The organism is Massilia sp. 2TAF26 (assembly GCF_052115005.1).
Classification (GTDB): domain Bacteria; phylum Pseudomonadota; class Gammaproteobacteria; order Burkholderiales; family Burkholderiaceae_D; genus Telluria.
The window spans coordinates 1-45495 of the sequence record NZ_JBFRFV010000035.1 but is presented as its reverse complement, the minus strand read 5'-3'; the positions used below and the strand labels follow the sequence as shown (position 1 = coordinate 45495).

At 65.0% G+C, this 45495-nt stretch carries 45 protein-coding genes and 7 tRNA genes; 31 read left to right on the top strand and 21 right to left on the bottom strand.

Going from position 1 to position 45495, the window contains the following annotated elements; all coding sequences use genetic code 11:
* The 8 genes from AB4Z32_RS24460 to AB4Z32_RS24425 all read right to left on the bottom strand — a co-directional run.
* A partial coding sequence (locus tag AB4Z32_RS24460) for a bifunctional UDP-4-keto-pentose/UDP-xylose synthase (RefSeq protein WP_442124467.1) occupies positions 1-746 on the bottom strand: 746 nt, incomplete at its 3' end.
* Between the two features lie 140 nt (positions 747-886).
* Positions 887-2155 carry a sensor histidine kinase gene (locus tag AB4Z32_RS24455; RefSeq protein WP_442124466.1) on the bottom strand — a complete coding sequence of 423 codons (1269 nt, stop codon included), beginning with the start codon at positions 2153-2155 and terminating at the stop codon, positions 887-889.
* Positions 2145-2837: a response regulator transcription factor gene (locus AB4Z32_RS24450; protein WP_442124465.1), complete on the bottom strand. Its 693-nt coding sequence runs from the start codon at positions 2835-2837 to the stop codon at positions 2145-2147. The genes AB4Z32_RS24455 and AB4Z32_RS24450 overlap by 11 nt, the downstream gene beginning before the upstream one ends.
* Before the next feature lie 43 nt (positions 2838-2880).
* The gene (locus AB4Z32_RS24445) at positions 2881-3441 is read right to left on the bottom strand and encodes a YdeI/OmpD-associated family protein (protein WP_442124464.1); all 561 of its coding nucleotides are present in this window, start codon (positions 3439-3441) and stop codon (positions 2881-2883) included.
* Complete coding sequence (locus AB4Z32_RS24440; RefSeq protein WP_442124463.1) at positions 3434-4723, bottom strand: RNA polymerase sigma factor; 1290 nt, start codon at positions 4721-4723, stop codon at positions 3434-3436. The genes AB4Z32_RS24445 and AB4Z32_RS24440 overlap by 8 nt, the downstream gene beginning before the upstream one ends.
* Positions 4720-5568 carry a YciI family protein gene (locus AB4Z32_RS24435; RefSeq protein ID WP_442124462.1) on the bottom strand — a complete coding sequence of 283 codons (849 nt, stop codon included), beginning with the start codon at positions 5566-5568 and terminating at the stop codon, positions 4720-4722. Before AB4Z32_RS24435 ends, AB4Z32_RS24440 begins: the two co-directional genes overlap by 4 nt.
* 7 nt (positions 5569-5575) lie before the next feature.
* Positions 5576-6001: a YciI family protein gene (locus tag AB4Z32_RS24430; RefSeq protein WP_442124461.1), complete on the bottom strand. Its 426-nt coding sequence runs from the start codon at positions 5999-6001 to the stop codon at positions 5576-5578.
* Positions 5998-6501 (bottom strand): VOC family protein, encoded by a 504-nt coding sequence (locus AB4Z32_RS24425; RefSeq protein ID WP_442124460.1) that lies wholly within the window; start codon positions 6499-6501, stop codon positions 5998-6000. The genes AB4Z32_RS24430 and AB4Z32_RS24425 overlap by 4 nt, the downstream gene beginning before the upstream one ends.
* Before the next feature lie 336 nt (positions 6502-6837).
* Between AB4Z32_RS24425 and htpG the strand changes: the two genes are divergently transcribed.
* On the top strand, positions 6838-8757 hold the full coding sequence (htpG, locus tag AB4Z32_RS24420; protein WP_442124459.1) for a molecular chaperone HtpG: 1920 nt from the start codon (positions 6838-6840) through the stop codon (positions 8755-8757).
* A gap of 49 nt (positions 8758-8806) precedes the next feature.
* Here htpG and AB4Z32_RS24415 read toward each other — a convergent pair whose 3' ends face one another.
* The 5 genes from AB4Z32_RS24415 to kynB are packed head-to-tail and all read right to left on the bottom strand — an operon-like array spanning position 8807 to position 13181.
* Entirely contained in the window at positions 8807-9856 is a 1050-nt protein-coding gene (locus AB4Z32_RS24415; protein WP_442124458.1) for an acyltransferase family protein, read from the bottom strand.
* Between the two features lie 14 nt (positions 9857-9870).
* Complete coding sequence (locus AB4Z32_RS24410) at positions 9871-10431, bottom strand: RBBP9/YdeN family alpha/beta hydrolase (protein WP_442124457.1); 561 nt, start codon at positions 10429-10431, stop codon at positions 9871-9873.
* The gene (kynA, locus tag AB4Z32_RS24405) at positions 10428-11264 is read right to left on the bottom strand and encodes a tryptophan 2,3-dioxygenase (RefSeq protein WP_442124456.1); all 837 of its coding nucleotides are present in this window, start codon (positions 11262-11264) and stop codon (positions 10428-10430) included. Before kynA ends, AB4Z32_RS24410 begins: the two co-directional genes overlap by 4 nt.
* A gap of 10 nt (positions 11265-11274) precedes the next feature.
* On the bottom strand, positions 11275-12537 hold the full coding sequence (kynU, locus tag AB4Z32_RS24400; RefSeq protein ID WP_442124455.1) for a kynureninase: 1263 nt from the start codon (positions 12535-12537) through the stop codon (positions 11275-11277).
* Positions 12534-13181: an arylformamidase gene (gene kynB, locus AB4Z32_RS24395; RefSeq protein WP_442124454.1), complete on the bottom strand. Its 648-nt coding sequence runs from the start codon at positions 13179-13181 to the stop codon at positions 12534-12536. Before kynB ends, kynU begins: the two co-directional genes overlap by 4 nt.
* 523 nt (positions 13182-13704) lie before the next feature.
* Between kynB and flhD the strand changes: the two genes are divergently transcribed.
* The 15 genes from flhD to AB4Z32_RS24320 all read left to right on the top strand — a co-directional run bounded on the left by flhD (position 13705) and on the right by AB4Z32_RS24320 (position 26323).
* Positions 13705-14022 (top strand): flagellar transcriptional regulator FlhD, encoded by a 318-nt coding sequence (flhD, locus tag AB4Z32_RS24390; RefSeq protein WP_047826184.1) that lies wholly within the window; start codon positions 13705-13707, stop codon positions 14020-14022.
* 132 nt (positions 14023-14154) lie between these two features.
* On the top strand, positions 14155-14703 hold the full coding sequence (flhC, locus tag AB4Z32_RS24385) for a flagellar transcriptional regulator FlhC (RefSeq protein ID WP_442124453.1): 549 nt from the start codon (positions 14155-14157) through the stop codon (positions 14701-14703).
* Between the two features lie 13 nt (positions 14704-14716).
* Positions 14717-15502: a class I SAM-dependent methyltransferase gene (locus tag AB4Z32_RS24380; protein WP_442124452.1), complete on the top strand. Its 786-nt coding sequence runs from the start codon at positions 14717-14719 to the stop codon at positions 15500-15502.
* A gap of 110 nt (positions 15503-15612) precedes the next feature.
* On the top strand, positions 15613-16473 hold the full coding sequence (motA, locus tag AB4Z32_RS24375) for a flagellar motor stator protein MotA (protein ID WP_442124451.1): 861 nt from the start codon (positions 15613-15615) through the stop codon (positions 16471-16473).
* On the top strand, positions 16473-17501 hold the full coding sequence (gene motB, locus AB4Z32_RS24370) for a flagellar motor protein MotB (protein WP_442124450.1): 1029 nt from the start codon (positions 16473-16475) through the stop codon (positions 17499-17501). Before motA ends, motB begins: the two co-directional genes overlap by 1 nt.
* A gap of 25 nt (positions 17502-17526) precedes the next feature.
* Positions 17527-18075: a chemotaxis protein gene (locus AB4Z32_RS24365; RefSeq protein WP_442124449.1), complete on the top strand. Its 549-nt coding sequence runs from the start codon at positions 17527-17529 to the stop codon at positions 18073-18075.
* A 103-nt stretch (positions 18076-18178) separates the two neighbouring features.
* Positions 18179-18544 carry a response regulator gene (locus AB4Z32_RS24360; RefSeq protein ID WP_442124448.1) on the top strand — a complete coding sequence of 122 codons (366 nt, stop codon included), beginning with the start codon at positions 18179-18181 and terminating at the stop codon, positions 18542-18544.
* 31 nt (positions 18545-18575) lie between these two features.
* A complete protein-coding gene (gene cheA / locus AB4Z32_RS24355; RefSeq protein WP_442124447.1) occupies positions 18576-20741 on the top strand; it encodes a chemotaxis protein CheA in 2166 nt (721 codons plus the stop codon).
* A 25-nt stretch (positions 20742-20766) separates the two neighbouring features.
* Entirely contained in the window at positions 20767-21264 is a 498-nt protein-coding gene (locus AB4Z32_RS24350; RefSeq protein WP_442124446.1) for a chemotaxis protein CheW, read from the top strand.
* A 66-nt stretch (positions 21265-21330) separates the two neighbouring features.
* Positions 21331-22182, top strand: coding sequence for a CheR family methyltransferase (locus AB4Z32_RS24345; RefSeq protein WP_442124445.1), 852 nt, complete (start codon positions 21331-21333; stop codon positions 22180-22182).
* A gap of 25 nt (positions 22183-22207) precedes the next feature.
* Positions 22208-22807, top strand: a complete 600-nt coding sequence (gene cheD / locus AB4Z32_RS24340; protein WP_442124444.1) for a chemoreceptor glutamine deamidase CheD — start codon at positions 22208-22210, stop codon at positions 22805-22807.
* A gap of 14 nt (positions 22808-22821) precedes the next feature.
* Positions 22822-23898 carry a protein-glutamate methylesterase/protein-glutamine glutaminase gene (locus tag AB4Z32_RS24335; RefSeq protein WP_442124443.1) on the top strand — a complete coding sequence of 359 codons (1077 nt, stop codon included), beginning with the start codon at positions 22822-22824 and terminating at the stop codon, positions 23896-23898.
* 125 nt (positions 23899-24023) lie between these two features.
* Positions 24024-24416, top strand: a complete 393-nt coding sequence (gene cheY / locus AB4Z32_RS24330) for a chemotaxis response regulator CheY (RefSeq protein WP_442124442.1) — start codon at positions 24024-24026, stop codon at positions 24414-24416.
* A 1-nt stretch (position 24417) separates the two neighbouring features.
* The gene (cheZ, locus tag AB4Z32_RS24325) at positions 24418-25050 is read left to right on the top strand and encodes a protein phosphatase CheZ (RefSeq protein ID WP_442124441.1); all 633 of its coding nucleotides are present in this window, start codon (positions 24418-24420) and stop codon (positions 25048-25050) included.
* A 64-nt stretch (positions 25051-25114) separates the two neighbouring features.
* Complete coding sequence (locus AB4Z32_RS24320; RefSeq protein WP_442124440.1) at positions 25115-26323, top strand: EAL and HDOD domain-containing protein; 1209 nt, start codon at positions 25115-25117, stop codon at positions 26321-26323.
* 73 nt (positions 26324-26396) lie between these two features.
* Here AB4Z32_RS24320 and AB4Z32_RS24315 read toward each other — a convergent pair whose 3' ends face one another.
* The 6 genes from AB4Z32_RS24315 to metG form a co-directional block, all read right to left on the bottom strand.
* Entirely contained in the window at positions 26397-27152 is a 756-nt protein-coding gene (locus AB4Z32_RS24315; protein ID WP_442124439.1) for a flagellar brake protein, read from the bottom strand.
* An 88-nt stretch (positions 27153-27240) separates the two neighbouring features.
* Entirely contained in the window at positions 27241-28080 is an 840-nt protein-coding gene (gene panC, locus AB4Z32_RS24310; RefSeq protein WP_442124438.1) for a pantoate--beta-alanine ligase, read from the bottom strand.
* A 16-nt stretch (positions 28081-28096) separates the two neighbouring features.
* Complete coding sequence (locus AB4Z32_RS24305) at positions 28097-29029, bottom strand: segregation and condensation protein A (protein WP_442124437.1); 933 nt, start codon at positions 29027-29029, stop codon at positions 28097-28099.
* 28 nt (positions 29030-29057) lie between these two features.
* Positions 29058-29267: a DUF3460 family protein gene (locus AB4Z32_RS24300; RefSeq protein ID WP_442124436.1), complete on the bottom strand. Its 210-nt coding sequence runs from the start codon at positions 29265-29267 to the stop codon at positions 29058-29060.
* Positions 29268-29324: 57 nt separating this feature from the next.
* On the bottom strand, positions 29325-30641 hold the full coding sequence (locus AB4Z32_RS24295; protein WP_442124435.1) for an enoyl ACP reductase FabMG family protein: 1317 nt from the start codon (positions 30639-30641) through the stop codon (positions 29325-29327).
* A 117-nt stretch (positions 30642-30758) separates the two neighbouring features.
* Positions 30759-32906: a methionine--tRNA ligase gene (gene metG, locus AB4Z32_RS24290; protein WP_442124434.1), complete on the bottom strand. Its 2148-nt coding sequence runs from the start codon at positions 32904-32906 to the stop codon at positions 30759-30761.
* Positions 32907-33054: 148 nt separating this feature from the next.
* Here metG and apbC point away from each other — a divergent pair, with 148 nt between their 5' ends.
* Positions 33055-34143, top strand: a complete 1089-nt coding sequence (apbC, locus tag AB4Z32_RS24285; RefSeq protein ID WP_442124433.1) for an iron-sulfur cluster carrier protein ApbC — start codon at positions 33055-33057, stop codon at positions 34141-34143.
* Positions 34144-34247: 104 nt separating this feature from the next.
* On the top strand, positions 34248-35273 hold the full coding sequence (locus AB4Z32_RS24280) for an RNA methyltransferase (protein ID WP_442124432.1): 1026 nt from the start codon (positions 34248-34250) through the stop codon (positions 35271-35273).
* A gap of 23 nt (positions 35274-35296) precedes the next feature.
* On the opposite strand, the gene AB4Z32_RS24275 is transcribed toward AB4Z32_RS24280, so the two are convergent.
* A complete protein-coding gene (locus AB4Z32_RS24275) occupies positions 35297-36475 on the bottom strand; it encodes a diguanylate cyclase (protein ID WP_442124431.1) in 1179 nt (392 codons plus the stop codon).
* A gap of 188 nt (positions 36476-36663) precedes the next feature.
* Between AB4Z32_RS24275 and gltX the strand changes: the two genes are divergently transcribed.
* The 10 genes from gltX to AB4Z32_RS24225 all read left to right on the top strand — a co-directional run bounded on the left by gltX (position 36664) and on the right by AB4Z32_RS24225 (position 40859).
* Positions 36664-38055, top strand: coding sequence for a glutamate--tRNA ligase (gene gltX, locus AB4Z32_RS24270; protein ID WP_442124430.1), 1392 nt, complete (start codon positions 36664-36666; stop codon positions 38053-38055).
* A 65-nt stretch (positions 38056-38120) separates the two neighbouring features.
* Positions 38121-38196: transfer RNA gene (locus AB4Z32_RS24265), tRNA-Ala, on the top strand.
* Between the two features lie 39 nt (positions 38197-38235).
* A tRNA-Glu gene (locus AB4Z32_RS24260) sits at positions 38236-38311 on the top strand.
* A gap of 87 nt (positions 38312-38398) precedes the next feature.
* Positions 38399-38474 (top strand) — tRNA-Ala (locus AB4Z32_RS24255).
* Positions 38475-38501: 27 nt separating this feature from the next.
* Positions 38502-38577, top strand: a tRNA-Glu gene (locus AB4Z32_RS24250).
* Positions 38578-38646: 69 nt separating this feature from the next.
* A tRNA-Glu gene (locus AB4Z32_RS24245) sits at positions 38647-38722 on the top strand.
* Positions 38723-38769: 47 nt separating this feature from the next.
* A tRNA-Ala gene (locus AB4Z32_RS24240) sits at positions 38770-38845 on the top strand.
* 63 nt (positions 38846-38908) lie between these two features.
* Positions 38909-38984: transfer RNA gene (locus AB4Z32_RS24235), tRNA-Glu, on the top strand.
* A gap of 85 nt (positions 38985-39069) precedes the next feature.
* Positions 39070-40218 (top strand): elongation factor P maturation arginine rhamnosyltransferase EarP, encoded by a 1149-nt coding sequence (gene earP, locus AB4Z32_RS24230; protein ID WP_442124429.1) that lies wholly within the window; start codon positions 39070-39072, stop codon positions 40216-40218.
* 65 nt (positions 40219-40283) lie between these two features.
* A complete protein-coding gene (locus AB4Z32_RS24225; RefSeq protein ID WP_442124428.1) occupies positions 40284-40859 on the top strand; it encodes an elongation factor P in 576 nt (191 codons plus the stop codon).
* 66 nt (positions 40860-40925) lie between these two features.
* Here the strand turns inward: AB4Z32_RS24225 and AB4Z32_RS24220 are convergent, their stop codons facing one another.
* On the bottom strand, positions 40926-41543 hold the full coding sequence (locus tag AB4Z32_RS24220) for a TetR/AcrR family transcriptional regulator (RefSeq protein WP_442124427.1): 618 nt from the start codon (positions 41541-41543) through the stop codon (positions 40926-40928).
* Between the two features lie 348 nt (positions 41544-41891).
* Here AB4Z32_RS24220 and AB4Z32_RS24215 point away from each other — a divergent pair, with 348 nt between their 5' ends.
* Genes AB4Z32_RS24215 through AB4Z32_RS24205 form a run of 3 tightly spaced genes read left to right on the top strand, consistent with a single transcriptional unit; the run spans position 41892 to position 45347 of the window.
* Positions 41892-43511: an amidase gene (locus AB4Z32_RS24215; protein WP_442124426.1), complete on the top strand. Its 1620-nt coding sequence runs from the start codon at positions 41892-41894 to the stop codon at positions 43509-43511.
* Positions 43512-43515: 4 nt separating this feature from the next.
* Positions 43516-44973 carry a hypothetical protein gene (locus AB4Z32_RS24210; RefSeq protein ID WP_442124425.1) on the top strand — a complete coding sequence of 486 codons (1458 nt, stop codon included), beginning with the start codon at positions 43516-43518 and terminating at the stop codon, positions 44971-44973.
* On the top strand, positions 44970-45347 hold the full coding sequence (locus tag AB4Z32_RS24205; RefSeq protein WP_442124424.1) for a nuclear transport factor 2 family protein: 378 nt from the start codon (positions 44970-44972) through the stop codon (positions 45345-45347). The genes AB4Z32_RS24210 and AB4Z32_RS24205 overlap by 4 nt, the downstream gene beginning before the upstream one ends.
* Positions 45348-45495 lie beyond the last annotated feature (148 nt).

Here is a 45495-nt window from a genome sequence, read left to right as displayed (position 1 = left end):
CCGCTGGCCTTGCCGTCCTTGTTCTCGATGATCTTCATGAGGGCCTCGATGCCGTCATCGATATAGGTGAAGGCGCGCTTCTGGTGGCCGCCGTCGACCAGCGAGATGGTCTCGCCGCGCACGATGTGGCCGAAGAACTGGGTCAGCACGCGCGAGGAGCCTTCCTTCGGGGTGTGGATCGAATCCAGGCCGGCGCCGACCCAGTTGAAGGGGCGGAACAGGGTAAAGTTCAAGCCTTCCATGCCGTAGCCCCAGATCACGCGGTCCATCAGCTGTTTCGAGCAGGCGTAGATCCAGCGCGGCTTGTTGATCGGGCCGTAGACCAGCTCCGAATTCTCCGGATCGAATTCCTCGTCGTGGCACATGCCGTAGACTTCCGAGGTCGACGGGAACACCAGGTGCTTGCCGTACTTGGCGGCCGAGCGCACGATCGGCAGGTTGGCTTCGAAGTCGAGTTCGAACACGCGCAGCGGCTGCCGCACATAGGTCGAGGGCGTGGCGATGGCGACCAGCGGCAGGATCACGTCGCACTTCTTGACGTGGTACTCGACCCATTCCTTGTTGATCGTGATGTCGCCTTCGAAGAAGTGCATGCGCGACGCATATTCTTCATTCGCGAGAAGATCCCCGATGCGCTCGGAGTTCATGTCCATGCCGTAGACTTCCCAGTCGGTGGTCTCGAGGATGCGCTTGGACAGGTGGTGGCCGATGAAGCCGTTGACGCCGAGGATGAGGACTTTTTTCATGTGCTAGCTTTCAAATTGTCGCGGTGATGCGGTGGCGCGGCGTGTGCAATTGTAGTACGGCGCGCCGGGGCGCTCATCATAAACAATCGCCCGTGAAGAATTCGTGAATAAATAGTGAATTTTTCGTGAAATCCATGCTGTCAGGATCCTTTCAGGCCGAGCAGCACATGGGTGCCTGCGCCTTCGGCGCTATGAACCTCGATTTGCCAGCCGCAGCGCTCGCAGATCTTCTTCACGATCGCCAGGCCGATGCCGAAGCCGTCGCCGCGTCCGCCCGGTGCGCGATAGAAACGTTCAAAAACGTGGGGAAGGGCATCCGCGGCGATGCCGGATCCGGTGTCGTCGACCGACAGCGTGCCGTCGCGGTAGGCGATGCGGATCTCGCCATCTTCCGTGTGACGCAAGGCATTGTCGACCAGGTTGGACAGCACGATGCCGAGGGCCGGCGCGTTGGCATGGATGCATGCGTCCGCGGCGACGTCGACGACGATGCGCGCCGCCTGCTTTTCCAGCCGCTCGGCGTAGCGCTCGACGATGGCGCCGACGAGCTCCGCGAGCCGGACCGGCGGACCCACGGTCCCGGTCTCGTCGCGCGCGAGGGCGAGCAGGCACTCGACCAGGGCATGCATGTCCTCGGCCGCCTGCTCGATCTGCAGCAGGCGCTGGCGCGACTTGGCGTCGAGCGCGCCGGCCACCGGCTCCAGCAGCTCGCAGCTGGTGCGGATCCGGGTGAGCGGGGTGCGCAGCTCGTGGCTGACGTTGGCGGTGAACTCCTTCTCCCGCTCGACCATCGCAGCCATGCGGCAGTGGTAGTCGTTGACGGCTTCGGCCAGCCCGGCCACTTCGCGCTCGTCATAGCTGGCGGGATCGATCGCGGAGGCGGCGCCGGAGCGCAAGTCCTTCACCTGGCGCGCCAGGCCGCCGACCTGCCGCACCAGCAGCCCGGACAGCCAGTAGGCCAGCCAGACCGTCGGCAGGGCGAACAGCGCGGTGGCGAACATCAGCATGTTCATGCCGTTCTTGAAGTGCCTTTCGTAGACGCTGTAGTCGTAGGCGCGCACCACTCTTTCGCTGCCGAAGTGCGTCACCGCCAGATGGACCTCATGTCCATCCATCATGACTTCGTGCACGCCTTCCGGCAGCGTGGCCAGCGACGGCGGCAGCGTAAACCAGGCGCCGCCTTCCGCCGAGACCCGCGCGCCCACCTTCGGATCGAGCGGGGGCAGGGTTCCCGGTTCGTCGCGCCAGGACTGCAGCAGGTTGCGCATGTCGTCCTCGATGATCGCGTTGATCAGGCGTTCTTCCTGCCCTTCGGCCATGACGCGTATGCCGATCGCCTGCATGACCAGCAGCACCACGCAGGCGGCGAACAGCGCCAGCGCGACCTTCAGCCGCAGGCTAAGGCGCATCGTAGGGATTGCCGGCGCCGATGCGGTAGCCGATGCCGTGTATGGTCTCGATCGGGTTGGGCTCGCCCTCGGCGGTCAGGGCGCGGCGCAGGGTGTGCATGTGCGCGCGCAGGGTGTCGCTGTCGCGCAGCATCTCGCCCCACACGGCGGTTTCGAGTTCGGCGCGGCGCAGGACCTGGCCCGGAGTGGCCATCAGCAGCTGCAGCAGGTGCAGGCATTTGCGCGGCAGCCGGATCGGCCGGCCGGCGCGTTCCACCTCCAGCGTGCGCGGGTCGAGGGTGATGTCCCCGCAGCGCAGCGCGCCCGGAACGACTTGGCCATTGTGGCGCTTGATCAGCGCCGACAGCCGCGCGCCGACTTCCTTCAGCGAAAACGGCTTGACCAGGTAATCGTCGGCGCCGTGGCCGAAGCCTTCCAGCTTGTCGTCCAGCGTGTCTTTCGCCGTCAGCATCAGGACCGGGGTGTCGCGGCGCGCTTCCTCGCGCAGCTTGCGGCACAGGGTGAAGCCGTCCATGCCGGGCAGGGCGACGTCGAGCAGGATCGCGCTCCATTGGGCGCTGACCGCATGATGCAGGCCGGTCACGCCGTCGGCCGCATGTTCCGGGGTATAGCCCGAGGCTTCGAGGTAATCGTAAAGATTGGCTGCGATGGCCGGGTCGTCTTCGATGATGAGTACGCGCATGAGGTGTGCAGGAGGAGGACGAAGCCTCCATCATGCCATACCTTTAGAGCCGGCGGCCCGCCGCGCAGGCGTCGACCAGCCGCTCCAGGCGGGCGGCGCGGGTTTCGGGCCTTTTCGCACTCGTTATCTGGTGCAGCACGCGCCGGCGGTAGCCGGGCGGGCAGCCGTCGAAATAGGTCCAGGCGGCCGGCTGTTCGCGGAAGCGCGCCAGCTCGGCGGTGGAAAGTTCGGCCGGCGTTTCCCGCTCGTGCGAGTACACGCGCGAACGCTCCTCGGAACGGCGCGCGAAGGCGGCCTCGCCGGCCGGCGCCATCAGGCCCTGCTCCCTCAGCGTCGCCACCTTGTCGATGTTGACCGCGCTCCAGATCGAGCCGGGCTTTCGCGGCGTGAAGCGGATCGTGTAGCGTTCATCGTCGACGCGCTTGCGCACGCCGTCGATCCAGCCGTAGCACAGGGCCTGGTCGACCGATTCGGACCAGCTCATGCTGGGGCGGCCGCTGCCGACCTTGTGGAAGCCGACCAGCAGTTCCGCCGCTTCGTGCGCGTGCGCGGCCAGCCAGGCACGGAAGGCGCCGGCATCGTCGAAGTAGACGGGATCACTCACCGATGCGGACCTTCTCGTCGCGCGCCCGCGCCAGCAGCAGTCTGCGTTCGCGCTCGTTCTGCGTGAGGCCGGCGGCGCGTTCGAATTCGGCGCGCGCCTCGGCGTGGCGGCCCAGTTTGGCCAGCAGGTCGCCACGCACGCTGGGCAGCAGGTGGTAGTTGGCCAGCCGCGGTTCGTCCAGCAGCTGGTCGGCCAGCGCCAGGCCCTCGGCCGGGCCGTAGGCCATGCCCAGCGCCACCGCGCGGTTCAGTTCGACGATGGGCGAGGGCAGCAGGGCGGCCAGGGCGTCGTACAGCGCGGCGATGCCGGCCCAGTCGGTGGCGTCCGCCGTCAGCGCGCGCGCATGGCAGGCGGCGATCGCGGCCTGGAGGCCGTAGGGGCCGAGGCTGCCCAGGCGGCCGGCGCGCTCCAGCGCCGCCAGGCCGCGCCCGATCAGGAGCCGGTCCCAGCGGCTGCGGTCCTGGTCCAGCAGCAGCACCGGTTCGCCGTTCGGGCCGGTGCGGGCGCGCTCGCGCGAGGACTGGATCTCCATCAGCGCGACCAGGCCGTGCACTTCGCCTTCCTCGGGGGCCAGCTCGGCCAGCACCCGGCCCAGGCGCAGCGCCTCGCGGCACAGGCCCGGCCGCAGCCAGTCGGCGCCGGCGCTGGCGGAATAGCCTTCGTTATAGATCAGGTAGATCACCTGCAGCACCGAGGCCAGGCGCGGCTTGCGTTCTTCGCCGCGCGGCACCTCGAAGGGCACCCTGGCCTCCGCCAGGGTGCGCTTGGCGCGCACGATGCGCTGGGCCACCGTGGCTTCCGGCACCAGGAAGGCGCGCGCGATCTCGGCGGTCGACAGGCCGCCGATCAGCTTGAGGGTGAGCGCCGCGCGCGCCTCGCCGGACAGCACCGGATGGCAGGAGACGAAGATCAGGCGCAGCACGTCGTCGTCGATCTCGTTGTCCGCCATCTGCGCCAGTTCGGCCAGCTCGTCGGGCTGGCGCTGGCCGTCGCGCAGCTGTTCGTCCATCTCCCACGACAGCTCGCCCTCCTTTCCGGCGCGCATGCTGGCGTGGCGCAGGTGGTCGAGGGCGCGGTGCTTGGCCACCTGCATCAGCCAGGCGCCCGGCCGGTCCGGTACGCCGCCGGACGGCCAGCTTTCCAGCGCCTGCAGCATGGCGTCCTGGGCCAGCTCCTCGGCGATACCGACGTCACGCAGCATGCGTGTCAGCGCGCCGACGATGCGCGCCGACTCCATGCGCCAGACCGCTTCGACGACGCGGCCGATGTCGCTTCCGCTCATGCCTGCACGGATACCTTGCGCAGGGCGGCGTCGAGCTGTTCGGCGCGCAGGCTGGCGTCGGCGCGGCGCTGCTCGTCGTCCATGGCCGGCGCGAGGTCGTCGAGCGTCATCGCTTCGCGGATCTCGACTTCGACATGCGGGCCGGTCGGATAGGGCAGGGTGCGCGCCCAGGCGATCGCATCCGCCATCGAGCCGGCCCGGATCATCCAGAAGCCGGCGATCAGCTCCTTGGCTTCCGCGAAAGGGCCGTCGATGACGTCCGTCTTGCCGCCTTTGAAATGGAGGCGGGCGCCGCGTGCGCTGGACTTCAGGCCGTCGCCGGCCAGCAGCCTGCCCTGTGCCGCCTGCGCCGCGTTGAAGGCGTTCAGGTCGTCGAGCATCTGCTGCGGCGGGATGCGGTCGCGCTCCGTGCCTTCGTCCGAACGCAGGAGGATGACGTAGCGCCGGTCGCCATCGTCGTCGGCCGGCGTGACCTGGGCGCAGCCGCCCGGGCAGCCGGTCTCGCGCAGTTCCAGCACCGCTTCGCCGGTCGGCTGCACGTCGCTCTGCGGCCAGCGCTTCAGCTGCTCGATCGCGGCTTCCTTCGACGCCGCCTCGAACACCGTGAAGCCGGCCACCAGTTCCTTGGCCTCGGCGAAGGGGCCGTCGGTGACGGTGTCGACGCCCGGACCCAGCTTCAGGCGCACGGCGCGGCTGCTGGGGCGCAGGCCCAGGGCCAGCCCCAGCCGGCCCTGGTCCGCCAGCGCCTGGTTGAATTGCTCCATGTCGGCGAGGCCCTGGGCGGACGGCGGCGCGCCCGCTTCGGTGGCCTCGTCGGCCTTGCGGATGACCATGAACTGCATCATCGTCTCCTCAGCGCGCCGCGGCCTGCTCGCGCCGGCGCTCTTCCTGTTCGCGCAGCTCGGGTGTGAGCGCGTCGCCGAAATCCTCGGCAGAAAAGATCTGGCGGATCTCGATGTTGCCCGGCTTCCCGCCGTAGGGATTCGGGCAGCGCCGCATCCACTCGATCGCTTCCTGCTTCGAGCTGACCTCGATGATCCAGAAGCCGGCAATCAGCTCCTTGGACTCGGTGAATGGACCGTCGACCACGGTGCGCTTGTCGCCGTCGAAGACGATGCGCGCGCCCCTGCTGGTCGGGTGCAGGCCTTCGCCGGCCAGCAGCACGCCGGCCTTGACCAGTTCTTCGTTGAACTGGCCCATCTCGGCAAGCTGCTGTCGGGTGGGCATGACGCCGGCCTCGGTGTCGGCATTGGCCTTGACGATCACCATGAATTTCATTGCTGCGCTCCCTGCTGGTCGCCGCAGCCCTGGCTCTGCTGCATCGCCTTCTGCATCTCTTCCTGCATCTGCTCGGGCGTCATGTCGCGCTTGTGGGTCGCGATCGACCAGCGGTGGCCGAAGGGGTCTTCGACCTGGCCGTAGCGGTCGCCCCAGAACATGTCTGCCATCGGCATGACGGGTTTGGCGCCGGCCGCCACCGCCTGCTGCCAGGTCGCGTCGGCATCGTTCACGTACAGGTGGATGAAGACCGGGGTGCCTTTCAGGGCCAGCGGACCGTTGCTGCCCCAGTCGGGAAAGTCGTCGGCCAGCATGACGCGCGAGTCGCCGATGCGGATCTCGGCGTGCATGATCTTGCCGCCGGGGCCGGGCATGCGGCCGATCTCGGTGGCGCCGAAGGCTTTCTTGTAGAACTCCAGCGCCGCGGCCGCGCCGGCGCACACGAGGTGGGGCGTGACGGTGTGGAAGCCTTCGGGGATGGCACGTACCTGTTCTTGCATGATGGATCTCCTTATCCGGTTGTTTTGGGGCCTGCTATCACTACGACGAAGCATGCGGCCCGGTTTCGACATCGCCAGGCCAAAATATTTTCGGAATTTTCGATACGGTATGACGACTGTCGTACGAAGTCGAGAAAAAGATATCCAACAGCGAGGTTTTTCGCAGTCAGGCGCGCTCTATGCGCAGTGCATAACAACCGTAGGCGGTAAGGCATGCCGCCCGCATCCCGCTTCTTGCCGCCAAATCTTTCTCTTTAAAAATGACTCTTGAAATCCTTATTCGTATCCCAATATCGTCCCGGTCTGTTTAACCCCTGAACATAACGAGGACATAAGATGGCTGTTGCCGAAAAAGAAACCCTTGGCTTCCAAGCAGAAGTAAAACAGCTGCTGCAACTGATGATTCACTCCTTGTATTCGAACAAGGAAATCTTCTTGCGCGAACTGATCTCGAACGCCTCCGACGCCGCCGACAAGCTGCGCTTCGAGGCGATCAACAACGATGCCCTGTACGGCAACGATCACGAACTGAAGATCAAGGTCTTGTTCGACAAGGAAGCGAAAACCATCACGATCTCGGACAACGGCATCGGCATGAGCCGTGACGAGGTGATCTCGCACCTGGGCACCATCGCCAAGTCGGGCACCAAGGAATTCTTCAGCAAGCTGTCCGGCGACCAGCAGGCGGACGCCGCCCTGATCGGCCAGTTCGGCGTGGGCTTCTACTCGGCCTTCATCGTGGCCGACCGCGTCACCGTCGAGACCCGCCGCGCAGGCAGCCCGGCTTCCGAGGCGGTGCGCTGGGAATCGACCGGCGAAGGCGACTACACGATCGAAGCGATCGAGAAGACCAGCCGCGGCACCGACATCATCCTGCACCTGCGCGAAGGCGAGGACGAGCTGCTGTCGTCGTGGAAGCTGAAGTCCATCATCCGCAAGTACTCGGACCACATCTCCCTGCCGATCGTGATGAAGAAGGAAGAGTGGGACGAAGAGAAGAAGGAAACCGTCGTCAAGGACGAATTCGAGACCGTGAACCAGGCCTCGGCGCTGTGGGCCCGCTCGAAGTCGGACATCACCAAGGAGCAGTACGAGGAGTTCTACAAGCACATCTCGCACGACTTCCAGGCGCCGCTGGCATACACCCACAACCGCGTCGAAGGCCGCAGCGAATACACCCAGCTGCTGTACGTGCCGAGCCACGCGCCCTTCGACCTGTGGGACCGCAACAAGCGCGGCGGCATCAAGCTGTACGTGAAGCGCGTGTTCATCATGGACGACGCCGAGCAGCTGATGCCGGTCTACCTGCGCTTCGTGAAGGGCGTGATCGACTCGAACGACCTGCCGCTGAACGTCTCGCGCGAAATCCTGCAGGAGTCGCGCGACGTGCGCGTGATCCGCGAAGGCTCGACCAAGCGCGTGCTGGGCATGCTGGAAGAGATGGCGAATTCGGACGAGCAGGAAGGCAAGGATAAATACGCGACCTTCTGGAAGGAGTTCGGCCAGGTGCTGAAGGAGGGCATCGGCGAGGACGCCACCAACAAGGACCGCATCGCCAAGCTGCTGCGCTTCGCCTCGACGAATACCGACTCCAGCGAGCAGACCGTGTCCTTTGCCGACTACGTGTCGCGCATGAAGGAAGGCCAGGAGAAGATCTACTACGTCACCGCCGACAGCTACACCGCGGCGAAGAACAGCCCGCACCTGGAGATCTTCCGCAAGAAGGGCGTGGAAGTGCTGCTGCTGACCGACCGCGTCGACGAGTGGATGCTGTCCTTCCTGAACGACTTCGACGGCAAGGAACTGGTGTCGGTCGCCAAGGGCGGCCTGGACCTGGGCAAGCTGGAAGACGAGGCCGAGAAGAAGGAACACGAAGAGACCGAGACCCAGTACAAGGACCTGGTCGAGAAGATGAAGGGCGCGCTGGCGGATAAGGCCAAGGACGTGCGCGTGACGTTCCGCCTGACCGACTCGCCGGCCTGCCTGGTGGCGGACGAGCACGAGCTGTCGGCCAACCTGGTGCGCATGCTGAAGGCGGCCGGCCAGGACGCGCCGGAGTCGAAGCCCATCCTCGAGATCAACCCGAACCACCCGCTGGTGACGCGCCTGAAGTACGAAGACGCGGACCAGGCGCGCTTCGGCGACTGGGCCCACATCCTGTTCGACCAGGCCATGCTGGCCGAGGGCGGCAACCTGAGCGATCCGGCTTCGTTCGTGAAGCGCCTGAACGAGATGCTGCTGGCGACCGCGAAGTAATCAGTCGAGCATCATGAAAACGGCCGGTGCAGCGATGCCCGGCCTTTTTTTACTTTCGGAGGCGGCGCTGCAGCGCGTCGGTCAGCGGCTGCAGCACGGCCGCCGTCGCCGCGATCGCCAGCGCGAGCCCCAGCAGCACGGCCGGATCGCCGCGCCGGAAGGTGAGCAGCGCCTGGCAGGCGCAGATCACCAGGCTGTGCGAGAGGTAGAGCGTGAAGGTGTGCGCCGACACGAAGCGGATGGTCCGTGCGGCGCCCAGCAGCCGGGTGAAGCCGGCGTGGCGTGCGCAGGCGAAATTCGCCAGTACCAGGATCGCCACCAGATAGTCGGACAGTACGCGGTCGGCGCTGCCCATGCGGATGCCGGGGAAGGGCCAGGCGGCGCGCGCCACCAGCCGCAGCCGCTGTTCCGGGTCGTACCAGGTCCACAGGGCCGCCAGCAGCAGCGTGACGGCCCAGCCGGCGCGGGCGATACCGCGCGGGATGACCTGCGTCTTCTGCCAGCGGTACAGGAAGACCCCGGACAGCCACAGCGGCAGCAGCAGCCACAGCCTGGGACCCATCAGGGCAAGCACGGCCAGGCCCAGCAGGCGCCGGTGTCCCTTCAGGTAGTGCATCGCGCCGAACAGCACGTAGTACCAGGCTTCGTAGTTCAGCGACCAGTAGGGTACCAGCCAGGGCGGCACCTCGACGAAGCTCCACAGTTCGCCCAGGAACAGCAGGTGGAAGGGGATGTAGAGCCAGGGCTTGTGCAGCTGGTAGGCGCCGTTTACCGGCAGGTGGAGCAGCTTGATGGCCAGCGCCGCCAGGCCGAAGGCCAGCGCCAGCATCGGCAGTACCACCGAATACAGGCGCGCACAGCGGGCCCTGACGTAGTCGCCCAGCGAGGGGTTGCGTTGCTCGGCGCTGTAGGCGATCACGAAGCCGGACAGCACGAAGAAGGCGATCACGGCTTCGCGCCCGAGGTCGGCGACATGGGCGATCTGGTAGTCGTCGAAGATACGGAAATAGCCGAAGTGGGCCATCACGACCGCGCAGGCGGCCAGGATGCGGACCAGGTCGAGGTAAAGCGAAAACGGCTTGTCCAGCCCGGCCTTCACGGCCGGGGCGGCGCTCAGGGGTGCAATGTCGAGCAGAAGTCCTCCAGCATCCGCTCGCCCTCCGGCCACGGCCCGTAGCCGCTGGCGCCGTTGATGTGTCCCGCGTCGCCGATCTCCACCAGCCTGCTGCCCCAGGCGCCGGCAAAGGCGCGCGCGCGTTCGATGTGCAGGTATTCGTCGTTGGTGCTGGCCACGACCATCGAAGGGAAGGGCAGCGCCTGCATCGGGATCGGCGTGAAGCCGTTCGCGGCGGCCGGATAGGAGGGCGCTTCGACGTCGCTGGGCGCCACCAGGAAGGCGCCGGCGATCCTCAGCGGCGAGCCGGCCTGGAGGCAGGCCCATTGCGCCCACTGCGCCACCAGCATGCAGCCCAGGCTGTGGGCGACCAGGATGGGCCGGCCTTCGCAGGCCGCGATCGCGGCATCCAGCTCCGCCACCCACTCATCGCGTTGCGGGTTGTTCCAGTCGCGGTGGGCGACCCGTTCCCATTTCGAGTACTTGCCTTCCCAGTGGGTCTGCCAGTGCTGCGGGCCCGAGTTCCAGAGGCCGGCCACGATCAGGATGTCGCATTTCATAAGGCGGTCCTCAGTGCAAACAGTTCCGGGAACAATACCACGTCGAGCATCTTGCGCAGGTAGCTGACGCCGGCGGTGCCGCCGGTGCCGGTCTTGAAGCCGATGATGCGCTCCACCGTCGACACGTGGCGGAAGCGCCAGGTGCGGAAGGCGGTCTCCATGTCGACCAGCTTCTCGGCCAGCTCGTACAGGGCCCAGTGGTGTTCGGGGTCGCGGTAGACCTCGAGCCAGGCCGCCAGCACCGAGTCGTCGTGGACGGTCGGCTGGGTCGGATCGACATCCAGGCGCGCCTGCGAGACCGGCAGGCCCGAACGCGCCAGCAGCCGCACCGCCTCGTCGTAGATCGAGGGCGCGTGCAGCTCGCGTTCGAGCAGGGCGTGGTGCTCGGGCATGACCTGGTGCACCGCCAGCATGCTGGCGTTCTTGTTCCCGAGGATGAATTCCAGTTCGCGGTACTGGAAGGACTGGAAGCCGCTCGACGCGCCCAGGTAGGGGCGGATCGCGCTGTACTCGGGTGGGGTCATGGTGGCCAGCACGTCCCAGGCATGCACCAGCTGGTCCATGATGCGCGCCACCCGGGCCAGCATCTTGAAGGCCGGCGGCAGTTCATCCTTGCGGATCTGTTCGCGCACCGCCTGCAGTTCGTGCAGCATCAGTTTGATCCACAGCTCGCTGGTCTGGTGCTGGATGATGAACAGCATCTCGTTGTGGTTCGGCGACAGCGGGTGCTGGGCGCTCAGGATCTGGTTCAGGCCCAGGTAGTCGCCGTAGCTCATGGACTCCTTGAAGTCCATTTTCGCGCCATGCCACTCGGCTTTCTTTTGATCGTCCATGTCGGCTCCTTCAGGTCACCGCGCCGCGCGCCGCATGGGCGTCGTAGCTCTCGTTGTCGAGGATGTCGCGCAGGATCTCGACCGCATCCCAGACGTCGGCGTAGCGCGTGTACAGCGGCGTGAAGCCGAAGCGCATGATCTCCGGCTCGCGGTAGTCGCCGATCACGCCGCGCTCGATCAGGGCCTGCATCACCGCATAGCCTTGCGGGTGGGTGAAGCTGACCTGGCTGCCGCGGCGCGCATGCTCGCGCGGGGTCACCAGGCCGAGCGGGTGTTTCGCGCAGCGCGCTTCGACCAGGGCGATGAAGAGGTCGGTCAGGGCCAGCGACTTGGCGCGGATGGCCTGCATGTCGGTCTCTTCGAAGATCTCCAGTCCGCACTCGACCATGGCCAGCGAGGTCACCGGTTGGGTGCCGCACAGGGCGCGGCCGATGCCGTCCGCCGCCGTGAAGCCGTGCGACATCGCGAATGGCGCCGCATGGCTCCACCAGCCGGTCAGCGGATGGCTGAAGGCCGCCTGGTGGCGCTGCGGCACCCAGATGAAGGCCGGGGCCCCGGGGCCGCCGTTCAGGTATTTATACGTGCAGCCGACCGCGAAATCGGCCCCGGCGCCGTGCAGGTCGAGCGGGACCGCGCCGGCCGAGTGGGCCAGGTCCCAAACCGCCAGCGCGCCGGCTTCCTGGGCGTGCCGGGTCAAGGCCGCCATGTCGTGCTGCCAGCCGGTGCGGTAGTTCACGTGGGTCAGCATCAGGACCGCGCAGTCGGCGTCCACCGCGGCCGCGATCTCTTCCACGCTGTCCACCAGGCGGATCGAATAGCCGCGGTCGAGCCAGCGCGCCAGGCCGTCCGCCATATAGATGTCGGTCGGGAAGTTGCTGCGCTCGGTGACGATGAGCTTGCGTTCCGGCGCTTTCCGGCGCTGGATCTCCAGCGCGGCGGCCAGCGCCTTGAACAGGTTCAGCGAGGTGGTGTCGGTGACCACGACTTCGCCGACATGCGCGCCGATGAGCGGGGCGAGGCGGTCGCCGAGGCGCTTGGGCAGGTCGAACCAGCCGGCGGTGTTCCAGCTCTTGATCAGGTCCTGGCCCCATTCCAGGGCCACCACCTCGTGGACACGGGCCAGGGATGCGCGCGGACGGGCACCCAGCGAATTACCGTCCAGGTAGATCACGCCGTCGGGCAGTTCGAAGCGGTCGCGCAGCCGCGCCAGCGGATCCTGGGCGTCGAGGGCGGCGCAATCGGCGCGCGAGGATATCGATACTTTAGTGTTCATGCGTTCTCCGTGGCGGGCAGGGCGCGCAGGATCGCGCGTACCGGGCTGGCATCCATGCCGGCCAGTTTCAGGGGCAGGGCGATCAATTCATAGTCGCCGGGCGGCACCTCGTCCAGCACCACGCCTTCGAGGATCGCCAGGCCGTGGCGGCGCACCGCGTGGTGGGCGTCCAGGGTTTTCGAGTCCTGCGGGTCGAGCGAGGCGGCGTCGGTGCCGACCAGGACCACGCCCCTGGCGGCCAGCAGGGCGATGGTCTCGGGGGCGATGGCCGGAAAGGCCGGGTCCCAGGCCTGCCGGGGCGCGCTGGCGTAGGTACGCAGCAGCACCCGGGGAGGCGTGCCGTCCAGCCGGGCTTCGATGTCCTCCGGCCTCACCGTCTTGACGCCGACGCAGTGGATGACCCGGCAAGGGCCGAGATAAGGCGTGAGTTCGACGGCGTCGATGCTGCGGCCCGTCGGATCGTAATGGGATGGCGCGTCGGTGTGGGCGCCGAGGTGGGTGGTCATGGTCATGCGGCTGACATGGACCGGGCAGCCATCCCGGATTTCCCAGGTGGGGCTGGCCTCGAAAGGGGTGTCGCCGGGCCAGACCGGGATGCCGGCCGAAATCGTCGGGCTGATATCCCAGAGTGTAGGTGCGGGCATGCGTATATAGGAATGAATGCGCGAAGCCGGCAGTGTAGCAAGAAATGCATGATCAAAAAAATTTTCGCGAGAACCCTAAAGTTCCCCGAAACCCGTCCGATAACTCATCCAGATGCCCGCGATTCGGTCGAAAATTTTTTTTGCGAAAAAGCCTAAAGTTCTCGAAAAGCCATCCGATAACGGTCTGTAGAGGGACTTGAGGCAGTAAAAAAGTCGAAAAATATTTTGATTCGACCCTAAAGTTCCCAAAACGGTTGACGTTAACCAACACAGACGCAGATTCTTCTCGGCGTCGACTGGCCCGAGAAGGCCGATTTATTGAACATCTACATCCGCCCGTTTTCATAGGGGCGCGACCCCGATCCGGGAGGGTTTGTCAGACAAACTCCTACGGGTCGTCTTCGTCTTTGCCGGACGAAAAATACAGACACTCTCCAATACACTAAAAGTTTCCTCACAGTCAGAATCTATCTCAACGGCAACACAAACCGCCGACCAGATAGATCACACCGGAGAGATGGAAATGACTGCGAACGACATGATGGCTGAAATTCGTGATGCTAACCTGAGCTACCTGATGCTCGCCCAGCAGATGATTCGCGCCGACAAGGTCACCGCAATTTTCCGCCTCGGCATCTCGGCCGACATCGCCGACCTGATCGAAGGCATGAGCAACGCCCAGATCCTGAAGCTCGCCGGCGGCAACATGATGCTGGCCCGCTTCCGCTTCGACGACACCGCCATCCTGTCGATGCTCACCAGCCACAGCAAGGACCGCGCCCTGGCGCAGTCGCACGCCGCCATCCTGATGGCCGGCCAGCCTGCAGAAGAAATCGCCTAAACCTCCCCGCTGCCCGGCCCCCCGCTACCTGGTTAGCACCGGGGTAGAGCAGAGTTAGCGCTGGAGTCAGAGCCCGAACTTGCTTTTTTGAGGCTCTGACCCCGATTTGAAGCCACCAGGAGTGAGTAAGTCATGAGCAAAAAAAGCGTAGTCTCGGAAGCCCAGGAAATCCAGCTGGCCATCGAACTGATCCAGCTCGGCGCCCGCCTGCAACTGCTGGAAAGCGAAGTCTCGCTGTCGCGCGAGCGCCTGCTCAAGCTGTACAAGGAACTGAAGGGCGTGTCGCCGCCGAAGGGCATGCTGCCGTTCTCGACCGACTGGTTCCTGACCTGGCAGCCGAACATCCACTCCTCGCTGTACATCAATATCTACAAGTTCCTGGTCGAGCACGCCAACGCCACCGGCGTCCATGCCGTGATGAAGGCCTACAAGCTCTACCTGGAACAGATGCCGCCGGAGCCGGGCGAAGAGCCGCTGCTGTCGTTGACCCGCGCCTGGACCCTGGTGCGCTTCTTCCAGGGTGGCATGCTGGTGCTGGCGCCTTGCTCGAAATGCAAGGGCAAGTACGTGGTCAATGCGCTAGACCTGAATAACGACTACCAGTGCGGCCTGTGCCACATGCCTTCGCGCGCCGGCAAGACCCGCAAGGCCAAGGACGCCGCCGCGCTCGCCGCCGCCTGATCCGTTTCTCCCGGTGAGCGCCGCCGCCTCGCGCCGGATCCGGCGCGCCCCCGCCATCCGCGCGCTGCTGCTGCAAATCCTTGCCTTCCCCCTGATGCTGGCCACGGTGTGGCTGCTGGCGCGGGCCGGCATGCCGCTGTCCCTGTTCGGCGTGACCCTGGTCCAGGGCGCCTGGGCGGCGCTGCTGTCCTGGCGCGCCGGGCTGGCGAGCTGGTGGCGCGCCATCCAGTTCCAGTTTCCGCCAGCCCTGCTGCTGGCGCGGCAGGGCGCCGACGCCCTGGCCCTGCCGCCGGCGGCCTTCCTGGCCGTGTTCCTGTTCCTGCTCCTTCTATATTGGTCGACCTTCCGCACCCAGGTGCCGTACTACCCGTCCGGACGCCGGGTCTGGGATGCGGTTGCCGCGCAGTTGCCGGCCGACCGGCCGCTGCGGATCGTCGACATCGGCAGCGGCCTCGGCGGCCTGGTGCTGGAGCTGGCGGGCCGCCGTCCCGACTGCGAAGTCACTGGCATCGAGCTTGCGCCCTTGCCCTGGCTGGCCAGCAGCCTGCGCGCCAGGCTGGCGGGAAGCCGGGCGCGTTTCCTGCGCGGCGATTACGAAAACCTCAATTTCGGCAATTTCGACGTGGTCTTCGCCTACCTGTCGCCGGCCGCCATGGACGCCCTGTGGCGCAAGGCCGCGGCCGAAATGCGTCCCGGCAGTGTACTTATCAGTTACGAATTTACTATTGCCGGGCGCGAGCCCGAGCAGCGCCTTGTAACTGGCGATAGCAGGAAAATTCTTTACATTTGGCACTTTTGAGCCACATTCCCGGCACTTTTACTTGCCCGTAGTTCATTCTCAAGCTAATCTAGTTCCCTACGTAAATATTTCAACCGGGCACGTCCCCGGCTTCACAGAACGGGAGTCCCGTGTTTGTCATTGTTGGTTACGTCATAGTCGTCGCGTCCGTGATTGGCGGTTTCGTCCTGAGCGGCGGCCATGTGGCTGCGCTCATGCAGCCGCTCGAAGTGCTGATGATCGCCGGCGCCGCTCTGGGCGCTTTCTTCGTCGGGAATACCCCGAAGGCCGTGAAGGCCACCATGAAAGCGATCCCGACCCTGTTCAAGGGCTCGAAGTACACGCGCGAGATGTACATGGAGCTGATGTCGCTGATGTTCGACGTGCTGTCCAAGGTCCGCAAGGAAGGCCTGATGTCGATCGAAGGCGACATCGAGACCCCGGAGCAGAGCCCGGTGTTCTCGAAGTATCCGATGGTGCTGGCCGACCACCATATCGTCGAATTCATCACCGATTACCTGCGTCTGATGGTTTCCGGCAACATGGATGCCTTCCAGATCGAGAACTTGATGGACAACGAGATCGAGACCCACCATCATGAGGGCCACGTCCCGGCCCAGTGCATCGCCAAGCTCGGCGACGGCCTGCCGGCTTTCGGTATCGTGGCCGCGGTGATGGGAGTGGTGCACACCATGGAATCGGTCGGCGCGCCGCCGGCGGAGCTGGGCATGCTGATCGCGCACGCGCTGGTCGGCACCTTCCTCGGCATCCTGCTGGCCTACGGCTTCGTCGGTCCGCTGGCCAGCCTGCTGGAACAGAAACTGGAGGAGTCGACCAAGATGTTCCAGACCGTGAAGGTGACCCTGCTGGCCAGCCTGAATGGCTATGCACCGGCGCTGGCGGTCGAATTCGGCCGCAAGGTCCTGTACTCGACCGAGCGTCCGACCTTCGCGGAGCTCGAAGACCACATCAAGAAAGCGAAGAGCAAGTAATGGCGGACGAAGGCCAGCGGCCAATCATCGTCAAGAAGATCAAGAAGGGCGGCCACGGACACCACGGCGGCGCCTGGAAGATCGCCTACGCCGACTTCGTGACGGCGATGATGGCCTTCTTCCTGCTCATGTGGCTGCTCGGCTCGACCACCAAGGGCGACATGGAAGGCATCGCCAACTACTTCAAGACCCCGCTGAAGGTCGCCATGCAGGGCGGCTCGGGCAGCGGCGACAGCGCTTCGATCCTGCGCGGCGGCGGCCAGGACCTGACGCGCCGTAACGGCCAGGTCAAGAAGGGCGAGATCGAAGCCGACAAGAAGACCTACGACCTGAAGGCCGCGCGCGCCGCGCTGGAACACGAGGAAGCGGCCAAGCTGCAGAAGCTGAAGGAACGCATCCAGGCGACCATCGACGCCAATCCGGTCCTGAAGAAGTACAAGAACCAGCTGCTGCTCGACGTCACCAGCGAAGGCCTGCGCATCCAGATCGTGGACGAGAAGAACCGCCCGATGTTCGAGAGCGCCAAGGCCGAGCTGCAGCCCTACACCCGCGACATCCTCGACGTGCTGGCGCTGGTGCTGAACGACGTACCCAACCGCCTCAGCCTGTCGGGCCATACCGATTCCACGCCCTACCAGACCGAGTCGGGCTACAGCAACTGGGAACTGTCGGCCGACCGTGCCAATGCCTCGCGCCGCGAACTGGTGCGCGGCGGCCTGGCCGAGTCCAAGGTGCTGCGCGTGGTCGGCCTGGCGGCCGCCAACCACCTCGATCCGAAAGATCCGTTCAATCCGGTCAACCGCCGCATCAGCATCCTGGTGATGAACAAGCGCACCGAGGAATCGGTGCTGCGCAACGGCGGCAACGGCGGCAATTCGCTGGACGTGCCGGACGATGCCGACGGCGCCGTGAAAGCGGTGGCACAGGCGACGGGTGTCGGGATGGCGCCACCCGTCGGGCGGCGGCCCGACGCGCCAGCGGCAGCGGGGCGCAGTCCCATGGCGGCTCCGGAACAGGCGGCGAAGTAAGGCGCGGAGTGTACTGGAGGACTCAATGACAAGAAAAAAGATTTTAGGGTCACACGTGAAGCGCCTGCTGTCGGGCGTGTCCGACCACGGTCGGCGCCACCTGAACGAGGTCGAGACCGACCTGGTGCAGACCACGCTGCTGCTCGAGGAAGCCGTCGAGAAGCTCACCTCCAGCTTCATGGCGATCCACCAGGCGGTCGACGCGCGCCAGCAGAGCATCAACCGCCTGCTGGCCGGCGAAGCCCCGTCGGCCGAGGAAAGCGAGAAGCTGACCGGCATGTCGGGCGAGATCGGCCAGCACGTGAACTCGGCGATCACCAGCATGCAGTTCCAGGACATGACCAGCCAGCTGCTCGACCGCACGCTGCGCCGTGTGTCCGGCCTGCGCGAATTCCTGACCACGCTCGGCGAGCACGGCGCCGACATCGCGCCCGACAGCCACAGCGAGGAAATCGTCGAGCGCCTTGGCAAGGTCAGCATGGCGCTGGCGATCCAGTCGCTCGAGCTGCGCAGCATGTTGAGGAAGTCGGTGGAGCAGCGGCATTTGGAGAGTGGCGACGTCGAGCTGTTCTGACCGTATCTGGCTAAACGAACGATAACTATGAAATTCGGGGTCAGAGCCCCTTTAAAAGAAGAACCGGGCTCTGACCCCTTCCCCCCCGAGGAGCACACAGAAAATGGCAAAAACGATTCTTGCGGTTGACGATTCCAGTTCCCTGCGCCAGATGGTGGCGTTCAGCCTGAAGGCCGCCGGCTACCAGGTGGTGGAGGCTGTCGACGGCCAGGATGGCCTGGACAAGGCGAAGCAGCAGACCGTGGACCTGGTCCTGACCGACCAGAACATGCCGAAGATGGACGGCCTCACGCTGATCAAGTCGCTGCGCGCGCTGCCGACCTACCAGAAGGTGCCGATCCTGATGCTCACCACCGAATCGTCGGACGAGATGAAATCGAAGGGCCGCGCCGCCGGCGCCAACGGCTGGCTGGTCAAGCCCTTCGATCCGCAGCGCCTGATCGAGGTGGTCAAGAAAGTCATCGGCTAAGCCGATCAGCGACAAGCGATAAGCGACAATCATGACCATCGACATCAGCCAGTTCTACCAGGTCTTTTTCGACGAGGCGGAAGAACTCCTCGCCGAGAAGGAGCGTCTGCTGCTGGCCGTCGATATCGCCGCGCCGGACGCGGAAGACCTGAATGCGATCTTTCGCACCGCTCACTCGATCAAGGGCGGGGCCTCGACCTTCGGCCTGAACGACATGAGCGAAGTGACCCACGTGCTGGAGTCGCTGCTGGACCGCATCCGCAAGGGCGAGATGGCGCTCACGAGCCAGCACCTCGACGCCTTCCTGGCCGCCAAGGACATCCTCAAGATGCAGCTCGACGGCCACCGCAACGGCGCCTTCGTCGACCAGGAAGCCGTCGCCAACGTGCGCATGATGCTGCACGAGCTGTCCGAAGGCGTCATCGTGCCGAGCCACCAGCCGACCGTGCCGTCATTCCTGCACGCCGAGCAGAAGCAGGAAGTGCGCGAAGGCGCGCACCGCTACAAGATCGAGCTGCCGGAGATTCCCAAGCGCGACGTCGACGCCCTGGTCGACGAACTCGGCCTGCTGGGCCGCGTCTCGGTGACGCCGCTGGCCGGCGGCCGCAGCGCCCTGATCATCATGACCCACGAATCGCTCGACGACATCGTCGCGATCTGCTCGTTCGTGCTGAATCCCGAGGACCTGAAGATCTTCGAGGCCCCGCCGCTGACGCCGGAGCAGCGCGCCATCGAAGCCCTTGAACGCGCCCGCATCGAGGACGAGCAGGGCTACGGTTTCTTCGATCCCTCCGATCCGGTCGATGCGCCGCAGGTCGAGCAGTCCGACGACGAGCGCGGCTACGGCTTCTTCCAGCCGATCGAACAGATCCGCCTCGAAGCCGGCATCGTCGCCGAAGCGACGCCCCTGCCTGCCGTGCAGATCCGCCAGGAAGCGCTCGAAGCGATCGAGGTGGCCTCGGAGAAGAAGGCCGCCAAGAAGGCCGCCGACGCCGCCCACGCGCACGCCGAATCGAGCTCGATCCGCGTCTCGATCGAGAAGGTCGACCAGCTGATCAACCTGGTCGGCGAACTGGTGATCACCCAGGCCATGATCGAGCAGCGGAGCGACGGCCTCGATCCGATGATCCACCAGCGCCTGCTCGCTTCGGTGTCGCAGCTGACCCGCAATACCCGCGACCTGCAGGAAGCGGTGATGTCGATCCGCATGATGCCGATGGACTTCGTGTTCTCGCGCTTCCCGCGCATGGTGCGCGACCTCGCATCCAAGCTGGGCAAGAAGGTCGACTTCATCACCAACGGCGCCGCCACGGAGCTGGACAAGGGCCTGATCGAGCGCATCGTCGATCCGCTGACCCACCTGGTGCGCAACTCGATCGACCACGGCATCGAGATGCCGGCCGCCCGCGTGGCCGCCGGCAAATCGGAGTCGGGCCGCCTGTTCCTGTCCGCCGCCCACCAGGGCGGCAATATCGTGATCGAGGTGGCCGACGACGGCGGCGGCCTGAATCGCGAGCGGATCCTGGCCAAGGCCAGGGAGAACGGCCTGGCGGTGTCGGAGAACATGACGGACGCCGACGTCTGGCAGCTGATCTTCGCGCCGGGCTTCTCGACCGCGGAAATCGTCACCGACGTCTCCGGCCGCGGCGTCGGCATGGACGTCGTCAAGCGCAACATCACCCAGATGGGCGGCACCATCGACATCCGCTCGGCCAAGGGCTTCGGCACCACCATCCTGATCTCGCTGCCGCTGACGCTGGCGATCCTGGACGGCATGTCGATCCGCTGCGGCGACGAGATCTACATCCTGCCGCTCGGCTTCGTGGTCGAGTCCCTGCAGCCGGCACGAAGCGACGTCAAGGAGATCGCCGGCCAGGGCAGGGTGGTCAAGGTGCGCGGCGAATACCTGCCGCTGGTTCCGCTGCACCAGATGTTCAACATCGCGCCCTGCTTCACCGATCCTGCCGAAGGCATCCTGGTGATCCTCGAGACCGAAGGCCGCAAGGCCGCGCTGTTCGTCGACGAACTGGTCGGCCAGCAGCAGGTCGTGGTGAAGAACCTCGAATCCAACTACCGCAAGGTGGCCGGGATCTCCGGCGCCACCATCCTCGGCGATGGCGGCGTGGCGCTGATCCTGGACGTGGCGGCGCTGCTGCGCTCGTCGCGTCAGCTGACGGACGATACCGTCGTTTTATAAAAACTCTCTGAACCTAGGAACCGACATGTCCACTCAACCGACCACCAAACCGGCCGACGCTCGCGACGGCAGCGGCAGCGAATATCTCGCCTTCACCCTCGGCTCCGAGGAGTACGGCATCGACATCCTGAAAGTGCAGGAGATCCGCGGCTACGAAGCCGTGACCCGCATCGCCAACGCCCCCGAATTCATCAAGGGCGTAATCAACCTGCGTGGCATCATCATTCCGGTGGTGGACATGCGCATCAAGTTCAACCTTGGCACCCCGACCTACGACCAGTTCACCGTCGTGATCATCCTGAACATCGGCGGCCGCATCATGGGCATGGTCGTGGACAGCGTGTCGGACGTCACCACCCTGATGCCGGAGCAGATCAAGCCGGCGCCGGAAATGGGCACCGCCTTCAATTCCGACTACCTGATGGGCCTCGGCACCGTCGACGAGCGCATGCTGATCCTGATCGACATCGACCGCCTGATGTCGTCCAGCGAAATGGGCCTGATCGACAAGATGGCAGCCTGAGTACGACAGGGTACCGGATTCGCGGCGCAGGGATAGCTTCGTCTTTACAGATCCAAAGGTAATAACGTGCCGCTTCATACCAAGCAGGAAACAGGCAAGGAATTCGAGTTCACACGCGCCGACTTCGAGCGCGTGCGCGGCCTGATCTACCAGCGCGCCGGCATTTCGCTGGCCGACAGCAAGCAGGAGATGGTCTACAGCCGGCTTGCGCGCCGCCTGCGCGCAACCGGCATCGAGTCCTTCTCGCGCTATCTCGACGGCCTCGAAGCCGGAAGGATGCCGCACGAGTGGGAAGCCTTCACGAATGCGCTGACCACCAACCTGACCTCGTTCTTCCGCGAGGCCCATCACTTCCCGCTGCTGGCCGAGCACGCGCTCAAGGCGCGCCGCCGGCATGCCGGGCCGCTGACGATCTGGTGCTCGGCCAGCTCCACCGGCGAAGAACCGTACTCGATCGCGATGACCCTGTGCGAGGCCTTCGACACGCTCACGCCGCCGGTGTCGATCATCGCCACCGACATCGACACCAACGTGCTGGCCACCGCCGGCGCCGGCGTCTATCCGATCGAACGGGTCGAGAAGCTCGAGACCGCGCGCCTGCGCCGCTTCTTCCTGAAAGGGAAGGGCGCCCAGGAGGGCCTGGTGCGGGTGCGCCCCGAGCTGCGCCAGCTGGTCAGCTTCCGCCCGCTCAACCTGCTGGCCGACGGCTGGGACCTGAAGGGACCGTTCGACGCGATCTTCTGCCGCAACGTGATGATCTATTTCGACAAGGCCACCCAGCGCAAGATCCTGTCGCGCTTCGTGCCCCTGATGAAGCCGGACGCCCTGCTGTTCGCCGGGCACTCCGAGAACTTCCTGTATGTGTCCGACTCGCTGCGCCTGCGCGGCAAGACGGTGTATGAACTGAGCCACGGCTGACCGTCGCTACACTCCGGTACCTATCATGGATACGAACAGCCAATTCGCCACCAACGTCTATTACGACCGCACCTTCGACTGCGACGCTGCCAAGATCCTGCCCGGCGAGTACTACTACACCGGGAAGGACATGCTGATCGTGACGGTGCTGGGCTCCTGCGTCTCGGCCTGCATCCGCGACCGCGTCAGGGGGCTGGGCGGCATGAACCACTTCATGCTGCCGGACGGCGGCGATCCCGGCAACCCGGTGTCGGCCTCGATGCGCTACGGGACCTATGCAATGGAAGTGCTGATCAACGACCTGCTGAAGGCGGGCGCCCGCCGCGAGCACCTGGAAGCCAAGGTCTTCGGCGGCGGCGCCGTGCTGCGCGGCTTCTCGGCCATGAACGTCGGCGAGCGCAACGCCTCCTTCGTGATGCAGTTCCTGAAGACCGAACGGATCCCGGTGCTGGCCGAAGACCTGAACGACATCTACCCGCGCAAGGTGTACTTCTTCCCGCGCACCGGCAAGGTGCTGGTCAAGAAGCTGATGCAAACCCATAACGATACGCTGGCGAAGCGCGAGCTCGATTACGCCAGCCGCCTCAAGGTCGCGCCGGTCGGCGGCGACATCGACCTGTTCTGACGAAAGGGCCCCACATGAATTCCACGAACAAGATCAAGGTGGCGATCGTCGACGACTCGGCCCTGATCCGCAGCGTGATGACCGAGATCGTCAATTCCCAGCCCGACATGGAAGTGGTCGGGGTGGCCCCCGATCCGCTGGTCGCGCGCGAACTGATCAAGCGGGTCAATCCCGACGTCCTCACGCTCGACGTCGAGATGCCGAAGATGGACGGCCTCGACTTCCTCGAAAAGCTGATGCGCCTGCGCCCGATGCCGGTGCTGATGGTGTCCTCGCTGACCGAGCGCGGTTCCGAGATCACCATGCGCGCGCTGGAACTGGGCGCGGTGGACTTCGTCACCAAGCCGAAGATCTCGATCCAGGCCGGGATGCGCGAGTACACGGAACTCATCACCGACAAGATCCGCGGCGCCGCGCGCGCCCGCATCAAGCCGCGCACCCTGCATGCACCGAGCCAGGGCGCGCCGCTGCCGCAGCTGCGCAGCCCCCTGACCTCGTCGGAAAAACTGATCATCATCGGCGCCTCCACCGGCGGCACCGAGGCGATCCGCGAATTCCTGATGCAGATGCCGTCCGACTGCCCGGGCATCCTGATCGCCCAGCACATGCCGGAAGGTTTCACCAGCTCCTTCGCCAAGCGCCTGGACTCGCTGTGCCGCATCAGCGTCAGCGAAGCCCAGGGCAACGAGCGCGTGCTGCCCGGTCACGCTTATATTGCGCCGGGCCACTCCCATTTGCTGCTGTCTCGTTCGGGCGCGAACTACATGACCAAAATCGAGCAGACCGAACCGGTGAACCGCCACCGGCCTTCGGTGGACGTGCTGTTCCGTTCGGCCGCCCAGGCGGCGGGCAAGAATGCGGTCGGGGTGATCCTGACCGGCATGGGCAAGGACGGCGCCCAGGGCATGCTGGAAATGAAGCAGGCCGGCGCCTACAACTTCGCCCAGGACGAGGCTTCCTGTGTCGTGTTCGGCATGCCGCGCGAGGCGATCGCCATCGGTGCCGCCCATGAAGTGGGCGCCCTGACGGCCCTGCCGGGCATGGTGCTGGGCCAGCTGGCCGCCCAGGGCGGCCGGGCGTTGCGTGTTTGATCCGCGCGAGCGTCTTAACCCTCGGTTTTATCGCCGTAGAGCAACAAAAATGCTATGCTTAGGCCTGCTTTCGCAGTGTCGAAGTCCAACCAACACATACAGATAAAGTAACAACGGAGTATTTCATGGCTGATCCAAAGATGCGTTTTTTAGTTGTTGACGATTTTTCGACGATGCGGCGCATCGTGAAGAATCTGCTGAAGGAACTGGGTTACGCCAACGTTGACGAAGCCGAAGACGGCGTCCAGGGACTGGCCAAGCTGCGCAGCGAGCAATTCGACTTCGTGGTGTCGGACTGGAACATGCCGAACATGGACGGCCTGACCATGCTGCAGAACATCCGCGCCGATCCCGCCCTGGCCAGCCTGCCGGTGCTGATGGTGACCGCCGAAGCCAAGAAGGAAAACATCATCGCGGCCGCCCAGGCCGGCGCCAACGGTTACGTGGTGAAGCCTTTCACCGCGGCGACGCTGGACGAAAAGCTGAACAAGATTTTCGAAAAGATGGGAAAGGCCTGAAATGACTGAGCAGACGGCCGATTCGGGCTCGCACGACGAGGTCCTGAGCCGGATCGGGCACATGACCCGAGCGCTGCACGAGAACCTGCGCGGACTGGGCCTGGACAAGCTGATCGAAAAGGCCGCCAGCGACATCCCGGATGCGCGCGACCGTCTCGATTACGTGGCGCGCCTGTCGGAACAGGCTGCCAAGCGCGTGCTGGACGCCACCGACGCCGCAGGTCCCCTGCAGGACGGCATCGACGCCTCGGCCGTGGAGCTCGGCCGTTCGTGGCAGTCGCTGCTGGACAGCGGCGAGGGCAGCGCGGAATGGCGCGCAATGGCCGAGAAGACCCTCGCCAGCCTGGCCGGATCGCGCAGCGCCGCCAGCGCCACCAAGGGCCACCTGATGGACATCATGATGGCCCAGGACTTCCAGGACCTGACCGGCCAGGTGATCAAGCGCATCACCGGCATCGCCCAGAACCTCGAAAAGCAGCTGGTGCAGGTGCTGGTCGATTTCGCGCCGGCCGAGGTCAAGCGCGAGTTCGATAACAGCCTGCTCAACGGCCCGCAGATCAAACCGGAAGGCAACGCCGAAGTCGTCGCCGACCAGGGCCAGGTCGACGACCTGCTCGACAGCCTCGGCTTCTAAGCTTCACATCCCGGTGCGCCAGCGGACGGCGCATCGCCCTGTTTCACCTCGGCGCTTATCAATAATGCATCAAACCAACTTCATCGTCCGTGAACCTTTGCTTGACCCCAAGCAACGCGTAATTGGTTACGAACTCTGCTGGCAGCAGCAGAGCGGAAGGGAAGTGGGCGCCGACGATCTCGAGTCGCTGGTCGGCTTCGTCGCCGAGCAGCTGGTCGACGAGGAAAACGGCTGGCTGCTGCGCGACAAACTGCTGTTCCTCGACGCCGTGCCGGCCATGCTGTCGACCGACGCCCTGCACGCGCTGCCACCGGAGCGCACCGTGCTGTCCCTGAGCGTTCGCGACCTCGCCAACGTCGACACCCGCGCCGCCGTGCAGGCCCTGCGCGCCGGCGGCGTCGGCATCTCGCTGCGCGGCGCCAACCTCGACCTGCTGGGCCGCAACCTGTCGATCATCGCTTCCTACGCCGAAGTGCGCTTCAGCGGCGCCGACGTGGCGACGCAGGCCCGTACCTACGCCACCGTCAAGCAGTCGACCCTGCGCATGGTGGGCCGCCCGGTCGCCACCTGGGCCGACTTCGACGCCTGCGCGGCGCTGGGCCTGGACGCCTTCGTCGGCAAGCTGCACCTGACCCCGCGCGAGGGCGGCAATGTGAAGGGCATGAACCCGGCCCAGGCCATCATCCTGCAGCTGATGCAGATGGTGCAGAACAACGAGGACGTGCCGAAGATCGAGGCCGTGCTCAAGCGCGACCCGGCCCTGATCTACAAGCTGCTGCGCTTCATCAACTCCGCCGGCTTCGGCGCCGGCCGCCAGGTCGAGTCGCTGCGCCAGGCCATCGCCATGCTGGGCTATGCGCCGCTGTACCGCTGGCTGGTGCTGCTGCTGGCCACCGCCAGCTCGAGCGGCTACTCGCCGGTGCTGATGGAAACCGCCGTGGTGCGCGCCCGTTTGTGCGAGCTGCTGGGCCAGAGATTCCTGCCGCGCGCGGAAAGCGAATACCTGTTCGTGGCCGGCATGTTCTCGCTGCTGGACCGCCTGCTGGGCCTGCCGATGAAGGAAGTGCTGGACACCATCCAGCTGCCGGACGAGGTGGTGCGCGCGCTGCTGACGCGTGGCGGCGTGTATGGACCCTACCTGGCGCTGGCCGAGGCCTGCGAGCTGAATTCGAACCTGGTGGCGTCGATGGCGGCGTCGCTGGAGATCAGTCCGCTGGATGTGAACAAGGCCCATTTGAGTGCGCTGGCTTGGGCGCAGAGTGTTACCACCTGATTTTGGGCCGCGGCGTCTACCGTCGTCCCCGCGAAGGCGGGAACCACGGTGAAGTTTTGCCATCCGGCAAAAATCACCGCTTCATCTGCACCTTGCTCACCGCCCGCTCCAGGCGCTGCTTCATCTGCATGGTGATGTTCGAAATCCTGCACCCGATCTGCACCTGCTCGCCCAGCAGGAAGGTGCGGAAGGGGCGCAGCAGGCGGATCTCGAGATCGGCCGTGATCGCCAGCGACGGGCCCAGTTCCAGCTCCACGCCCTCCAGCTTCTGGCCGACATACAGTTCGTAGCCCTGGTCGAGCGTCGCGCGCAGGCCTACGCCGCCGCTCGAGAAGTCGTACAGCGGCAGTTCGAACACCTTGCCCAGGTAAGTGAAGCGGGCGCCGTAGCTGCCGCCCAGCGGGCTTTCCAGGCGGGCTTCGGCGCGGCGGTTCAGGACCAGGCAGCTTTCCGGCAGCGGCAGCTCGACGGACTGGCCGCGGCCCGGCACGATGCTCCAGTTGGCGTCGAGCTCGAACTGGATCTTGGCATTGCCGCCCATGGCGGCGACAAAGACCGCCTTGCCCTCGGCGAGGACGCAGTCATCAAGCAGCTCGAGGATGAAGGAGCGGCGGTCCGGATCGACGGCGCCGATGCGCGCCATCACATAGTCCGCGCCCGGCGGATAGATGGTGATGGCTTCGCCGGTCTGGGCCAGGGTCGACAGGCTGTCGAAGATCTGGAAGGCGTCGCTCATCGCGTGCGCGGGCGCGCCAAGCGGAATGCGCTGCACGGCGTCGGACAGTTTGGGCGGACCCTTGCGGATCTGCGTGATGGACGTATCGGTCACGGAACTACTCCTTGAATACTCCTGTAGATTCTAGCAAATCAAGTTGCCATACTCTAAATGAAATTTTCAATAAAGAAAGTAGTGTGGTTCAGATTTCCAGATTATCGATCAGGCGGGTATTGCCCAGCTTGGCGGCGGCCAGCACAACCAGTTGCTCACGAGCAAGGTATTCGTCGCGGCTCGGCGCCCCCAGGTTCATGCGCTTGCGGATCGAGACGTAGTCCGGCTTCCAGCCGCGCGCCGCCAGGCGGTTCATCGCGTCCTGTTCCAGGGCTTCGAGGTCGGCGTGGCCGGCGCGGCTCTGCTCGGCAACGTAGTTCAGGGTCTGGTAGAGGAAGGGCGCCTCGGCCCGTTCTTCGCTCGACAGGTAGCCGTTGCGCGAGGACAGTGCCAGGCCGTCCTCGGCGCGGAAGGTCTCGGCGCCGATGATCTCGGTCGGCAGGGCGAACTGGCGTGCCATGTTCCGCACGATCATCAGCTGCTGGTAATCCTTCTTGCCGAACACGGCCACGCGCGGCTGCACGCAGGAGAACAGCTTGGTGACCACGGTGCAGACGCCGTTGAAGAAGCCGGGGCGGAATTCGCCCTCCAGGATGTTGCCGAGGTTATCCGGCGGCTGTACGCGGTATTCCTGCGGCTCCGGATACAGGTCCTTCTCGGTCGGCGCGAACAGCACGTACACGCCTTCCTTCTCCAGCTTCTCGACGTCGGCCTGGAAGGTGCGCGGGTATTTGTCGAAGTCCTCGTTGGGGCCGAACTGCAGGCGGTTGACGAAGATCGAGGCGACCACCGGGTCGCCGTGACGGCGCGCCAGGCGCATCAGCGACAGGTGGCCCTCGTGCAGGTTGCCCATGGTCGGGACGAAGGCGGTGCGCAGTTGGCCGCGCAGCTGGTCGCGCAGTTCGTCGATGGTGGAGATGATTTTCATGGTGTCGTAATAAGGCTCAGGCCGGCGAATAAGCCAGCCGAACATAAATGGGCGCGAATGGTTCGGCCTGGGTGATTTCGATCAGGGTTTCCTTGGCCAGCTCGAGCATGGCGACGAAGTGCACGACCACGACCGGCACGCTGGCATGTCCCGCGAACAGCTCCGAGAATTCGACGAAGCGCTGGGACTGGAGTGTACGCAGGATCGCCGACATGTGCTCGCGCACCGAGAGTTCCTCGCGGCCGATCCGGTGGTGCTGGGTCAGCTTGGCGCGGCGCAGCACGTCCATCCAGGCGCGCTGCAGGTCATTGGCGTCGACCTGCGGCCATACCGGCGCCAGCCCTTGCTCGACCGGCAGCGAAGGCCGCTGGAAGTCGCGCTCGTATTGGGGCAGGGCGCCGATCTGCTGGGCCGCCAGCTTGATCTGCTCGTATTCCAGCAGGCGCCGCACCAGTTCCGCGCGCGGGTCGCCGACATCCTCGATCAGCTCGTCCTGGCGCTTGGGCAGCAGCATGCGCGACTTGATCTCGATGAGCATGGCCGCCATCAGGAGATACTCGGCCGCCAGTTCCAGGTTGTGCTTGCGGATCTGCTCGACGTATTCCAGGTATTGCAGGGTCACCTGCGCCATCGGGATGTCGAGGATGTTGAAGTTCTGCTTGCGGATCAGGTACAGCAGCAGGTCGAGCGGACCTTCGAAGGCGTCGAGGAAGACCTCGAGGGCGTCGGGCGGGATGTACAGGTCGTTGGGCAGGCGCAGCAGCGGCTCGCCGTAGAGGCGGGCGATGGTGGCCTCGGCGGCATCGGCCGCCGCGTTCAGGCCGTCTTCCTGGCCGGAAGCGGCAGCCTGGTCCGCGATGGCGCCCTCATCCTGCGGGGAGCCGGCAAGCCCTTCGGGCCCGTCCGGGGCCCCCGGCGCCGGGGCGCCGGCCGCCTGCTCAGGCGCCATCGTCGTCAGCCTCAGCCGTCAGCCGGCTTCAGACCTTGGACTGGTAGGGATAAGCCTGCTGGCGGATGCGCGACTCGTTGACGCGGCGCTGCTCGTCCAGCGACAGCGGCGACTTGTCCCACAGCAGGGCACGGCCGGCGACCTGGCGCTCGTCCATGCCAGGGGTTTTCTCTTTCAGTTCCTTGATGAACTTGGTGTGGTCGGATTCGTAATTCGAGTGTTTCGTGAACAGGCCCATGGCGCTCTTTAGACTCTAAAAAAGGTACAAACGTTCGATTTTACCGCGCTGCAGCGATTACTTATGCAGTTCGTTGAGCTGGCGGGCGATGATGTCGTGGTTGAGCCACAGCACCGGTGCGATCTTCTCGGCCGCGCCGTGGAACATCAGCGGACCGGTGCCTTCCACCACCAGCGAGGACAGGTGGTCGGTGACCAGCGCTTTCCTGTCCTGGTGCAGGGAGGTGATCTCGTCCGAGGTACCGATCATCAGCTCGGCCAGCTCGGGGCTGTTGTCCATCGGCCAGGCTTCGAAGTTGCGGAAGCCGGCGCTGGTCTCGGTCTGCAGATAGGATTCCAGCTTGTCGAGAATGCCCTGGACCGATTCGCCCTCGTTCAGCAGGCTCTGGCAGATGTCCCACTGTTGCTGGGCCCAGGCGCCGCCGCCTTCTTTTTTCAATGCCGTCAGTAGCGGGAACAGCGACAGTTCGACGCCGACGAAGATGTCGGAGGAATTGGTGCGGATTTCCGGGCAGTTGAACACGGTCGCGTAGACGCCCTGTTTCCAGGCCGCTTCGGCGATCGACTCCAGGCGCATCTTGGCGTAGCCCTGGGTGTAGTTGGTATAGGTCTGCCACTTGTACTCGCCGCCGATCAGGACTTCGGTGCCGTGGTAGCCGTAGGCGGTGTAGCGCACTTCGCCGCCTTTCGCCGTGATGCGCTCGCGGATCGGGGCCGAGGCGTCGATCAGGTGCTTGAGCGTATTGGCCGAGACTTCGTCGAAGTTCATCAGGATCAGCTTGCCCAGGTCGCTGTCGAGCAGGGCGCGCGAGGACATGAAGCGCTCGCCGCGGCCTTTGTAGATGCGGTTGGCGATCGCCAGGAAGGCCTTGATGCGCGGGATGCCGCCGGCCATCGTGTGCGCGAAGAACACGTTGGCGCCGTCCGGGATCAGCTTGTCGATTTCAAGCATGGCTTCCTTGGCCGAGCTGGCGAAGCGGGCCACGCCGGCCTGGCGGCACAGCTCGATCTTGTCCCAGTCCAGCTTGTCGTCCTGCCAGCTCTTGAGGGTAATACCGGACAGCATCTCGGTCGGGTTCTGTTCGCCCGCCGGTGCGTCCATGTCGAAACCGGCCATCAGCGGCACGTTGATGATGCGGCCGCCCAGCTTGGCTTCCGCTTCCGCGTGCTCTTCCGCCGTCAGGGCGCGCAGGCTGCCGTCGTCGTTGCGGCGGCCCACGGTGATGCCCAGGATCGTCATGCCGGCCTTGCGCGCCTCGTCGATCAGGCCGTTCACGTAGCCACGGCCGAACAGCTCGCCGAACAGGACGAAGACGTCACCTTGACGGAACAGGTTCGCTTGCGGGATGTGTCGCAGGGCTTTGTATTCGGTCATATTATTCGTTACCACTCAAAAATAAGAAGGACGGGGCGGCACGGATGCGCCCGGTTATTGTTCAAAACGCCGCATTATACTGCCACTGCTGCGCTGAAATTAATAGCTGTTTGCCAATCAACGAATACGCATGCCAGGCTGGGCGCCGGACACCGGCTCCAGCAGGTACAGGCCCGGATTCGCCTTCTCATCCTTGGCCGATGCACACAGCACCATGCCTTCCGAGACGCCGAACTTCATCTTGCGCGGCGCCAGGTTGGCGACCATCACGGTCAGCTTGCCGATCAGCTGCTCAGGCTGGTAAGCCGACTTGATGCCCGAGAAGACATTACGGTAACGGCCTTCGCCCAGGTCCAGGGTGAGGCGCAACAGCTTGCTCGACCCTTCGACATGCTCACAATTGACGATCTTCGCCACGCGCAGGTCGATCCTGGTGAAATCGTCGATCGAAATTTCCGGCGCCAGGTCTTCGACATCGCCCGCTTCCGCTGCCGGCGCGGCGGCTTCGGCAGTGGTGTCGGCAGCGGCAACCGGGGCCGGCGCCGCAGACGTAGCGACGGCCGGCTTGTCGAACAGGTCCTCGACCATCTTGGCGTCCACGCGCTGCATCAGGTGGCTGTAGGCGCCGATGGTGCGGCCCAGCATCGAGTTCCACACGTTCTCGCCCTTGGTATCGTCCCAGGAGAAAGCCGCGTCGCCCAGGAATTCCTGGACACGCGAGGCGACGAAAGGCAGCACCGGCGACAGCATGATGCTCAGCTGGCGGAACAGGATCAGGGCGGTGGTGCAGACATCGTGCAGCTCTGCAGTCTTGCTCTCGTCCTTGGCCAGGATCCAGGGCTTGTTCTCGTCGACGAACTGGTTGGCGACGTCGGCGATTGCCATGATCTCGCGCAGCGCACGGCCGAACTCGCGGGCTTCGTAGCTGGCGGCAATCGCCGCCTGGCGCTCGCCGTCCTCACCGTTCAGGGCGCGGGCAATCCACTGTTTCGCGGTGTCGGACAGTTCCGATGCCAGCTTGCCGTCGAACTTCTTGGCGATGAAGCCGGCGCAGCGGCTGGCGATGTTCACGTACTTGCCGATCAGGTCGCTGTTCACGCGGGCGACGAAGTCGTCGCCGGTGAAGTCCAGGTCCTCGACCTTGCTGTTCAGCTTGAACGCCAGGTAGTAGCGCAGCCACTCCGGATTCATCTTCAGTTCGAGGTAGCGCAGCGGCGAGATGCCGGTGCCGCGCGACTTCGACATCTTTTCGTTATTCACGGTCAGGTGGCCGTGGACATTGACCTTCAGTTTGTCGATCACCGGGTGGCCGGAGAAATTCAGCATGGCCGGCCAGAACAGCAGGTGGAAGGAGACGATGTCCTTGCCGATGAAGTGGACCTGCTCGGCCGCCGGATCTTTCAGGAAGGCTTCGTAGTCGATGCCTTTCTTCTCGAAGTAATTCTTGAGCGAAGCCAGGTAGCCGACCGGCGCATCCAGCCAGACGTAGAAGAACTTGCCCGGTGCATCGGGAATCGGGATGCCGAAGTAGGGCGCGTCGCGGGAAATATCCCAGTCGGCCAGCTTCTCGCCGTTCTCGCCCAGCCACTCCGACACTTTATTCACCATCTCCGGCTGCAGGCGGCCCGGGGTGTTCAGCCATTCCTTCAGGAACTGGAAGCAGCGCGGATCGGACAGCTTGAAGAAGTACTGCTCGGACGGCTTCAGGACCGGCGTCGCGTGGGTGAACACCGAGTACGGATTGATCAGTTCGGTCGGCTGGTAGGCGGCGCCGCAGACTTCGCAGTTGTCGCCGTACTGGTCCTTGGCGTGGCAGACCGGGCACTCGCCCTTGATGTTGCGGTCGGCCAGGAACATGCCCTTGGCCGGATCGTAGAAGCGGTCGACGGTCTTGGTATAGATGAGGCCGGCATCCCGCAGCTTGCGGTAGATGTCCTGCGACAGCTCGACGTTTTCCGGCGAGTCGGTCGAATACCAGTTGTCGAAGGCGATGTGGAAGCCGTCCAGGTACTGGGCGCGGCCGGCGGCGATGCGGGCCACGAATTCCTGCGGCGTCACGCCTTCCTTCTCGGCGGCGATCATGATCGGGGTGCCGTGGGTGTCGTCGGCGCCGACGAAGTGCACGGTACGCTGCTGGCCGTCGTCCTTCTGCATTCGCTGGAAGCGGACCCAGATGTCGGCCTGGATGTATTCCATCATGTGGCCGATGTGGAAGGCGGCGTTGGCGTAGGGCAGGGCGGTGGTGACGAACAGCTTGCGTGTCATGGTCGAAAAGGGAGGTTGATAGGTGAAAAAAAGCATTTTACCAGCGGATGCCCCTGAGCGCGCAGTGGGTAATCAGGCCATTTGCCACTTGAACAAGAGTCGATACGCCAATTTACGATAAACTTGCGCATCACATCCGGAGAACCCCATGAGCACCACTGTAGAAGACGTCAAGGCCGCCCTGGCGGCGGTCGTCGACCCGAATACCAATAAAGACTACGTCAGCACCCGTTCGGTCAAGAACGTCCAGGTGGACGGCGACAACGTCGCCCTCGACATCGAACTGGGCTACCCGGCCAGGAGCCAGTTCGCACTGGTGAGGAGCGCCGTCATCGACGCCGTGCGCAAGCTGCCCGGCGTGCAGAACGTCAGCGTCAACGTCACCAGCAAGATCATTTCGCACACCGTGCAGCGCGGCCTGAAGGTGATGCCGAACGTGAAGAACATCATCGCCGTCGCCTCGGGCAAGGGCGGCGTCGGCAAGTCGACCACGGCCGTCAACCTGGCCCTGGCCCTGGCCGCCGAGGGCGCCAGCGTCGGCGTGCTGGATGCCGACATCTACGGCCCCTCGCAGCCGACCATGCTGGGCATAAACGGCCGTCCGCAAAGCCTGGACGGCAAGACCATGGAGCCGCTCGAGAACCACGGCGTGCAGGTGTCGTCGATCGGCTTCCTGATCGATCCGGACGAACCCATGGTCTGGCGCGGCCCGATGGTCACCCAGGCCCTGCAGCAGCTGCTGGAGCAGACCAACTGGCGCGAGCTCGACTACCTGGTCGTCGACATGCCCCCGGGCACCGGCGACATCCAGCTGACCCTGTCGCAGAAAGTGCCGGTGACGGGCGCCGTGATCGTCACCACCCCGCAGGACATCGCCCTGCTGGATGCGCGCAAGGGTCTGAAGATGTTCGAGAAGGTCGGCATCCCGATCCTCGGCGTGGTGGAAAACATGAGCATGCACATCTGCTCGAACTGCGGCCACCATGAGGCCATCTTCGGCGAAGGCGGCGGCGAGAAGATGTGCGCCGACTTCGGCGTCGACTTCCTGGGCCGCCTGCCGCTGCAGCTGTCGATCCGCGAACAGGCCGATTCCGGCACCCCGACCGTGGTGGCCGAGCCGGACGGTCCGGTTGCCGCGATCTATAAAGAGATCGCGCGCAAGGTGGCGGTGAAGGTGGCGGAGAAGGCGAAGGATATGACTGCCAAGTTTCCGACCATCGTTGTAAAGAACGACTAAGCAAACACCGTCGTCCCCGCGAAGGCGGGGACCCAAGTCCGTTGAGCCGTCGAGACGCATGCGAACTTGGATTCCCGCCTGCGCGGGAATGACGGGTAACCAATATGCGCATCCACTCCCTCCGCACCCGCCTGCGCGCCCTCGGCGCCCTCCCGCTCCACGAGGACCGCATCCTGCGCGACTGGGTCCGCAACGCCGGCCACGACCACGGCCGCCGCCGCCCCGTGGATTTCCTGCCGAAGCCGGTACGCGAAGCACTGCCCGGGATCGACGCCGAACTCGACGGCCTGGCGCGCATCCTCGGCACCCATCCGGCCGAGGACGGCTCCGCCCGCCTGCTGGTCGGCCTGCAGGACGGCCAGACGGTGGAATCGGTGCTGTTGCCGCGCGACGGCGTCTGCGTGTCCAGCCAGGTCGGCTGCGCGGTCGGCTGCCAGTTCTGCATGACGGGGCAGAGCGGCCTGATCCGCCAGGTGACGAGCGGCGAGATCGTCGCCCAGGTGGTGCTGGCGCGCCGCCAGCGGCCCGTGAAGAAGGTCGTATTCATGGGCATGGGCGAACCGGCCCACAATCTCGACAATGTGATGGAAGCGATCGAGCTGCTGGGCGTGGAAGGGAATATCGCCCACAAGAACCTGGTGTTCTCGACCGTCGGCGACCCGCGCGTATTCGAGCGCCTGCCCGCCGGACGGGTGAAGCCGGCGCTGGCGCTGTCGCTGCACACGACCAAGGCCGATCTGCGCGAACGCTTGCTGCCGCGCGCGCCGCGCCTGACGCCGAAGGCGCTGGTGGAGGAGGGCGAGCGCTATGCGCGCCTGACCGGCTACCCGATCCAGTACCAGTGGACCTTGCTGGAAGGCGTGAACGACGGCCAGGACGAACTGGACGCCGTCGTCGAGCTATTACGCGGCAAGTATGCCGTGCTGAACATGATTCCGTATAACGCCAACGAAGGCTTGCCCTTCAAGCGCCCCGGCTGGGACAAGGCCGAGGCCATCGCGGCCTGGCTGTTCGAGCGCGGGATCCTCACCAAGCTGCGCGATTCGGCGGGGCAGGACGTCGATGGTGGCTGCGGGCAGTTGCGGGCGCGGGCGGCGGCGCAGCCGGTCAGGCTCATCCGCACCGCGTAGCTCAGCGTTCACACCTGCGCCGCTTACGCCGCCCGCTCCGCCTTCTCGATCCGCGGCCCCAGCTGGCGCGCCTTCACCAGGTTGCGCCCCGCATGCTTGGCCTCGTACATCAGCTGGTCGGCCAGCGCGATCATGCCCTGCGGCGTGACCGCATGGCCGCCGCCGAAGTCGGCGCCGACCACCCCGAAGCTGGCCGTGGTGCCCAGCGTCAGGCCGCCTTCCAGCTCGATGCGCTGGGCGGCGAAGGCGGCGCGCACGCGCTCGGCCAGTTCGAGGGCACCCTCCAGGCGCGTCTCCGGCAGGATGATCAGGAATTCCTCGCCGCCGTAGCGCACCACGGTGTCGATCGATTCACGCGTCATCGCCTGCGCCAGGGTGGCGAAGCTGCGCAGCAGCTCGTCGCCGGCGTGGTGGCCGTGGGTGTCGTTGATCTTCTTGAAGCCGTCGAGATCGCACATGATCAGCGAGAGGCTGAGGCGGTAGCGGCGGGCCCGCGCGATTTCGCCGTCGAGCAGGCCGGCGTTCAGGTGGCGCCGGTTGTAGGAGCCGGTCAGCGGGTCGCGGATCGACAGATTCGTCAGCACCTGCTGGGCCCAGAACTGTTCGCGCCACATGCGCGCATGGCGCTGGGCGACGGTCAGGCCGAACACATTGGCGCACACCAGCAGCATGGTCAGCGAGCTGAGCGGGCGAGTGCCGACCACCTGCTGGGCCCAGGCCAGGGTCAGGAAGGCGAGGCTGGCGCCGATCGAGATCGTGGCCGCGATCACCAGGCGGTTCGGGATCAGGACGTGGATGACCATCGCCATCACCGCCCACGACATGCCGTGCAGCAGGATGTCCCCCGGGCGGTAGGCGATGACGACGAAGTAGCTGGCCGCCCAGCACAGGGTGAAGGCGGTGGCCGCGTGGTGGGATGCGCGCACGCTCGCATCGGGACGCCGCGCGTAATACAGGCAGGCGGCCGCCAGGAAGGGGATCGCCAGGCGTGACAGCAGCGGCACGACGGCGTGTTCGAAGCCGAGGGCGCTGATGTCGGCGGCGCCGAAGACCAGGTAGAACAGCGAGCACAGCAGCAGGCCGCGGCGCAGGTCGCGCAGGATCACGGCCGACTGCTGGTGCAGGAAACCGATTTCGGTGGCGGCGGCGGAGAATTCGCCGCGCCAGGGCGCGAGGGGAGCGGTGCTCGGGTCGTTCGACATGGGGAGGGAGGTGTCAGGCAGGATCGGGAAAAATGATGAAAATGCTGACCAAAGGAGGAAGAGTAGCCAGCTTTTTAATTTCTGTAAAGTAATTATTTGCTATGCAATCCGAGTGAATGCCCTATCTACGACAGGCCGATGGCAAGGCTGTAAAATAGCCCCTTTGGCAAATCAACCATTCCACCACCATGACCGTCCGTACCCGTTTCGCTCCCAGCCCGACCGGCTATCTCCACCTCGGCGGCGCCCGCACCGCGCTGTATTCGTGGGCCTATGCCCGCCACTTCGGCGGCACCTTCATCCTGCGTATCGAAGACACCGACCTGGAGCGTTCGACCCCGGAAGCGGTGCAGGCGATCCTGGACGGCATGAAGTGGCTGGGCCTGGAGCATGACGAAGGCCCCTTCTATCAGATGCAGCGCATGGACCGCTACCGCGAAGTCATCAAATCCATGCTGGAAGCCGGCACCGCCTACCTGTGCTACTGCACTCCGGAAGAAGTCGAGGCGATGCGCGAGCGCATGCGCGCGGCCGGCGAGAAGCCGCGCTACGACGGCACCTGGCGTCCGGAAGAGGGCAAGATCCTGCCCGCCGTCCCCGAAGGCATCAAGCCGGTGGTGCGCTTCAAGAACCCGGAGGGCGGCGAAGTCACCTGGAACGACGTGGTCAAAGGCCCGATCACCATCGGCAACAAGGAACTCGACGACCTCGTCATCGCGCGCGGCGACGGCACCCCGACCTATAACTTCTGCGTGGCGGTCGACGACTGGGACATGAAGATCACCCACGTGCTGCGCGGCGACGACCACGTGAACAACACGCCGCGCCAGATCAACATCCTGCGCGCGCTCGGCGCGGAACTGCCGCAGTATGGCCACCTGCCGATGATCCTCGGCCCGGACGGTCAGAAATTGTCGAAGCGCCACGGCGCCGTCAGCGTGATGCAGTATCCGGAGCAGGGCTTCCTGCCGGAGGCGATGCTGAACTACCTGGCGCGCCTGGGCTGGAGCCACGGCGACGACGAGATCTTCTCGATGCAGCAGTTCACCGAGTGGTTCAACCTCGAGCACCTGACCGCGTCGGCGGCCCAGTTCAACCCGGAAAAGCTGGCCTGGCTGAACAACCACTATATCAAGCAGTCCGACAACGAGCGCCTGGCAGACCTGGCGCGTCCGATCCTCGAGCGTGAGGGCGCCCGGTTCGACGGCGCGCCGCCGCTGGCTGCGGTGCTGGGCCTGATGAAGGAACGCGCCAACACCATCAACGAATTGGCCGACGCGGCGATGCTGTTCTTCCGCACGCCGAATCCTGATGCCGCACTGCTGGCCCAGCACCTGACCGACGCCGTGCGCCCGGCGCTGGCCCAGTTCGCCGAGAAGCTGGAAACGGCGGAGTGGAGCAAGCAGGCGATCTCGGCCGCGATGAAGGAAGTGCTGGCGGCGAATGGCCTCAAGATGCCGCAACTGGCCATGCCGTTGCGCCTGCTGCTCACCGGCCAGCTGCAGACTCCGGCCATCGACGCGGTGCTGGAACTGTTCGGCCGCGAGACCGTCCTGGCCCGAGTGAAAAAGGGTCTCTGATTAGCCTTGTTGGCTATTTGCGAAATGCAAGTGCCTCCGCTATAATGCTCGCACTTCAGCGCTGCGGGGGTATAGCTCAGCTGGGAGAGCGCTTGCATGGCATGCAAGAGGTCAGCGGTTCGATCCCGCTTACCTCCACCAACTCTGAAGTGTGCAGTAGGTAGTAAAGGCAGTTCCGAGGTCCCCATCGTCTAGAGGCCTAGGACATCACCCTTTCACGGTGAGTACCGGGGTTCGAATCCCCGTGGGGACGCCAGGATCGAAAGATCTGGCAAACACAGCGAAGTGAAAACAGAGCTGTGAGAAGTAAAAGCAGTATGTTATGATACTGCCTTCCCGAAACGGGGGTATAGCTCAGCTGGGAGAGCGCTTGCATGGCATGCAAGAGGTCAGCGGTTCGATCCCGCTTACCTCCACCAAGTTTCAGGGAAAAATGGAAGTCCAGGGTCCCCATCGTCTAGAGGCCTAGGACATCACCCTTTCACGGTGAGTACCGGGGTTCGAATCCCCGTGGGGACGCCAAGATTAGATGGATGGTCGCACACCCAGCAGTGCGCCATCGAAGCGGTAAAAGTAGTAAAACAGTTTTAGGTCCCCATCGTCTAGAGGCCTAGGACATCACCCTTTCACGGTGAGTACCGGGGTTCGAATCCCCGTGGGGACGCCAGCATTGCCAGGAGCCGCCTTGGGCGGCTCTTTTATTGAGTAGTTTTGGGGGGTATAGCTCAGCTGGGAGAGCGCTTGCATGGCATGCAAGAGGTCAGCGGTTCGATCCCGCTTACCTCCACCATAATCAGACGGGGTCGGAGCCCAGCCGAGAAATTCGGGCTCTGACACCGTAGGAAGTTCTTAGGTCCCCATCGTCTAGAGGCCTAGGACATCACCCTTTCACGGTGAGTACCGGGGTTCGAATCCCCGTGGGGACGCCAGAAAAAAAACCGGAGCAGACCGTCCGCGCATGCGGGAAGGTGCCCCGGTTTTTCTATTTGGTCGTCCCATCCTTTTCAAACGATCATGTCTCCTGAATTCCCGCGCACCCTCGCCATTTTCTGCAAGGTCGTCGACAACTACGGCGATATCGGCATCTGCTGGCGCCTCGCTCGCCAGTTCCATGCCGAGCACGGCATCGCCGTCACCCTGTGGGTCGACGACCTGGCGAGTTTCCGCCGCATCTGGCCGCAAGTCGATACGCGGGCCGACGTGCAGGACATCGGCGGCATCACGGTGCGCCACTGGGCCGGCCAGGACGGCGAATTCTCGCCCGCCGACATTCCCGACGTGGTGATCGAATTCTTCGGCGTCGACATCCCGCCCGGCTATATCGAGGCGATGGCGCAGTGCGAGCCGCGTCCGGTCTGGATCAATTACGAAGGCTTGAGCGCCGAGGAGTGGGTCGAAGGCTGCCACAGCCTGCCGTCCATGCATCCGCGCCTGAAGCTGACCAAGCATTTCTTCTTCCCGGGATTCACGGACAAGACCGGTGGCCTGCTGCGCGAGCGCGACCTGGTGGGCGAACGCGAGGCCTTCCAGGCCGATCCCGCCGCGATGGCCGCTTTCCTCGGCCGCCTCGGCGTGACGCCAAACGAGATGACGTCGCTGAAGGTGAGCCTGTTCTGCTATCCGCATGCGCCGGTAACGGAACTGTTCGAGGCCTGGGAGCAGGGCGGACAGCCGGTGACCTGCCTGGTGCCCGAAGGTGTGGCGCGCGAAAAGGTCGAGGCTTTCCTGAACAAAGATGCCGACGCCGGCGCGTGCGCCACCCGCGGCGCGCTGACGGTGCGCGTGATTCCCTTCATGCCGCAGACCGATTACGACCGCCTGCTGTGGGCCTGCGACCTGAACTTCGTGCGCGGCGAGGACTCCTGGGTGCGCGCCCAGTGGGCGGCCCGGCCCTTCATTTGGCACATATATCCGCAAGATGAAAACTTGCATCATGTTAAACTCCGCGCGTTCCTGCAAAAGTACGCGGTGAATACGCAGAGTCTGATCGACTTTTCGCTGTGCTGGAACGGTGAGCGGGAAGGACAGATGGACGCACTCTGGACGTCCCTGCAAGCCGAACTGCCGACGATCGCGCGCCGCGCCCAGGACTGGGAAGCGCAGATGTTGGCGAACGGCGACTTGGTGAGCAATCTGCTGAATTTCGTCCGGACGCTTCGATAGGCGGCCGGAAAATATCGTGGTATGATGCTCGGTTACTGCAACTCATTTTATAGCTAAAACTTCCTATGAAACCCGCAAAAGAAATCCGTGTCGGCAACATCATCATGGTCGATGCCAAGCCTTTCATCGTGCTGCGCTCCGACGTCAACGGCTCGAGCCGCACGGGCTTCACCTACAAGTGGAAGATGAAGAATCTTCTGACCAACGCTCCGCTGGAAAACGTGTTCCGCGGCGACGACAAGTTCGACGTGGTCGTGCTGGACAAGAAGCCGGTGACCTACTCGTACTTCGCCGATCCGCTGTACGTCTTCATGGACGAAGAGTACAACCAGTACGAAATCGAAGAAGAGAACCTGGGCGACGCCATCAACTACCTGAAAGACGGTATGGAATGCGAAGCCGTGTTCTACGACGGCAAGGCCATCTCGGTCGAACTGCCGATCACCATCGCACGCCAGATCATCTACACCGAGCCGGCCGTCAAGGGCAACACCTCGGGTAACGTGATGAAGGAAGCTCGCCTGGAAAACGCGATCGAGTCGAAGCAGTTCACCATCCAGGTGCCGCTGTTCGTCAACCAGGACGACGTCATCGAGATCGACACCCGTACCGCCGAGTACAAGAAAGTCGTGCGCAACTAAGCGACCGCCTCTCAAGAAAAAACGCTGCCCCGGCAGCGTTTTTTTTCGCCCATACGCCGCAGCGTCTTACTGCGACTCCGGCCGGCGGCGCAGTCCGTCCACCAGCAATCCCACCATCTTGCGCGTCAGCGCCGTGTCCTCGTCGGGATTCGCCTTGCACAGCGTGGCCGCCGCGCGCAGCAGTTCGTCGGCCTCGTAGCCGGGCCGGATCAGTTGCCTGTCGACCGCCGCCTGCAGCAGCGAGGCGAGGGCGGGGCGCAGGCGCGCATAGAAGTAATCCGGCAGCGAGGCGTAGGCGGCATGGTCCGACTGCAGCGCGTTCGACAGCCCGCGCTTGGTCAGGATGAAGTCGACATAGCGTTGCATCCAGCGCGCTAAAGCCTCGTCCGGTTCGTACTCGCCCGCGAAGCCGGCGGCGGCATCGGCGCAGGCGTCGATCTGCGACTTCATGACCGCGACGATCAGGTCGGCGCGCTGCGGGAAGTGGCGATAGAGCGTGCCGACGCCGACGCCGGCCCGCTCGGCGATCTCGCGCACCGGCGCATCGACGCCCGATTGCGTGAACACGTCCATGGCCGCCTGCAGCAGGGATTGCAGGTTGCGCTGGGCGTCGACGCGCTTGGCGCGCGGCTGCTGGTCGTCGGCTTCTGGCGGGGCCTGGTCCGGGTCTGGCTTCGTATGCATAAAAAAAATCTATTAAACGGAACGTGGTTCCGGTTATAATTCGGAATCGCGTTCCGTTTTGTAATCCTACCAGAGGAGCTGCCATGTGCCAAACTCAATCATGCATGTTCTGCCGCTACCGGCGGCGGGCCGCCCCGGCAAACCTTCCGGTACCCAGCTGCCCGCAAGAAAATCTCCAGCGCGGCAAGCTGGACGCGGCCGAGCGCAGCGTCCATCCAACGCCGAAGCCGACCGCGGACCGCTCGCGTGCGGCGGCATCGATGGGGCGTCCACCCTGCTGACATACATGCCGTGTCACATGAGCAACTTTACTGCTATGCTCATGCATTATTTGACACGGAGGCTTGTATGAAGCGCAGGGATTTCGTTCGGCTTGGACTCAGTGCCGGGGTGAGCACCAGTATGGCGGCCGGTGCGGCGGCAGTGGCGCCGCCAGCGGGTGCCGCCGGCAACCATGGCGCGGCCTCGTCCAGTATCCTGGACGCCGGTGTCCAGGAGCAGCAGGCCCAGATGGCGGCCGGCAAGCTGAGCTCGAGATCCCTGGTGCAGCAATACCTGGCGCGCATCGCCGCCGTCGACAAGGCCGGCCCGCGCATCAATGCCGTCATCGAACTGAATCCCGAGGCCGTCGCCATCGCCGAACAGCTCGACCGCGAGCGCAAGGCGGGCAAGCTGCGCGGTCCGCTGCACGGCATCCCCGTCCTCATCAAGGACAATATCGCCACCTTCGATGCGATGTGCACCACGGCCGGCTCGCTGGCCCTGGCGGGCGTCCGCGCAAGCAAGGATGCCTTCGTGGCGCAGAAGCTGCGCGAGGCCGGTGCCGTCATCATCGGCAAGACCAACCTGTCCGAGTGGGCCAACATGCGCTCGACCCACTCCGTCAGCGGCTGGAGCGGCCGCGGCGGCCAGACGCGCAATCCCTATGCGCTGGACCGTAATACCAGCGGCTCGAGCTCGGGTTCGGCGGCGGCCATGGCCGCCGGCCTCGCCACCCTGGCGATCGGCACCGAGACCGACGGCTCGATCGTCTCGCCGGCCTCGACCTGCGGCATCGTCGGCATCAAGCCGACCCTGGGCCTGGTCAGCCGCAGCGGCATCATCCCGATCGCGCACTCCCAGGACACGGCCGGGCCGATGACCCGCAGCGTGGCCGACGCGGCACTGCTGCTGGGCGCGATCGCCGGCAGCGATCCGCGGGACGCCGCCACCGGCGACGCCCAGGGCAAGGCCGCCGACTTTGCGGCCGCGCTGCGCCTCGACGGCTTGAAGGGCAAGCGCATCGGCGTGGCCCGCAACTTCTTCGGCAGCAGCCCGGCCATCGATGCCGTGATCGAAAACGAGCTGGCGATCCTGAAGGCGCAGGGCGCGATCCTGGTCGACGTGCAGGTGCCGAACGTCGACAAGTACGGCGACAGCGAACTCGACGTGCTGCTGGCCGAATTCCGTCCGGACCTCGAAGCGTATTTGCGCGACTATGCGCCGCATGCGCCGGTCAAGACCATGGCGGACGTGATCGCCTTCAACGAGAAGAACGCCGGCCGCGAGCTGCAGTTCTTCGGCCAGGAACACCTGGTCGCCGCGCAGAAAAAGCCCGGCCTGATTGATGCGGCCTACCGCGAGGCGCTGGCCAACAACCACCGCTACTCGCGCGAAGAGGGCATCGACAAGATCCTCAAGGACGAGAAGCTGGACGCCCTGGTCGCGCCGACCGGCGGCACCGCCTGGCTGACCGACTACATCAACGGCGACCATTACGGCGGCAGCTTCTCCTCGCCGGCGGCGGTGGCCGGCTACCCGCACGTGACGGTGCCGGCCGGTTACGTGCAGGGCCTGCCCGTCGGGATCTCCTTCGTCGGCACCGCCTGGACCGAAGCCTCGCTGATCGGCATGGCCTACGCCTACGAGCAGGCCAGCCTGCGGCGCCGTCCGCCGGTGTTCCCGGCGACCGTCAATCTCAAGGCCTGAGCCCGTGCGCGCCCCGGCCTTGAAACGGTCGCTGTGCCTGGCGATGCTGGGCGCGGCGCTGCAGGCGCAAGCCCAGGACTGGGCCGCGATCGCGCGCCAGGACCTGGACTTCGCCGCCGATGCGATCCGCACCCGCCACGCCGGCTACGTGGCCGGCATGCCGAGCGTGACCATGCCCTTCGAGAGCGGCCTGCGGGTCGCCCGCGCCGAGGCGGAAGGGGTGCGCAGCGAGCAGGACTACCGGCGCATGATGATGCGCTTCGTCGCCGGCTTCGGCGACCCGCACATGGGCATCGACCTGCGCCTGGCCATCCACGGCTGGACCGGCATCGTGCTCGACCAGACCGGGGGCCTGAACAGCGGCCGCTACCGCGTCAGCTGGTCCGAGCCCGGCTGGCCCACGCCGCTGCCGCCCGTCGGCAGCATCGCCCAGTCCTGCGACGATGTCTGGACCGGCACCTGGCTGCAGATGCGGGTGGCGCCGTTCGCCAGCCGCGGCGCCGAATATGCGACGGCATCCGGCGCCTTTGCCCAGCAGCTGATGTTCGACTACGGCCTGGGCTGGACGCCGAAGCAGTGCGTGTTCGTGCTGCCGGACGGCAGCCGCAAGCGCTACGAGCTGCCGCTGCGCGGCGTGCCGGGCGAGGTCGCGCTGCAGCACATCGACCAGATCCGGCCGCGCTTCCGTGCGACGGCCAAGCCGGTCGGCTTGACGACGCTGGGCCCCGGCAAGCACTGGGTCGGCATGCCGGACTTCAATGGCGAACGCTCCGGCGCCGCCTATGAAGCCCTGTATCCGCAACTGGCCGCGCTGCGGAAGGAAAAGGCGGGCTGGATCGTGTTCGACCTGCGCGGCAACGGCGGTGGCGACTCCACCTGGGGCAGCCGGGCGCTGACGGCGCTCTACGGCGCCGCCTACGCCGGCAAGCTGGGCGAGGCCGGCGGCGCCAGCAAGTACCAGATCGCCGATGCCGAGACGGCGAACCTGCTCAGGCGCTACATTCTCGAAGAGAGCCACGCCGCATCGAAGGCGTCGTTCGAAGCCGACCTGCTGAAGGTCGAGGCGGCGATGCGCGCCGGCCAGAAGATGGTGCTGCTGTCCGGCGATCCGGACGCCCAGGCCCGGACCCTGAAGCTGCCGCGGCCGCACGGCCCGCGCATCGCGGCCCTGATCGACCGCACCTGCTTCAGCTCCTGCATGAACTTCGTGCAGCGGCTCGGGGCGGCGAGCGATACCGTGGTGCTGGGCGAAGCGACGATCGGCTATTCTCCCTTCGGCGAGATCAACCGCCATCCGCTGCCGAGCGGACGCGGCGCCCTGGTCATCCCCTCGGCGCTGTTCGGGACGGCGACGGCGACGCGCGAACCCTTCATTCCGGACCTCGCCTTCGATGGCAATATGGCGGACGACGCAGCGCTGCAGAAATGGGTATCCAACACACTCGACAGGATCGAAAAATGACGACACAGACTCTCAAGGAAGCCGCCGTGGACTTCCTGAAAATGACCGCCGCCGGCCAGGTGGAGCAGGCCTTCGAACGCTTTGCCGGCGCCGGTTTCCGCCATCACAATCCGTACTTTGCCGGCGACGCCGCCGCCATCAAGGCCGGCATGATCGAGAACGCGGCGCGCTTTCCCGGCATGCTGTTCGAGGTGCAGCGCGCGATCGCCGAGGGGCCGCTGGTGGCCGTCCATTCGCGTGCGCGGATGACGCCGGACGGCGCCGACATCGCGCTCGTCCACATCCTGCGCTTCGAGGGCGATCGCATCGCCGAGATGTGGGACATCGGCCAGGCCCAGCCGGATCCGATGCCGAACGAGAACGGGATGTTCTAATTGGCGCTGTTCGCGCCAAGTGTGGAATCTTTTCTGCAAGCCTGCGGTCCAATGTCGACCTGAACCGTTGACGGAGGCAGCATGCAAGCACGGCAGTTCGAACAGTTCCTGCAACGCCTGTCCTCTCTAACGCGGCGCCAGCGCGACC

Bases quoted from the DNA above. Each gene is read 5' to 3' on its own strand.
- AB4Z32_RS24275 (WP_442124431.1), bottom strand. From the start codon at position 36,475: ATGTCGAACGACCCGAGCACCGCTCCCCTCGCGCCCTGGCGCGGCGAA.
- htpG (WP_442124459.1), top strand. From the start codon at position 6,838: ATGGCTGTTGCCGAAAAAGAAACCCTTGGCTTCCAAGCAGAAGTAAAA.
- AB4Z32_RS24450 (WP_442124465.1), bottom strand. From the start codon at position 2,837: ATGCGCGTACTCATCATCGAAGACGACCCGGCCATCGCAGCCAATCTT.
- metG (WP_442124434.1), bottom strand. From the start codon at position 32,906: ATGACACGCAAGCTGTTCGTCACCACCGCCCTGCCCTACGCCAACGCC.
- flhD (WP_047826184.1), top strand. From the start codon at position 13,705: ATGACTGCGAACGACATGATGGCTGAAATTCGTGATGCTAACCTGAGC.
- AB4Z32_RS24305 (WP_442124437.1), bottom strand. From the start codon at position 29,029: ATGGCGCCTGAGCAGGCGGCCGGCGCCCCGGCGCCGGGGGCCCCGGAC.
- AB4Z32_RS24430 (WP_442124461.1), bottom strand. From the start codon at position 6,001: ATGAAATTCATGGTGATCGTCAAGGCCAATGCCGACACCGAGGCCGGC.
- AB4Z32_RS24410 (WP_442124457.1), bottom strand. From the start codon at position 10,431: ATGAAATGCGACATCCTGATCGTGGCCGGCCTCTGGAACTCGGGCCCG.
- kynA (WP_442124456.1), bottom strand. From the start codon at position 11,264: ATGGACGATCAAAAGAAAGCCGAGTGGCATGGCGCGAAAATGGACTTC.
- AB4Z32_RS24440 (WP_442124463.1), bottom strand. From the start codon at position 4,723: ATGAGCGGAAGCGACATCGGCCGCGTCGTCGAAGCGGTCTGGCGCATG.
- AB4Z32_RS24350 (WP_442124446.1), top strand. From the start codon at position 20,767: ATGTCCACTCAACCGACCACCAAACCGGCCGACGCTCGCGACGGCAGC.
- apbC (WP_442124433.1), top strand. From the start codon at position 33,055: ATGAGCACCACTGTAGAAGACGTCAAGGCCGCCCTGGCGGCGGTCGTC.
- kynB (WP_442124454.1), bottom strand. From the start codon at position 13,181: ATGCCCGCACCTACACTCTGGGATATCAGCCCGACGATTTCGGCCGGC.
- AB4Z32_RS24295 (WP_442124435.1), bottom strand. From the start codon at position 30,641: ATGACCGAATACAAAGCCCTGCGACACATCCCGCAAGCGAACCTGTTC.
- AB4Z32_RS24335 (WP_442124443.1), top strand. From the start codon at position 22,822: ATGAATTCCACGAACAAGATCAAGGTGGCGATCGTCGACGACTCGGCC.
- earP (WP_442124429.1), top strand. From the start codon at position 39,070: ATGTCTCCTGAATTCCCGCGCACCCTCGCCATTTTCTGCAAGGTCGTC.
- motB (WP_442124450.1), top strand. From the start codon at position 16,473: ATGGCGGACGAAGGCCAGCGGCCAATCATCGTCAAGAAGATCAAGAAG.
- AB4Z32_RS24425 (WP_442124460.1), bottom strand. From the start codon at position 6,501: ATGCAAGAACAGGTACGTGCCATCCCCGAAGGCTTCCACACCGTCACG.
- AB4Z32_RS24365 (WP_442124449.1), top strand. From the start codon at position 17,527: ATGACAAGAAAAAAGATTTTAGGGTCACACGTGAAGCGCCTGCTGTCG.
- AB4Z32_RS24300 (WP_442124436.1), bottom strand. From the start codon at position 29,267: ATGGGCCTGTTCACGAAACACTCGAATTACGAATCCGACCACACCAAG.
- AB4Z32_RS24225 (WP_442124428.1), top strand. From the start codon at position 40,284: ATGAAACCCGCAAAAGAAATCCGTGTCGGCAACATCATCATGGTCGAT.
- gltX (WP_442124430.1), top strand. From the start codon at position 36,664: ATGACCGTCCGTACCCGTTTCGCTCCCAGCCCGACCGGCTATCTCCAC.
- AB4Z32_RS24455 (WP_442124466.1), bottom strand. From the start codon at position 2,155: ATGCGCCTTAGCCTGCGGCTGAAGGTCGCGCTGGCGCTGTTCGCCGCC.
- cheD (WP_442124444.1), top strand. From the start codon at position 22,208: ATGGATACGAACAGCCAATTCGCCACCAACGTCTATTACGACCGCACC.
- AB4Z32_RS24320 (WP_442124440.1), top strand. From the start codon at position 25,115: ATGCATCAAACCAACTTCATCGTCCGTGAACCTTTGCTTGACCCCAAG.
- AB4Z32_RS24205 (WP_442124424.1), top strand. From the start codon at position 44,970: ATGACGACACAGACTCTCAAGGAAGCCGCCGTGGACTTCCTGAAAATG.
- AB4Z32_RS24280 (WP_442124432.1), top strand. From the start codon at position 34,248: ATGCGCATCCACTCCCTCCGCACCCGCCTGCGCGCCCTCGGCGCCCTC.
- cheA (WP_442124447.1), top strand. From the start codon at position 18,576: ATGACCATCGACATCAGCCAGTTCTACCAGGTCTTTTTCGACGAGGCG.
- AB4Z32_RS24220 (WP_442124427.1), bottom strand. From the start codon at position 41,543: ATGCATACGAAGCCAGACCCGGACCAGGCCCCGCCAGAAGCCGACGAC.
- AB4Z32_RS24215 (WP_442124426.1), top strand. From the start codon at position 41,892: ATGAAGCGCAGGGATTTCGTTCGGCTTGGACTCAGTGCCGGGGTGAGC.
- cheY (WP_442124442.1), top strand. From the start codon at position 24,024: ATGGCTGATCCAAAGATGCGTTTTTTAGTTGTTGACGATTTTTCGACG.
- AB4Z32_RS24435 (WP_442124462.1), bottom strand. From the start codon at position 5,568: ATGATGCAGTTCATGGTCATCCGCAAGGCCGACGAGGCCACCGAAGCG.
- panC (WP_442124438.1), bottom strand. From the start codon at position 28,080: ATGAAAATCATCTCCACCATCGACGAACTGCGCGACCAGCTGCGCGGC.
- AB4Z32_RS24360 (WP_442124448.1), top strand. From the start codon at position 18,179: ATGGCAAAAACGATTCTTGCGGTTGACGATTCCAGTTCCCTGCGCCAG.
- cheZ (WP_442124441.1), top strand. From the start codon at position 24,418: ATGACTGAGCAGACGGCCGATTCGGGCTCGCACGACGAGGTCCTGAGC.
- kynU (WP_442124455.1), bottom strand. From the start codon at position 12,537: ATGAACACTAAAGTATCGATATCCTCGCGCGCCGATTGCGCCGCCCTC.
- flhC (WP_442124453.1), top strand. From the start codon at position 14,155: ATGAGCAAAAAAAGCGTAGTCTCGGAAGCCCAGGAAATCCAGCTGGCC.